This is a genomic window from Brevundimonas diminuta ATCC 11568, assembly GCF_000204035.1.
GTDB lineage: Bacteria > Pseudomonadota > Alphaproteobacteria > Caulobacterales > Caulobacteraceae > Brevundimonas > Brevundimonas diminuta.
This window is the reverse complement of sequence record NZ_GL883086.1, coordinates 1,057,540-1,110,569: the sequence shown is the minus strand read 5'-3', so window position 1 is coordinate 1,110,569 and position 53,030 is coordinate 1,057,540. Positions and strand designations below refer to the sequence as shown.

58 protein-coding genes are annotated in these 53,030 nt (G+C 67.0%); 29 read left to right on the top strand and 29 right to left on the bottom strand.

Annotated elements, in window-relative coordinates:
* Positions 1–94: 94 nt before the first annotated feature.
* Both BDIM_RS09240 and BDIM_RS09235 read right to left on the bottom strand, forming a co-directional pair.
* A complete protein-coding gene (locus tag BDIM_RS09240; RefSeq protein WP_003165318.1) occupies positions 95–1,342 on the bottom strand; it encodes an O-antigen ligase family protein in 1,248 nt (415 codons plus the stop codon).
* Positions 1,339–3,675: an ATP-dependent helicase gene (locus BDIM_RS09235; protein WP_003165317.1), complete on the bottom strand. Its 2,337-nt coding sequence runs from the start codon at positions 3,673–3,675 to the stop codon at positions 1,339–1,341. The genes BDIM_RS09240 and BDIM_RS09235 overlap by 4 nt, the downstream gene beginning before the upstream one ends.
* Before the next feature lie 168 nt (positions 3,676–3,843).
* Between BDIM_RS09235 and BDIM_RS09230 the strand changes: the two genes are divergently transcribed.
* The 3 genes from BDIM_RS09230 to BDIM_RS09220 are packed head-to-tail and all read left to right on the top strand — an operon-like array spanning position 3,844 to position 4,707.
* On the top strand, positions 3,844–4,047 hold the full coding sequence (locus tag BDIM_RS09230; protein WP_248601210.1) for a hypothetical protein: 204 nt from the start codon (positions 3,844–3,846) through the stop codon (positions 4,045–4,047).
* On the top strand, positions 4,044–4,355 hold the full coding sequence (locus BDIM_RS09225) for a hypothetical protein (RefSeq protein WP_003165315.1): 312 nt from the start codon (positions 4,044–4,046) through the stop codon (positions 4,353–4,355). The genes BDIM_RS09230 and BDIM_RS09225 overlap by 4 nt, the downstream gene beginning before the upstream one ends.
* Positions 4,356–4,359: 4 nt before the next feature.
* Positions 4,360–4,707 carry a DUF488 domain-containing protein gene (locus BDIM_RS09220; RefSeq protein WP_003165314.1) on the top strand — a complete coding sequence of 116 codons (348 nt, stop codon included), beginning with the start codon at positions 4,360–4,362 and terminating at the stop codon, positions 4,705–4,707.
* Positions 4,708–4,731: 24 nt separating this feature from the next.
* Here the strand turns inward: BDIM_RS09220 and BDIM_RS09215 are convergent, their stop codons facing one another.
* Genes BDIM_RS09215 through BDIM_RS09205 form a run of 3 tightly spaced genes read right to left on the bottom strand, consistent with a single transcriptional unit; the run spans position 4,732 to position 6,035 of the window.
* Positions 4,732–5,463: an SIMPL domain-containing protein gene (locus BDIM_RS09215; protein ID WP_003165313.1), complete on the bottom strand. Its 732-nt coding sequence runs from the start codon at positions 5,461–5,463 to the stop codon at positions 4,732–4,734.
* Complete coding sequence (locus BDIM_RS09210; protein ID WP_040345615.1) at positions 5,460–5,699, bottom strand: ribbon-helix-helix domain-containing protein; 240 nt, start codon at positions 5,697–5,699, stop codon at positions 5,460–5,462. Before BDIM_RS09210 ends, BDIM_RS09215 begins: the two co-directional genes overlap by 4 nt.
* 3 nt (positions 5,700–5,702) lie before the next feature.
* Positions 5,703–6,035, bottom strand: a complete 333-nt coding sequence (locus BDIM_RS09205) for a YbaY family lipoprotein (protein WP_244911843.1) — start codon at positions 6,033–6,035, stop codon at positions 5,703–5,705.
* Positions 6,036–6,244: 209 nt separating this feature from the next.
* On the opposite strand from BDIM_RS09205, the gene BDIM_RS09200 reads away from it, so the two are divergent.
* Complete coding sequence (locus tag BDIM_RS09200) at positions 6,245–7,189, top strand: DMT family transporter (protein WP_232464007.1); 945 nt, start codon at positions 6,245–6,247, stop codon at positions 7,187–7,189.
* Here the strand turns inward: BDIM_RS09200 and sseA are convergent, their stop codons facing one another.
* Entirely contained in the window at positions 7,190–8,035 is an 846-nt protein-coding gene (sseA, locus tag BDIM_RS09195) for a 3-mercaptopyruvate sulfurtransferase (RefSeq protein WP_003165309.1), read from the bottom strand.
* A gap of 124 nt (positions 8,036–8,159) precedes the next feature.
* On the opposite strand from sseA, the gene kdsA reads away from it, so the two are divergent.
* The 4 genes from kdsA to BDIM_RS09175 are packed head-to-tail and all read left to right on the top strand — an operon-like array spanning position 8,160 to position 12,648.
* Complete coding sequence (gene kdsA / locus BDIM_RS09190) at positions 8,160–9,062, top strand: 3-deoxy-8-phosphooctulonate synthase (protein ID WP_003165308.1); 903 nt, start codon at positions 8,160–8,162, stop codon at positions 9,060–9,062.
* An 18-nt stretch (positions 9,063–9,080) separates the two neighbouring features.
* Positions 9,081–10,541, top strand: a complete 1,461-nt coding sequence (gene rfaE2, locus BDIM_RS09185; RefSeq protein ID WP_003165307.1) for a D-glycero-beta-D-manno-heptose 1-phosphate adenylyltransferase — start codon at positions 9,081–9,083, stop codon at positions 10,539–10,541.
* A gap of 8 nt (positions 10,542–10,549) precedes the next feature.
* Positions 10,550–11,539, top strand: coding sequence for an ADP-glyceromanno-heptose 6-epimerase (rfaD, locus tag BDIM_RS09180; RefSeq protein WP_003165306.1), 990 nt, complete (start codon positions 10,550–10,552; stop codon positions 11,537–11,539).
* Positions 11,539–12,648 (top strand): DUF3089 domain-containing protein, encoded by a 1,110-nt coding sequence (locus BDIM_RS09175; protein ID WP_003165305.1) that lies wholly within the window; start codon positions 11,539–11,541, stop codon positions 12,646–12,648. The genes rfaD and BDIM_RS09175 overlap by 1 nt, the downstream gene beginning before the upstream one ends.
* A 21-nt stretch (positions 12,649–12,669) precedes the next feature.
* On the opposite strand, the gene BDIM_RS09170 is transcribed toward BDIM_RS09175, so the two are convergent.
* The 7 genes from BDIM_RS09170 to BDIM_RS09140 all read right to left on the bottom strand — a co-directional run bounded on the left by BDIM_RS09170 (position 12,670) and on the right by BDIM_RS09140 (position 20,448).
* The gene (locus BDIM_RS09170; protein WP_040345610.1) at positions 12,670–13,047 is read right to left on the bottom strand and encodes a response regulator; all 378 of its coding nucleotides are present in this window, start codon (positions 13,045–13,047) and stop codon (positions 12,670–12,672) included.
* Positions 13,044–14,549: an HWE histidine kinase domain-containing protein gene (locus BDIM_RS09165; RefSeq protein ID WP_244911844.1), complete on the bottom strand. Its 1,506-nt coding sequence runs from the start codon at positions 14,547–14,549 to the stop codon at positions 13,044–13,046. The genes BDIM_RS09170 and BDIM_RS09165 overlap by 4 nt, the downstream gene beginning before the upstream one ends.
* A 94-nt stretch (positions 14,550–14,643) precedes the next feature.
* On the bottom strand, positions 14,644–15,657 hold the full coding sequence (locus BDIM_RS09160) for an endo-1,4-beta-xylanase (RefSeq protein ID WP_169312140.1): 1,014 nt from the start codon (positions 15,655–15,657) through the stop codon (positions 14,644–14,646).
* 272 nt (positions 15,658–15,929) lie between these two features.
* Positions 15,930–16,655, bottom strand: a complete 726-nt coding sequence (gene bcsS, locus BDIM_RS09155) for a cellulose biosynthesis protein BcsS (RefSeq protein WP_081461886.1) — start codon at positions 16,653–16,655, stop codon at positions 15,930–15,932.
* 92 nt (positions 16,656–16,747) lie between these two features.
* A complete protein-coding gene (locus BDIM_RS09150; protein ID WP_003165300.1) occupies positions 16,748–17,884 on the bottom strand; it encodes an NAD-dependent epimerase/dehydratase family protein in 1,137 nt (378 codons plus the stop codon).
* Between the two features lie 10 nt (positions 17,885–17,894).
* Positions 17,895–19,340 (bottom strand): glycosyltransferase family 2 protein, encoded by a 1,446-nt coding sequence (locus BDIM_RS09145; protein WP_040345609.1) that lies wholly within the window; start codon positions 19,338–19,340, stop codon positions 17,895–17,897.
* A gap of 79 nt (positions 19,341–19,419) precedes the next feature.
* Positions 19,420–20,448 carry a UDP-glucuronic acid decarboxylase family protein gene (locus BDIM_RS09140; RefSeq protein WP_046654134.1) on the bottom strand — a complete coding sequence of 343 codons (1,029 nt, stop codon included), beginning with the start codon at positions 20,446–20,448 and terminating at the stop codon, positions 19,420–19,422.
* A gap of 163 nt (positions 20,449–20,611) precedes the next feature.
* Between BDIM_RS09140 and BDIM_RS09135 the strand changes: the two genes are divergently transcribed.
* Positions 20,612–21,184 carry a DUF2834 domain-containing protein gene (locus BDIM_RS09135; RefSeq protein WP_211205976.1) on the top strand — a complete coding sequence of 191 codons (573 nt, stop codon included), beginning with the start codon at positions 20,612–20,614 and terminating at the stop codon, positions 21,182–21,184.
* A 112-nt stretch (positions 21,185–21,296) separates the two neighbouring features.
* Here BDIM_RS09135 and BDIM_RS09130 read toward each other — a convergent pair whose 3' ends face one another.
* From BDIM_RS09130 to BDIM_RS09120, 3 genes are read right to left on the bottom strand one after another with little or no spacing between them, the layout of a single operon-like run.
* A complete protein-coding gene (locus tag BDIM_RS09130; protein ID WP_003165296.1) occupies positions 21,297–21,986 on the bottom strand; it encodes a VIT1/CCC1 transporter family protein in 690 nt (229 codons plus the stop codon).
* Positions 21,987–22,020: 34 nt separating this feature from the next.
* Positions 22,021–22,221, bottom strand: coding sequence for a DUF2842 domain-containing protein (locus tag BDIM_RS09125; protein WP_003165295.1), 201 nt, complete (start codon positions 22,219–22,221; stop codon positions 22,021–22,023).
* Positions 22,221–22,472, bottom strand: a complete 252-nt coding sequence (locus tag BDIM_RS09120; RefSeq protein WP_003165294.1) for a hypothetical protein — start codon at positions 22,470–22,472, stop codon at positions 22,221–22,223. The genes BDIM_RS09125 and BDIM_RS09120 overlap by 1 nt, the downstream gene beginning before the upstream one ends.
* Before the next feature lie 141 nt (positions 22,473–22,613).
* Here BDIM_RS09120 and BDIM_RS09115 point away from each other — a divergent pair, with 141 nt between their 5' ends.
* Positions 22,614–23,669, top strand: coding sequence for a COX15/CtaA family protein (locus BDIM_RS09115; protein ID WP_003165293.1), 1,056 nt, complete (start codon positions 22,614–22,616; stop codon positions 23,667–23,669).
* Between the two features lie 60 nt (positions 23,670–23,729).
* On the opposite strand, the gene cobS is transcribed toward BDIM_RS09115, so the two are convergent.
* Together cobS and BDIM_RS09105 are read right to left on the bottom strand one after the other, a co-directional pair.
* Positions 23,730–24,740 carry a cobaltochelatase subunit CobS gene (gene cobS, locus BDIM_RS09110; protein WP_040345607.1) on the bottom strand — a complete coding sequence of 337 codons (1,011 nt, stop codon included), beginning with the start codon at positions 24,738–24,740 and terminating at the stop codon, positions 23,730–23,732.
* Positions 24,741–24,815: 75 nt separating this feature from the next.
* The gene (locus BDIM_RS09105) at positions 24,816–25,244 is read right to left on the bottom strand and encodes an organic hydroperoxide resistance protein (RefSeq protein ID WP_003165291.1); all 429 of its coding nucleotides are present in this window, start codon (positions 25,242–25,244) and stop codon (positions 24,816–24,818) included.
* Between the two features lie 142 nt (positions 25,245–25,386).
* On the opposite strand from BDIM_RS09105, the gene BDIM_RS17560 reads away from it, so the two are divergent.
* Entirely contained in the window at positions 25,387–25,659 is a 273-nt protein-coding gene (locus BDIM_RS17560) for a hypothetical protein (RefSeq protein WP_003165290.1), read from the top strand.
* On the opposite strand, the gene BDIM_RS09100 is transcribed toward BDIM_RS17560, so the two are convergent.
* Positions 25,619–26,293 carry a J domain-containing protein gene (locus BDIM_RS09100; RefSeq protein WP_003165289.1) on the bottom strand — a complete coding sequence of 225 codons (675 nt, stop codon included), beginning with the start codon at positions 26,291–26,293 and terminating at the stop codon, positions 25,619–25,621. The genes BDIM_RS17560 and BDIM_RS09100 overlap by 41 nt on opposite strands.
* A 44-nt stretch (positions 26,294–26,337) precedes the next feature.
* Between BDIM_RS09100 and BDIM_RS09095 the strand changes: the two genes are divergently transcribed.
* From BDIM_RS09095 to BDIM_RS09070, 6 genes are all read left to right on the top strand, one after another.
* Positions 26,338–26,637, top strand: a complete 300-nt coding sequence (locus BDIM_RS09095; protein WP_003165288.1) for a BolA family protein — start codon at positions 26,338–26,340, stop codon at positions 26,635–26,637.
* A gap of 146 nt (positions 26,638–26,783) precedes the next feature.
* Entirely contained in the window at positions 26,784–28,571 is a 1,788-nt protein-coding gene (locus tag BDIM_RS09090; protein WP_003165286.1) for a response regulator, read from the top strand.
* A gap of 76 nt (positions 28,572–28,647) precedes the next feature.
* Positions 28,648–30,345 carry a cisplatin damage response ATP-dependent DNA ligase gene (locus BDIM_RS09085; protein ID WP_003165285.1) on the top strand — a complete coding sequence of 566 codons (1,698 nt, stop codon included), beginning with the start codon at positions 28,648–28,650 and terminating at the stop codon, positions 30,343–30,345.
* 50 nt (positions 30,346–30,395) lie between these two features.
* Positions 30,396–31,370: a mechanosensitive ion channel family protein gene (locus BDIM_RS09080; RefSeq protein ID WP_003165284.1), complete on the top strand. Its 975-nt coding sequence runs from the start codon at positions 30,396–30,398 to the stop codon at positions 31,368–31,370.
* 3 nt (positions 31,371–31,373) lie between these two features.
* Positions 31,374–32,390: a threonine aldolase family protein gene (locus BDIM_RS09075; protein WP_003165283.1), complete on the top strand. Its 1,017-nt coding sequence runs from the start codon at positions 31,374–31,376 to the stop codon at positions 32,388–32,390.
* A gap of 50 nt (positions 32,391–32,440) precedes the next feature.
* Positions 32,441–34,321 carry an ABCB family ABC transporter ATP-binding protein/permease gene (locus BDIM_RS09070; protein WP_003165282.1) on the top strand — a complete coding sequence of 627 codons (1,881 nt, stop codon included), beginning with the start codon at positions 32,441–32,443 and terminating at the stop codon, positions 34,319–34,321.
* Here BDIM_RS09070 and BDIM_RS09065 read toward each other — a convergent pair.
* The 4 genes from BDIM_RS09065 to BDIM_RS09050 all read right to left on the bottom strand — a co-directional run bounded on the left by BDIM_RS09065 (position 34,318) and on the right by BDIM_RS09050 (position 37,404).
* Positions 34,318–34,797 carry a general secretion pathway protein GspK gene (locus BDIM_RS09065; protein WP_003165281.1) on the bottom strand — a complete coding sequence of 160 codons (480 nt, stop codon included), beginning with the start codon at positions 34,795–34,797 and terminating at the stop codon, positions 34,318–34,320. The two genes, BDIM_RS09070 and BDIM_RS09065, sit on opposite strands and share 4 nt — an antisense overlap.
* On the bottom strand, positions 34,794–35,369 hold the full coding sequence (locus tag BDIM_RS09060) for a response regulator (protein ID WP_003165280.1): 576 nt from the start codon (positions 35,367–35,369) through the stop codon (positions 34,794–34,796). The genes BDIM_RS09065 and BDIM_RS09060 overlap by 4 nt, the downstream gene beginning before the upstream one ends.
* Positions 35,370–35,465: 96 nt before the next feature.
* Positions 35,466–36,416, bottom strand: a complete 951-nt coding sequence (locus BDIM_RS09055; RefSeq protein WP_003165279.1) for an acetyl-CoA carboxylase carboxyltransferase subunit alpha — start codon at positions 36,414–36,416, stop codon at positions 35,466–35,468.
* Between the two features lie 85 nt (positions 36,417–36,501).
* A complete protein-coding gene (locus tag BDIM_RS09050; protein WP_003165278.1) occupies positions 36,502–37,404 on the bottom strand; it encodes a site-specific tyrosine recombinase XerD in 903 nt (300 codons plus the stop codon).
* Positions 37,405–37,472: 68 nt separating this feature from the next.
* Here BDIM_RS09050 and BDIM_RS09045 point away from each other — a divergent pair, with 68 nt between their 5' ends.
* Genes BDIM_RS09045 through BDIM_RS09035 form a run of 3 tightly spaced genes read left to right on the top strand, consistent with a single transcriptional unit; the run spans position 37,473 to position 39,729 of the window.
* Positions 37,473–38,042, top strand: coding sequence for a shikimate kinase (locus BDIM_RS09045; RefSeq protein WP_003165277.1), 570 nt, complete (start codon positions 37,473–37,475; stop codon positions 38,040–38,042).
* Positions 38,039–39,145, top strand: a complete 1,107-nt coding sequence (aroB, locus tag BDIM_RS09040) for a 3-dehydroquinate synthase (protein WP_003165276.1) — start codon at positions 38,039–38,041, stop codon at positions 39,143–39,145. The genes BDIM_RS09045 and aroB overlap by 4 nt, the downstream gene beginning before the upstream one ends.
* Complete coding sequence (locus BDIM_RS09035; protein ID WP_003165275.1) at positions 39,142–39,729, top strand: GNAT family N-acetyltransferase; 588 nt, start codon at positions 39,142–39,144, stop codon at positions 39,727–39,729. Before aroB ends, BDIM_RS09035 begins: the two co-directional genes overlap by 4 nt.
* Here BDIM_RS09035 and BDIM_RS09030 read toward each other — a convergent pair.
* Together BDIM_RS09030 and tadA are read right to left on the bottom strand one after the other, a co-directional pair.
* The gene (locus BDIM_RS09030) at positions 39,726–40,139 is read right to left on the bottom strand and encodes an MliC family protein (RefSeq protein ID WP_003165274.1); all 414 of its coding nucleotides are present in this window, start codon (positions 40,137–40,139) and stop codon (positions 39,726–39,728) included. The genes BDIM_RS09035 and BDIM_RS09030 overlap by 4 nt on opposite strands.
* 30 nt (positions 40,140–40,169) lie before the next feature.
* The gene (tadA, locus tag BDIM_RS09025; protein ID WP_050796683.1) at positions 40,170–40,640 is read right to left on the bottom strand and encodes a tRNA adenosine(34) deaminase TadA; all 471 of its coding nucleotides are present in this window, start codon (positions 40,638–40,640) and stop codon (positions 40,170–40,172) included.
* A gap of 12 nt (positions 40,641–40,652) precedes the next feature.
* Here tadA and BDIM_RS09020 point away from each other — a divergent pair, with 12 nt between their 5' ends.
* Together BDIM_RS09020 and BDIM_RS09015 are read left to right on the top strand one after the other, a co-directional pair.
* The gene (locus BDIM_RS09020) at positions 40,653–42,155 is read left to right on the top strand and encodes a pseudouridine synthase (protein WP_040345602.1); all 1,503 of its coding nucleotides are present in this window, start codon (positions 40,653–40,655) and stop codon (positions 42,153–42,155) included.
* 22 nt (positions 42,156–42,177) lie between these two features.
* The gene (locus BDIM_RS09015) at positions 42,178–42,594 is read left to right on the top strand and encodes a GFA family protein (RefSeq protein WP_040345598.1); all 417 of its coding nucleotides are present in this window, start codon (positions 42,178–42,180) and stop codon (positions 42,592–42,594) included.
* Here the strand turns inward: BDIM_RS09015 and BDIM_RS16885 are convergent.
* Entirely contained in the window at positions 42,579–43,526 is a 948-nt protein-coding gene (locus BDIM_RS16885) for a CPBP family intramembrane glutamic endopeptidase (RefSeq protein ID WP_003165270.1), read from the bottom strand. The two genes, BDIM_RS09015 and BDIM_RS16885, sit on opposite strands and share 16 nt — an antisense overlap.
* A 46-nt stretch (positions 43,527–43,572) precedes the next feature.
* Between BDIM_RS16885 and rsmD the strand changes: the two genes are divergently transcribed.
* Positions 43,573–44,148, top strand: a complete 576-nt coding sequence (gene rsmD, locus BDIM_RS09005) for a 16S rRNA (guanine(966)-N(2))-methyltransferase RsmD (protein ID WP_003165269.1) — start codon at positions 43,573–43,575, stop codon at positions 44,146–44,148.
* Here rsmD and BDIM_RS09000 read toward each other — a convergent pair.
* The 3 genes from BDIM_RS09000 to mutL form a co-directional block, all read right to left on the bottom strand.
* Positions 44,131–44,406, bottom strand: coding sequence for a YjhX family toxin (locus tag BDIM_RS09000; RefSeq protein WP_003165268.1), 276 nt, complete (start codon positions 44,404–44,406; stop codon positions 44,131–44,133). The two genes, rsmD and BDIM_RS09000, sit on opposite strands and share 18 nt — an antisense overlap.
* A 183-nt stretch (positions 44,407–44,589) precedes the next feature.
* Positions 44,590–45,060 carry a low molecular weight protein-tyrosine-phosphatase gene (locus BDIM_RS08995; RefSeq protein WP_003165267.1) on the bottom strand — a complete coding sequence of 157 codons (471 nt, stop codon included), beginning with the start codon at positions 45,058–45,060 and terminating at the stop codon, positions 44,590–44,592.
* 36 nt (positions 45,061–45,096) lie between these two features.
* A complete protein-coding gene (mutL, locus tag BDIM_RS08990) occupies positions 45,097–47,019 on the bottom strand; it encodes a DNA mismatch repair endonuclease MutL (RefSeq protein ID WP_003165266.1) in 1,923 nt (640 codons plus the stop codon).
* Between the two features lie 213 nt (positions 47,020–47,232).
* Between mutL and BDIM_RS08985 the strand changes: the two genes are divergently transcribed.
* From BDIM_RS08985 to BDIM_RS08960, 6 genes are all read left to right on the top strand, one after another.
* Positions 47,233–47,937, top strand: a complete 705-nt coding sequence (locus BDIM_RS08985) for a YceI family protein (RefSeq protein ID WP_040346783.1) — start codon at positions 47,233–47,235, stop codon at positions 47,935–47,937.
* 75 nt (positions 47,938–48,012) lie between these two features.
* Positions 48,013–49,317, top strand: a complete 1,305-nt coding sequence (locus BDIM_RS08980) for a YceI family protein (RefSeq protein ID WP_003165264.1) — start codon at positions 48,013–48,015, stop codon at positions 49,315–49,317.
* Positions 49,318–49,403: 86 nt separating this feature from the next.
* Entirely contained in the window at positions 49,404–50,687 is a 1,284-nt protein-coding gene (serS, locus tag BDIM_RS08975) for a serine--tRNA ligase (RefSeq protein WP_003165263.1), read from the top strand.
* Between the two features lie 171 nt (positions 50,688–50,858).
* Positions 50,859–51,650: a 5'/3'-nucleotidase SurE gene (gene surE, locus BDIM_RS08970; RefSeq protein ID WP_003165262.1), complete on the top strand. Its 792-nt coding sequence runs from the start codon at positions 50,859–50,861 to the stop codon at positions 51,648–51,650.
* Positions 51,647–52,291 carry a protein-L-isoaspartate(D-aspartate) O-methyltransferase gene (locus BDIM_RS08965; protein ID WP_003165261.1) on the top strand — a complete coding sequence of 215 codons (645 nt, stop codon included), beginning with the start codon at positions 51,647–51,649 and terminating at the stop codon, positions 52,289–52,291. The genes surE and BDIM_RS08965 overlap by 4 nt, the downstream gene beginning before the upstream one ends.
* Positions 52,292–52,418: 127 nt before the next feature.
* A partial coding sequence (locus tag BDIM_RS08960; RefSeq protein WP_040345593.1) for a LysM peptidoglycan-binding domain-containing protein occupies positions 52,419–53,030 on the top strand: 612 nt, incomplete at its 3' end.

Sequence of the window (53,030 nt, the reverse complement as noted above, 5' to 3'; positions counted from 1 at the left end):
GTCCATCAGGGCATTTTGCGGCGATTCGGGGCAGGGTCTGGTAGGCTTCGAAGAGGGCGGGGGCAAGGCCCGCGTCAGTTCGGCGGATCAGGGATCAGGGCGCTCGGTCCGGGATCAGATTACGCGCCATCAGCGCCATGAACTGGGTCCACGGCAGATCCTGGTGCCTCATCAGCACGCTTTCCGACAGGCTCAGCAGCAGGAAGGCCGCCAGCCAGGCCAGGCTCCAGTATCCCTCGCGCCGTCCCAGGCCGGTCAGGCGGATCAGAACGGCCGCCGAGGTCACGGCGACGACGGCGCCGACCAGGCCGACGCCCGCCCAGCCCAACTCAGCGCGCAGGTCCAGCCAGCCTTGGTGGGCCGACGGCACGCGCCAGCCTGTCTCATGCCGGATCCACTCCATCGGCTCCGAGTCCGGCAGCCAGAAGGCGCTGTAGCCATAGCCCAGCCAGGGCCTGCGCTCGGTCATGCGGGCGATGGCGTCCCAGATTTCGGTGCGGCCGGTCAGGCTGGGATCCTTGCCGAACAGGGCCAGGATTTCGACGGAGAACTCGCTCCATGCCCACAGGCCGCCGACCAGGGCCGCGCCCATGCACCATACGGCGACGACGCCGAACACCGGCCCCATGCGTCGGATCAGCCGACACAGCAGAACAAGGCCGCCGCCCAACATGGCCATGATCAGGGCGGTCTTGGATTGCGACCCCAGCAGGGCCAGGGTGCAGACCGCCAGGGCGGCCAGCGCCAGACGGCGGTCACGCTGGTCCGTCTGCGCGGCCAGCAGGGCCGAAGCGGCGATCAGGCCGAGCGTCATGACCATGCCCAGTTGGTTCTTCTCGTACCAGACGCCCCGCCACAGGCCGGCGTTGGCCGCATGGTGGACGCCGAACCCTGGAAAGACGAAGACGGCGATCAGGCTGCATAGCCCCAACGCCAGAAACGTCGCCGTCAGCATCCGGGGCAGGGCGATCCCGCGAAAGACCGCGCCCAGATAGACGGCGAAGACCCCGGTCAGCCCGAGGGCCAACACCCGCCGCTCGGTCACATCCGGCGCCTGGGACCACAGGCTGGACGCCAGCGCCAGGACGACCATCAGCAACAGGGGGATGAAGGCGGGCCAGGCCGCCGCCATTCGCCGCGCGCGAAACCCGACCAGTCCCAGGATCACCAGATAGATCGGCGGCCAGACCAGCCGCAGCACTGGGGTCTCTTCCTGGTTCGGCGCGAAGATCGGGCCGAGCAGGGCGCCGGACAACAGGGCCAGGATCAGGCCTGCCGCCGCCTGTTCCCACAGGGTGGGGGCGTCGGGATCATGACGTGAAGGAGCGATCGCCCCCCTCACGCCTTCTCCACGAAGGTGTCGATGACCTTCTTCTCGCCCGCCTTGTCGAAACTGACCACCAGCTTGTTGCCCTCCACCGCGCGCACCTGACCATAGCCGAACTTCTGGTGGAAGACGCGGTCGCCGCGCGACCAGCCGGACGCCGCCTTGGGATCGGCGGTGGCGATCAGGCGGCCTTCGCCTTCGATCACGGCGCGGCGGGCATAGGCGGGCTTGGGAGTCTGGGCGGCGGTATAGGTCTGGGCGCGCTTCCAGCCGGGGCTGGAATAGCTGCCGCCGAAGGAGGGGGCGTCGTCCCAGCGGCTCTTGGCCTCCTTCATCCCGGTCGAGGCGCCGTAATAGCCGGTGTCCGACTGGGGCTCGACGTGGGCGATGGGCAGTTCATCGACGAAGCGGCTGGGCAGCTGAGAGGTCCAGCGGCCGTAGACCATGCGGTTGGCGGCGAAGCTGATGCGCGCATCCTGCTTGGCGCGGGTGACGCCGACGTAGGCCAGGCGGCGTTCCTCCTCGAGGCCCTTCACGCCCTTCTCGTCGATGCTGCGCTGGCTGGGGAAGACGCCTTCCTCCCAACCCGGCAGGAAGACCAACGGGAACTCCAGCCCCTTGGCGCCATGCAGCGTCATGATCTGCACTGAACCCGAACCGTCGGCGTTCTCGTCGCGGCGCTCCAGATCCATGACCAGCGAAACATGCTCCAGATAGGCCTGCAGCGTCTCGAACGACTGCATCGACTGGGTCAGTTCCTTCAGGTTGTCCAAGCGCGTCTGGCCACTGGTGCGGTCGGCCTTCTGCATGGCGGTATAGCCGCTCTCGTCCAGCAGGGTCTCCGTCACCTGCCAGTGGGACGTGCCCATCGCCATCAGGTCGCGCCAGCGGTCCAGATCGCGCACGAAGTTGGCCAGCGGCGTGCGGGTGCGCGCCTGAAGCTCGTCCGTCGTAATCAGGTGGCGCACCGCCCGCATGGCCGAGACGCCGTTCTCGCGCGCGATGTGCAGGATCTTCTGGACGCTGGTGTCGCCGATGCCGCGCTTGGGGACGTTGACGATGCGCTCGAAGGCCAGATCGTCGTCTTCGGACTGGATCAGCCGCAGATAGGCGTGGGCGTCGCGGATTTCCGCCCGCTCGAAGAAGCGCGGGCCGCCGATGACGACATAGGGAATGGCCAGCATCAGGAAGCGTTCTTCAAACGCCCGCATCTGGAAGGATGCGCGAACAAGAACGGCCATGTCCTTGTAATTCATGCCCTGCTTGCGCGCGGTCTCGATCTCGTCGGCGATCAAGCGGGCCTCGGCCTCGCCGTCCCAGACGCCGCGCACGCGTACCTTGTCGCCGCTGTCGTCCTCGGTCCACAGGGTCTTGCCCAGTCGATCCTGATTGGCCGCGATCAGGGCCGAGGCCGCGCCCAGGATATGCTTGGTCGAGCGATAGTTGCGCTCCAGCCGGATGACCTTGGCTCCGGGGAAGTCGCGCTCGAAGCGCAGGATGTTGTCCACCTCGGCCCCGCGCCAGCCATAGATCGACTGATCGTCATCGCCGACGCAGCAGACATTGCCGGTCGAGGAGGTCAGCAGCCGCAGCCACAGATACTGGGCGACGTTGGTGTCCTGATATTCGTCCACCAGGATGTAGCGGAACCGGCGGCGATATTCCTCCGCCAGATCAGCATGTTTCGACAGGATGGTGATGTTGTGCAGCAACAGGTCGCCGAAGTCGCAGGCGTTCAGCGTCGCCAGCCGCGCCTGATAGGCGGCGTACAGCGCCGGGCCCTTGCCGTTGGCGAAGTCCTCGCCCGGCGGCAGCTTGTCGGGCGTCCAGCCGCGGTTCTTCCAGTGGTCGATCATATGGGCCAGCGACTTGGGCGTGAACCGCTTGGTGTCGATGTTGGCCGCTTCCAGAAGCTGCTTCAGCAGCCGCTCCTGATCGTCCGTATCCAGGATGGTGAAGCTGGACTTCAGCCCGACCAGTTCCGCATGGCGACGCAGAATTTGCGCCGCGACCGAGTGGAAGGTGCCCAGCCAGCGCAGTCCCTCGGACGACGGGCCGATCAGATGGCCGATCCGCTCGCGCATCTCGCGCGCGGCCTTGTTGGTGAAGGTGACGACCAGCAGCTCCCACGGCTTGGCCCGGCCCGTCGCCAGGATGTGCGCCAGGCGCGTGGTCAGGACGCGCGTCTTGCCCGTTCCGGCACCCGCCAGCACCAGCACCGGCCCCTCGGTCGTCTCCACCGCCTCGCGCTGCTCGGGGTTCAGGCCCGACAGATAGTCGGCCGCCGGCCCTTGCGGAGTCTGGGCGCGGGCGAGGTCGGAAATGCGGGGAGCGGGCAGGTCGGTCACAGGGGCGGATACTCAGGCGGCGGGACAGGCGGGCGAGCCGCCGGAATCTGAATGGGAGAACATAAGCAGCACAGCGACCAAAGTCAGGCCTATTCGCACACGGCGCTTCCGGAACCGCGCAGTCAGAGCGTCGTTCTCGCACACGACAGGGTCAGCAAAAGGGAAGGGATGCCTATGGCGGAAAACTCAAGCGGCGGCGGCAACGCCGGTCTCGCCTTCATCGTCGGCGGTTTGGTCGTTGTTGTGGCTGTCCTGGCCTGGTTCCTTCTGGGCCGAGGCGGGGCGTCGGACACCAAGAATGTCGATGTCGAGGTCAAGCTGCCTGAAGTCTCGGCGCCGGCTGCGCCGAGCGGTCCTGAGGCCGCGTCATGACCGATCCCAATATCCCGCCTGAGCGCGTCGTCCATCAGACTACCGTCAACAACGTCCCGGCGCCGCGAAAGCGCGGCGGGGCGGGTCTGGCCTTCATCGTCGGGGGCCTTCTCGTCGCCGTGGCGGTAATAGCCTGGTTCGTCTTCGCCGGAGGAAGGGCGCCGGCGCCGTCAACGCCCGAATTGAACGTCGACATCAATGTGCCGACGCCGCGCCTGCCTGAGGTTCCAGACCGCCCGGTTCCGCCCGAGTTGCCGCGCCCCTCTGAACCGCCCCAGGTGGCCGCGCCCGAACCACAGGGCGGATGAGGCCGTGAAGGTCGCCTTGAAGCGCGTCTATGAACCGCCGTCCGATGCGGATGGGACGCGCATCCTGGTCGACCGCCTCTGGCCGCGTGGTCTCAGCAAGGACAAGGCCCGCGTGGACCTATGGCTCAAGCAGATCGCGCCGACGACGGAGCTGCGGCAGTGGTTCGGCCATGATCCGGCGAAATGGACGGAGTTCCAGCACCGCTATCGCGCGGAGTTGGAAGCCAACGGCGATGTCGTATCCGAACTGAAGGCCGCGCTCGCCGATGGCCCGGCGACCCTGGTCTATGGGGCCAGGGACGAAGAGCACAACGACGCCGTCGTGCTGGCGGCCTATCTGACGGACCCCTGACCAGGCGGTCGCATTGGCGCGGGCCTATTTCAGTCGATAGCTGATCGTCGTGACGACGCGGACCTTCTTGTTCGGCGTGCTTGCTTCGTCGCCCGTGCCGTCGCGCGACAGGATCTCGAACGAGCCCTGTCCCGCCGTCTTGATCGGCCCCAGCGGCGCGCCGGAATCCTTGGCGAACTGCTCGGCGCCGCTGCGGGCGGCGGCGGTGGCCTCGGCGATCATGGCCGGGCGCACGTCGTTCAGCTTGGTGAAGATGTAGGAGGGGCCGTTGAAGTCCTGCAGCACCACGCCCTGGCGCACCAGATCGTTCAGGTTGCGGGTGGTGGTCTGCACCCGGTCGACGTCCGTGGTGCGCACGATCACGGTCTGGGTCAGGATGAAGCGCGGCCCGCCGGTCTGGCTGGCGTATTCGCGCGATCGGGTGTCGGCCACGCCCAGCTGACCCAGGTCCACGGCGTCGTCGGGATAGCCCTGCGCCTTCAGAAACTGGCGCACGATGGCCAGGTCGCCGTCGATGCGCGCCTGCACCTCGGACAGTACGTCGCCCGAGGTTGTGAAACGGATCGGCAGGACGGCCAGATCGGCCTTCACGTCCTTTTCCGCTAAGCCGCGCACGGTGACGGAACGGTCGCCCGCGCGGGCGTTGACCACGCCCTGACCGATCAGGGCGCCGCCGCCGATGAGGCCCACGGCCACCAGTCCGCCGAAGACGGCGGCGGGGATGAGGCGATTGTTGTCGATGCGAGCGTCGCTCATGGCGTCTTCTCTTCTGCGAAACTGCGGTCGCCGCCGGTCCACTGCAGGGCCAGGATGCGGCAGGCGGAGGCCAGGGGGCGGCGGCCCCGCCAGGCGTCGATGCGGATCAGCAGGCCGGACCGGCTCAACGCCAGTTCGGCCGCGATGGCGTCCAGCACGGCCCAGAACTCAGGCTCCAGCGCCACCGAGGTGGCGTGGCCGGACAGCAGCACCGATCGTTTGGCGAGGCCGCTCAAGGCTTAGCGCACGCCCACCATGACGATGTCGGCGCGGTTCGAGGCGCCGTTGGTCAGCACAGCGTAGTTGGTGTCGGTGGTGAAGCGCAGGGCGCCGGAGGCGTCGCGGATTTCAGCGCGTGCGGCATAGCGGTGGCGGGCGTCGATCTTGTCGCTGGGCATCGAAAGGGTGACGGCGTAGGGCGGGGCGCGACCGTTCAGGGGCTGGCGCACCTCGGCCATGGTGCGGGACGGCGCGTCCATCAGGCTGACGTCCTCGACCTTGACCGTCAGGACATGGCCGGGCGGCAGCATGATGCGTTCGCGATAGGTGGCGGTGACTTGGACTTCAGTCATAGAGGCTTCCGGCATGGAGGAGCAGGCGGCGACCAAAAGGACCGGGGCCAGAGCGAGGGGGGCGAGGAATGAGCGCATCGGCGTCTCCTTTGTGCGCGGCTAGCTTAGCAGAACGCGCCAGCGTCACATAAGGCTGCAACAGTAGAGAGACGGCGGGGATAAAGCGGTGCTATCGGAAGTTCCCGTTTCGTTTCGACCGAGTCGCCGGCGTGTCACAGTCTGAAGCTCCCCAATCCGAAACCGCGTCGTCGCGCCTGTCTTCACCCGCTGTGTTGGCCATCGGCGGCGTCGGGGTCTGCGCCCTGATCTGGGGCACGACCTGGTACGCCATCACCTTCCAGTTGGGCGCCGTCGATCCGGTGATTTCGGTGGTGCTGCGCTTCGGCATCGCTTCGGCCTTGCTGGCCCTGATCGTCAAGGCGACGGGAGGTCGGCTGGCTCTGACGCGCGGCCAGCATCTGGCGGCGCTGGGGCAGGGGCTGTTCTCCTTCGCCATCAGCTATGCCTTCGTCTACGCCTCGGAGGAGAAGATCGCCTCGGCCGTGGTGGCGGTGATCTTCGCCGCCCTGGCCTTCCTGAACCTGATCCTGTTCCGCGTCGCCTCGGGCCAGAAGGCCGCCGCCGCCGCCTGGCTGGGCGCGGGGCTGGGCGTGGTCGGCGTCGGCGTCCTGTCGGCGGGCGAGGTGATGGGCGCAGGTCTGGGCGTCCACGCGGTCGCGGGCGTCAGCTTCGCCGTGATCGCCGTCGTCGCCTCGGCCTTCGGCAACTGGTTCGCCTGGAAGGGGCAGCAGGCGGGTTCGCAGGTGCTGCCGTCCACGGCCTGGGCCATGGCCTACGGCACGGGGACGCTGGCGCTCTACGCCCTGGTCACGGGCGTCTCCTGGTCGGTGGCGTGGAGCCCGGCCTATGTGATCTCGCTGCTGTACCTGGCGGTGTTCGGCTCGGTCATCGCCTTCGGTCTTTATTTCACCATCGCGCGGGCGAGGGGGTATGCGACGGCCAGCTATATCTCCGCCCTGACGCCGCCGATCGCCATGCTGGTGTCGGTGATGTTCGAAGGGGCGCGCTTCGGCGTGCTGGCCTTCGTCGGACTGGCTCTGGTTCTGGCCGGGCAGGTGTTCCTGATCCGCGCGCCCAAACGCTCGGCGGCCTGATCAGGCCTCGCCCGTTACGACCGGCGCGTCGGGACGCGCCCCCCATTCCGCCCACGATCCGTCATAGAGGCGCGACGGCCGCCCCAGCACGGCCAGCCCCAGCGTCAGGACCGCCGCTGTCACTCCGGAGCCGCAACTGGTGATGACGGGCCGCTCCAGATCGACGCCCGCGGCGCGGAAGGCGTCGTCCAGCGCCTGAGCCTGCTTCAGCGTCCCGTCCACATTCAGCAGGCTGGAGAAGGGCAGGTTCAGCGCCCCCGGCATATGGCCGGCTCGCACGCCGGGGCGCGGCTCGGCGGCTTCCCCTCGGAAACGCGCAGCCCCGCGTGCATCGACCACCTGAAGACCGTCCGCCAGCGCGGCGCTCACCTGATCAAAGTCCGTCACGGCGTCGGCGTCAAACCGCGCCTCGAATTTCGCAGGGACGGGAGCCTTGGCCGCGCCGCCTTGCAGAGGCCGCCCCTCGGCTCTCCATTTGGGCAGGCCGCCGTCCAGCACGCGCACGCGCCTGGCCCCCATCGTCCGCAGCGTCCACCAGACCCGCGCCGCCGAGAACAGCCCTTGCGCGTCATAGACCACGATGTCGTCGCTCTCCGCGACGCCCAGCGCGCCCATCGTATCGGCGAAGATGTCCGGCGACGGCAGCATGTGCGGATAGGGGCTTTCCCGATCCGACACGGCGTCCAGATCGAAGAAGACGGCGCCCGGCAGCCGCTCGCGCTCGAAATCCGCCCGCGCATCGCGCCCGTCCAGCCACCAGCTGGCGTCGATGATTCTCAGGTCCGGCGCGCCCAGCCGCGACGCCAGGGCTGCGGTTGAGATCAGGGGCGTGTCGGTGTGGGTCATTTCGTCAGACTATCATGATCGCGCGGCCGGTGGTCAGGGCCTGAGTCGCCGGATAAGTTGCGAAAACGCATCCGCGACGCCACCTGTCCGCCTGAAAGCCGCGGCATAGGCCCGCGAACCGCCGTTGAAACCAGTCGAAAGCGCCGCCGTGACCTCTCCGAACGCCGTCATCACCCTGTCCGAAGGTCTCAAGACCCCCGTCGTCATCGGCGGCGGCGCCCGCATCGTCTTCATCGCCGGCCCGTGCCAGATGCAGAGCCGCCAGCACGCGCTGGAGACGGCTCATGCGCTGAAGGAGATCGGCGAGCGGCTGAACCTCGGCATCATCTACAAGACCAGCTTCGACAAGGCGAACCGCACCAGCGCCAGCGCCGCGCGCGGCATCGGCCTGAAGGACGCCCTGCCGATCTTCGCCGAAATCCGTGAAGTCACCGGCCTGCCGACCCTGACCGACGTCCACTCCGAGGCTCAGTGCGGCCCGGTGGGCGAGTACGTCGACGTGCTGCAGATCCCGGCCTTCCTGTCGCGCCAGACCGACCTGCTGCTGGCCGCCGCCGCCACGGGCAAGGCGATCAACATCAAGAAGGGTCAGTTCCTGGCCCCCTGGGACATGAAGAACGTCATCGCCAAGGTCACGGGCGCTGGCAATCCGAACGTCATGGCCTGCGAGCGCGGCGCCAGCTTCGGCTACAACACCCTGGTCAGCGACATGCGCGCCCTGCCGATCCTGCGCGAGATCGGCTGCCCGGTCGTGTTCGACGCCACCCACAGCGTCCAGCAGCCGGGCGGGCAGGGCACGTCCTCGGGCGGCCAGCGCGAGTTCGTGCCGGTGCTGGCCCGCGCCGCCGTCTCGGTCGGCGTCGACGCCGTCTTCATGGAGACGCACGAAGACCCGGACAACGCCCCGTCGGACGGCCCGAACATGGTGCCGCTCAGCCAGTTCGAGGCCCTGGCCGCCGAACTGATCGCCTTTGACGACCTGGCCATCAAGCTGGGTCACAAGGGGCCGATGGCGAAGACGGCGTGAATCCGCTAGTTCGGCGTCATGGCTGAACGTTCTCTTGATCTCGGCGCCCTGCAGTCCTTGCTGGAGCGCGTGCGCGACCTGAAGGTCGCCTGCGTCGGCGATCTGATGCTGGATCGCTATGTCTATGGCGAGGTCAGCCGCATCTCGCCCGAGGCGCCGATCCCTGTCCTGCGCGCGCGCCGCACCGTGGCCATGCCCGGCGGCGTGGGCAATGTCGCCCGCAACGTCGCGGCCTTGGGCGGTCAGGCCCATCTGGGCGCCGTCGCGGGCGAGGATGCGGCGGGCGCCGAACTGGCCGATCTGATCGCCGCCGAGGACCGGATCGAGGACGCCCTGATCCGGCCCGACGGCGCCGCCACCATCGTCAAGACGCGCTTCGTCGCCGCCGGCCAGCAGTTGTTGCGTCTGGACGACGAGGCCGCGCTCCACTCCGGCTATGCCGACAAGGCGGTGTTCCGGGGCGCGGGCGCCATCCTGCTGTCCGACTACGCCAAGGGCGTGGTGGACGACGCCGCCATCCAGGCGGCGCTGTGGGCCGGGGCCGAATACGGCGCGCCGGTCATCGTCGATCCCAAGGGCCGCGACTTCGCCCGCTATGGCGCGGTCGACGTCATCAAGCCGAACGCCAGCGAACTAGCGGGCGCCACCGGCCTGCCGACCGAGACCGACGAACAGGTCGAGGCGGCGCTGGCGGCCCTGCTGACCTCCACCACGGCCAAGGCCGTCGTCGTCACCCGCGCGGGCAAGGGCATGACGCTGGCGCGCAGAGGCGGCGTCGTCACCCACTTTCCCGGTCGGGCGCGCGAAGTGTTCGACGTCTCGGGCGCCGGCGACACCTGCCTCGCGGCCCTTGGGCTGGCGCTGGGCGCCGGCGCGACGCTGGAGCAGGCGGTGCAGTTCGCCATCCTCGCGTCGGGCGTAGTGGTGGGCAAGAGCGGCACCGCCGTCGTCACGCCCGCCGAACTGATCGAGGCCGAGATGAGCCAGCACGCGGCTCTCGCCCAGTCCAAGGTCACTCCGCTGGACGAACTGGCCGATCAGGTCGAGGCGTGGAAGCGTCAGGGCCTGAAGGTCGGCTTCACCAACGGCTGCTTCGACATCCTGCACCGCGGCCACGTCGCCTATCTGAGCCAGGCGCGCGGCTGGTGCGACCGGCTGGTCGTGGCGCTGAACACTGACGCCTCGGTGCGGCGCCTGAAGGGGGAGGGACGCCCCGTCAATGATCTGGACAGCCGCGCCGCCGTCATCGGCGGTCTGGCCAGCGTCGACCGCGTTACCGCCTTCGACGACCCGACGCCCATCACCCTGATCGAGCGGCTGAAACCCGATGTGTTGATCAAGGGCTCGGACTACACCAAGGACAAGGTCGTCGGCGCCGCCGAGGTCGAAAGCTGGGGCGGCGAGGTCCGTCTGGCCGACTTCGCCGACGGCTATTCCACGACGAAGACCATCGAGAAGATGACTGGAGAGCAAGCGTGACCCCGAGAATGATCGTCGTTACGGGCGGCGCGGGCTTCATCGGCTCCAACATCGTGGCTCGCCTGTGCGAGAGCGGCGCCTGGGACGTGGTCGTCTGCGACCGGCTGGAGACGGCCGATCTCGCCAAGTGGAAGAACATCGCCAAACACCCCATCGCCGATCTGTGGGCGCCGGAAGAGCTGTTCGACCAGCTGGAACGCCACGCCGACCGCATCGATGCGGTGATCCACATGGGCGCCATCTCCTCGACGACGGAGCCGGACGCCGACCTGATCCTGCGCACCAACTTCAGCCTGTCGCGCGACATCTGGGATTGGTGCGCGGTGCGCGGCGTGCGGATGATCTACGCCTCCTCGGCGGCCACCTACGGCGACGGCGAGACCGGGTTCGAGGATCGCGACGATCCTGAGAGCCTGAATGCGCTTCGCCCTCTAAACGCCTATGGCTATTCGAAGTATCTGTTCGATCAGTATGCCGTGCGTCAGGCCGATCGCGACGAGGCGCCGCCCCAGTGGGCCGGGCTGAAGTTCTTCAACGTCTATGGCCCGAACGAGGGCCACAAGGGCGGCATGAAGTCGGTCGTCGCCCAGATCTGGCCCAAGGTTCAGGCGGGCGAGACGGTCAGCCTGTTCCGCTCGCACAACCCGAACTATCCCGACGGCGGCCAGCTGCGCGACTTCGTCTTCGTCGACGACGTGGTCGGCATCATCCTGTGGCTGCTGGAGAACGAGGCTGTCTCGGGCGTATTCAACGCCGGATCGGGCCAGGCGCGTTCCTTCGCCGATCTGGCGCGCGCCACCTTCGCCGCGGCGGGCAAGGAGCCGTCCATCGCCTATATCGACATGCCCGAGGCGATCCGCGATCGCTATCAGTACTTCACCGAGGCCAGCATGGATCGCATCCGCGCCCTCGGCTACGGCGGTCAATCGACGCCGCTGGAGGAAGGCGTGCGCCGTTACGTCCAGGACTTCCTGGCCCAGCCGGACCCGTACCGCTGATGCGCTCCAAGCTGACCTTTCGACAGTGGGTCGGCTACACGGGCTTCGCGCTCGTCCTGTTGCTGACGGCGGCGGTGGCCGTGTGGCGCGGCGACATTTTGCGCGCGGGGTTAGACCCTCAGATTCCGTTCCAGACCTATGAGCCCCCGGCCGCGCCCGACTATGACGATAAGAGCGCCTGGGCGCTGCTGAACGCCCGTGCCCCGGGCGCGGGGGCGGCCCATGTCTTCTTCGTCCACTCCACCACCTACGACGGCGGCAGCGACTGGAACGGGGCCATCGACGACCGCCGCGCCCTGACCAAGCTGCGGACCATCGTCCTGCCCAACTACGCCGGGCCGTTCGCCTCGGCGGGCGACGTCAGCGCTCCCCTGTATCGCCAGGCCAGCCTCTACAGCCGCCTGACGCTGCGCGAGGACGCGCGCGAAGCGCGGGCTTTCGCCTATGGCGATATCGAGGCCGCCTTCGACCGCTGGCTGGCGTTGCGGCCGGACGGTCCGATCGTTCTGGTCGGGGTGGAGCAGGGCGCCGATCTGGTCGACCGTCTGCTGCATGATCGGGTGGCCAGGGACGCTTCGCTCAAGGCGCGTCTGGTCGCCGCCTATCTGGTCGAGGGGGTGACGCCGGTCAGCCGCTTCACCCACACGCCTTTGTGCCGCACAGAGGATGAAACCGGCTGCGCCCTGTCCTGGCGCGCGGTCGAGGAGAACGGCGAGGGCGAAGCCAAGCGGGTCATTCGCCGCGCCCTGACCTGGAACGATCGCGGCGCCCTGGTCGAGGCCGCGGACGCGCCCATCGCCTGCGTCAACCCGGTGACAGGATCAGTCGATGCGCCCGTGTCCGAGGCGCGTGAGAGCCGAGGCGCCACCAACGCCACCAATCTGGAATGGGGCGCGCGGCCCGCATTTCAGCGCCGCCTGGTCGCAGCCGAGTGCCGGGAGGGCATCCTGTGGCGCTCGCGCCTGAGCTCCGAATCCTTCCGCACGCCGGTGTCCTGGGCCGATCAGCGCCGGATCCCGGCCTACAACCTGTTCTACGCTGACATCGAGGCGGACGTGCTGCGTCGCCTCAAGGCCTGGGAAGACGTTCACGCAGCCGCGGCCGCCTGAAGGGGCTTTGGGCGGCCGCAGTCAGGCCATGCTCATGTTCAGGGCGGCCATCAGGGCGTCGCGGATGGCGGCGTCGGTGAAGGGCTTCTGCACCGTGGGATTGCCGCGCCAGTGCTCGGGCAGTCCGCTTTCGCCATAGCCGGTCGAGAAGACGAAGGGGACGCCCCGCGCCTTCAGCGCCTCGGCGATGGGAAACACCTCCTGGCCCGCCACATTGACGTCCAGCAGGGCGGCGTCGAGATCGGTCTCGCCGGTCACGACGCGCAGGCCGTCGCCGACGTTCGATTCGGGGCCGATGACGGTGCATCCCATGTCGCTGAGAATGGTCTCCAGCAGCATGGCGACCAGGGACTCGTCCTCGACGATCAGCACGCGGCGGCCTGAAAGCACGTCGGTCATAGGGTTTCCGTTTCTAGGGGCAGGCTGATCTCGGCGCAGAAGCCTTCGGGCGGATAGGAGAGCTGCACCGTCCCATGCAGGTCATGGCGCACGTTGCGCTCGATCAGGCGGGTGCCGAAGCCGCGCCGTTCCGGCTCGGGGATGGGTTCGCCGCCGGCTTCGCGCCAGATGATGTGCAGGCGCGGCGACTTCTGGTCGCTGATGGCCCAGTCGACCATGACGCGGCCGTCGCCGCAGGCCAGGGCGCCGTATTTGGCGGCGTTGGTGGCCAGCTCGTGGAAGATCATGCCCAGCGACACCGCGCGCGCCGGGGACAGGGCGACGTGCGGCCCGTTCATAGTCAGTCGCCCGATGCCGTGGGCCTGCGTCTCGTGCTCCAGCACGGCGCGCAGGTCGGCGCCTTCCCAATGGCTGCGGGTCAGCAGGTCGTGGGTGTGCGACAGGGCCAGGATGCGCGACTGGAAGGCGGCGGCGAAGGAGCCGGGATCCTGGTGCGTGCGCGCGGTCTGCATGGCGATGGACTGGACCGTAGCCAGGGTGTTCTTCACCCGGTGGTTCAACTCGTCGATCATCAGCTTCTGGCGCTCGGCGGCCAGCACCACGTCGGTCACGTCGTGGCCCTGGACGAAGATGCCGACGATCTTTCCCTCGTCGCCGCGAATGGGCTGATAGGCGAAGTCGATGTAGCGATGGTCCAGCGGACCGTCCTGCGCGTGCCGCAGGGCGAAGGCGCGCTGGCGGCCATAAACCGGCTCGCCCGTCTCATAGACGTCGTTGAGAAAATCCAGATGGCCCTGGTCGCTTAGTTCGGGCAGGGCGTCGCGCACCGGCTGGCCCAGAATGTCGCGATGGCTGACCAGTCGATAGCAGGCTTCATTGCAGAACTGGATCATGTGGTCGGGGCCGTTCAGCACCGCGACGAAGCCCGGCGCATTCATCAGCATGTCGGTGAGCTGCTTACGTTCGGCTTCGAGGCGCTGGTTGTTAGCTTCGATCTTCACGGCCCGTCGGAACACCTCATCGCCCACCATGGCGTCCAGAGCGGATGACTGGCCCGCCCCGTCGACCGTCTTTTGGCGCAGACGTAGAAGCTCGGTCACATCGCTGGTGTGCTGCAGGATGTGCGTGACCTGACCGTCTTCATTTTTGATCGGCGTATGGGTGCAGCTCCAGAACCGATCATCGAAGACCGGCTCTCCGTCGGGGCCGGGCGTCAGAACGGGGTAGTGCAGGACCGCCAGATGATCCGGTTCGCCCGTGGCCAACACCTTGTCGAAAGAGGCGCGCAGCCGGCGGCTTTCCTCTTGGCTGTCGGGGGCGTCGCCCGGCGCGAACATTTCCATGACGTGATGGCCGATCAGGTCGTCGCGTCGGCGTTGAGTGACGTCCAGATAGGCCTGATTCATGCCGGCGAAACGCAGGTCGCGATCCAGCAGCATATAGGGGTTGGGAGAGGAGTCGAACGCGGCCACCAGATCGATTGTTTTGGCGAGCTTCCGCAAATCCAACCCCCTATCACTGCGTCCCTAACGCGGGATAAGCGGAAAGGGTGCCCGTTTCCTGGCCTGAAAATGCAGCAAAAGTAAAGGTTGGGAGCTAGGCGCTCAGGCGCAACGCCTCAGATAGGGCATGGTACATCGGTTTGGGCCGGTAATCGACGTCATAAGGCAGGCCGCGGTTCGGCGGAGCGTCCGCATACTGACGTTGCGGGGGCTCAGACAGCCAGGAGTGGCGATCGCTCAGGCCCCAGGTGACGACACCGCGGACCTGGGTGAAGGCCAGCATGGTCTCCAGATAGCGGCGCGTCTCATCGGCGACCTTCTGATCGCGCGCGGCCGCCGTGCCGTGGAAGCTGGATTCCTTCACGTCCAGTTCGGTGATCGTGATCTCCAGCCCCAGATCGACCAACTGCTGTGTCATGTCGCGCAGGTCGTCGGCCGCCAGCGGTCCCTTGGACAGGTCCAGGTGCGCCTGAACGCCGATGCCGTCCAGCGGCGTGCCTGAGGCGCGCAGCCGTCGCGCCAGGGCGACAATGGCCTTGCGCCGGGCCTGATCCACGGGATTGTCGTATTCAAAACCGTAGTCGTTGACGACCAGATGAGCCTTGGGCGCGAGCGCGCGCGCCTCTTCCAGCACGCGCTCGATATAGGTCGGGCCGAAGGCGCGGTGGAAGACGTTGCGTCTCAGGCCGCCCGCCCCGCCTTGGGTGTCGATCGGTTCGTTGATGACGTCCCAGTCGGCGATGCGGTCGCCGTATCGCTTGAGCACGCGCTCCAGGTGCCCGGACATCAGCGACCAGTCTCGACGCCGCAGCATCTCCTGCCTGGCCCAGTCGGGCGTGCCCTGATCCCACAGCAGGGTGTGGCCGCGCACCTGCATGCCGTGGCTTTGCGAGAAGTCGAGCAGATCGTCGACAGGGGCGAAGTTGAACTCGCCCTTGCGCCATTCCAGGGAGTTCCACTTCAGATGGATTTCAGGCGTCAGCACCTGACAGTCGCGCAGGACCGCGCCGCGCAGTTCGGCGTTCTGACGCAGTTGTTCGGCCCGGACGGCGGCGCCGAAATATCGGCCCTGCGCGCTGGCGGCGTCGGCGAGGGTGGCGGTCTTCACAGGCGGAGGATCCAGCGGAAGGCCTTCGCGCACAGGACGCCACGCCGCCAGTCCAAGGGCGGGCGCAAGCGCGGCGGCGCCGATGAAGGCTCGTCTGGTGGGTCGCGGCAGCATTCGGCTGCACCTCCTCAGGAACGCGAGAAGGCTGCCTTACTACGCCTAACTTCTCGTTAAGGCGCAATCTTAAGAGGCGTCAGGGACGGGAAGTTGGGCGCGAAAACGGTGTTTCCATGAGCTGAGCCGGTAATCGTTCGCCCTTCCGGCTCTTCGTTCTAGAAGCTTCGATAGAAACCGAGCCGAACATAGGCCTGCGAACTGCGTTGATCGCCGTCGCTCAGGCCCACAGAAACTTGGATTTCTGACTTGTCGTTCAGCTTGAACCCGGCCACGGGACCGATGTGATAGGCGTTGTAGTTGGTGTCGCCTTCGGCCGCGACCTCCATGCCCAGGCGCACGCGGCCGGATGAGCCGACCTGATGGGTCAGGCTGGCCAGGGCGTTGTAATCGTCCAGTTCGAAACCGTAGGAGCCGTACCAGTCGACCCGCCAGGGGCCGGAGACATGGCCGCCGTCCAGGGAGACGATGACGCCGCCCTGGCCGCCGTCGCGCCGATTGCCGGGATCGGCGGGGCTGAGGTCGGTATCGACATAGCGATAGCCGATGCCGACGCTGCCCCAGGTCGGGCCGTTGCCGAAACGATAGATCAGCTCCGCCTGGGCGCCGGTGAAGTCGGCGGCGATCTCATTCGGACCCGAGTTGTAGTCGTAGCTGCCGGTGTAGACCGAGCCGCGCACCGCAAAACCCTTCGAATCGACCGAGCCGGGCAGGCCGATCGTCGCTCCGGCATAGGCGCTGTCGGCGACGTCCAACTGGCCGCCCGCGAACACGGTCACATCGCTTTGCGCCGAGGCCGGCCCGACCCAGGCGACGCCCGCGCAGACGAGGGCCGCCGCCGCTGGTGCGGCCAGGGAAGTCATCGGGCGTCGACGGTGAGGCATGGGTCAGTTCCTTGCGAAGTATCGAACGCGCCAGATGCTGGCGACGCCGGCGGAGACACTACAAAACGCATACAGAACAGGCGGGAAATCTGTCAGACGACCAACCTTCCCCTGGACAGTTGTTCCAGACTTTCTGCGCTTCGGTCAATGGGGGCGCGGGTGTGCGACACCCAGGAAATCAACTCCTCCATGCCCTCGTCCATCGACCGCCGAGGCGTGAAGCCGAAGGTGCGCTCGATCTTGGAGATGTCGCCGAAGCAGTGACGGATATCCCCGACTCGATAACGGTTCAGCACTTCCGGTGCGATGTTCTTGCCCAGCAGCCGGGCCAGGACGCCTGCGATCTCGTTGATGGAGACAGGCGCGCCGCTGCCGACATTGAACACGTCCCAGATCTCGCGGTCGTCATCCAGCACGGTGGCGAAGGCCTCGGCCACATCCTGCACATGGACGAAGTCGCGCATCTGCCGCCCGTCCTCGAACACCAGCGGCGGCTGGTCGTTCATCAGCCGCGAGATGAAGATGGCCGCCACGCCCGTATAGGGATTGCTCAGGGCCTGGCGCGAGCCATAGGCGTTGAACAGCCGCAGGGCCACGGTGGGGATGCGCAGGGCCCGGCCGACCGACAGGAACATCTCCTCATGGTCGCGCTTGTTCACCGCATAGATGGAGTTGGGCTGCAGCAGCTTCTCTTCCGGCGTGGGGCAGGGCTCCAGCGGTTCGCCGTCGACCATCAGATCCCAGTGACGCGCTTCCAACTGGGCGTGCGGGCGGATGTCGGTGGTCACATGGGCGCCGGTCGAGGGGCGGACGTAGTCCCCCTCGCCATAGATCGACATGGACGAGGCGACGGCGATCCGCTCGACCGTGTGCGGGCGCTGGGACAGGGTCTCCAGCATGACGGCCGCCGCCATGACGTTGTTGCGGGTGTAGTCGACGATGTTGGTCATGCTCTGACCCACGCCGACCGAGGCCGCGAGGTGGGCCAGGTGGGTCACGCCGTTCAGCGCCGCCTCGAACACCCCGTCTTCCAACAGGTCGCCCTTGATGCGGCGCGCCCGTGCGTCGAGGTAGACGGGCCACCCGTCCGCATCCATTTCGGCGTCGCCGTGAACCTGGGGCGACAGACTGTCCAGGACCGTCACGCGATAGCCGCGCGCCAGCATGGCGTCGACCAGGTGCGAGCCGATGAAGCCCGCCCCGCCGGTGATGAGAATGTGCTTGTCCATGACCGTCTGCTTAGTGCTGGTGATGACGAAGGGCGCCGAACTCATCCAGCTTGGTGCGGACGAGGGTGTTGTTGGCGTCGATCTTCTCGGTTCGCTGCCAGGCCAGGCCGCTGTCCCGCACATACATGACGAAGCCTAGCGTCAGCGGGATGATCCAGACGCACCACCAGACCATGATGAAGATCGGATTGACCATCAGCATGTAGCCGATGCGCGCGCCCGCGCCGTCCAGCACCAGGTCGGTCCGCCGCCACGTCTTGATGTAGAGGCCGATCATCAGGATCGAGAAGGCGACGATGTTGAAGATCGACAGGATCACCAGCCACAGCGGCAGGAAATCGTCGCCCTGAAAGAACCGCCAGGCCGCCCAGACGCCCAGGGGAATGCCCAGGGTGTTCACCCACATGGACATGCAGGGCAGGAAGTTCATCCACACGCGGACCCGCTCGCCGAAGCTGAAGTCCATCTCCTTCAGCGGCGTCGTCAGGCTCTGGAAGAATCCGGCGACCCAGCGTTTCCTCTGGGTGATCCCTTCGCGGAAGGTCTCGGGCACCTCTTCGATCAGCGAGCCTTCGATGATGCCCAGCGTCCGGCCGTTCTTCCAGAAGCGCTGGCCGACCTCGGGGTCTTCGATGGCGATCCAGGGGTGGAAGCTTCCCAGTTCGATCAGGTCGTCGACCTTGAAGAACAGGCCCTTGCCCAGCACCCAGTAGGGTTGCTTCGGATCGGACAGGTGGCCGTATTTGGCGCCGTCCCACGTCATGTGGTCGAAGGCGTGGAAGGCGGCGGCCAGGCTGGCGTTCAGATTGCCCGCCACATTGCGGGCCTGCAGCACGTCGAACCGGCGCAGGCCGATGGCCGCCGCCTTGAAGTGGTCGGCCGGCGGGCAGCTGTCGGCGTCGATGTAGTCGATCGTCAGCCCGCTCTTGTCCTTATAGGTCTCGGCTACATGATAGGTGGCGTAGATCAGCTGGCGCGTCTTCTTGGGCGGCAGATCCTTGACCCCGGCGCGCTTGCCGCTGTGCCACCAATAGGCCTTCGGATTCCGGTCCCAGGCGTTCCACACCATGTCCCAGCTGGCGTCGCTGGTCGGCGGCACCGCCAGAATCTCGACGAAGGGATAGGCCCGGCTCAGCCGCTGCAGGCTGGCGATGGTCTCGGCGTCGTTGCTGTTGGGGATGGCCAGGACGCGATAGCGGTCGGCGGGGTAGTCCAGCTTGGCCAGAGACGTGAACGTCGTCTCCATGGTGCTCTCCAGCTCCCGCAGCACGGGATACAGAAGGACGATGAAGGGATAGTCCGCCTCGCTGGCCGGCAGGGGCTCGCTCATGTCCACGCGCTCGACGCGCAGCGAGCGGAAGTACATCTCCAGCAGGAAGCTTCCGAGATAGAGAATCTGGGAAAGAGCGAACAACCAGACTAGCAGGGTCGCCCAGTTCGGATCTTGAGTGTTCATCACGCCGCTCGCCCAGTTATTTTGCCCAATAAGTCGGTGGTGGTTGCTCTGTCCCGTGGTGTCTCGTCGGTCCGCCGTCTCACGACGCGGCGGCGCCGCGCTGGGCGACTCTCTCGCCCTGAAGCTCGGCGGTGAAATAGGCGATGGTCTGTTTTAGCCCGTCCTGCAGCGGCACCTGGGGCGACCAGTGCAGGTGGGTCAGCGCCCTGGAGATATCGGGCTTGCGACGGCGCGGATCGTCGATCGGCAGCGGGTGATAGACCAATCGCGAGCGCGACCCCGCCAGGGCGATGACCTGATGAGCCAACTCATTGACCGTGATCTCGCTCGGATTGCCGATGTTGACCGGTCCGTCGATATCCTCGTCCGTGTCCATCAGGCGGACGAACCCTTCGATCAGGTCGTCAACGAAGCAGAAGGAGCGCGTCTGCTCGCCCGTGCCGTAGATGGTGATGTCGTTGCCGACCAGAGCCTGGACGATGAAGTTCGACACCACCCGCCCGTCGTCCGGGTGCATCCGCGGCCCGTAGGTGTTGAAGATGCGCACGATCCGCGTGGTCAGGCCGTGCTGCTGCCCGAAGTCCGTCACCAGGGTCTCGGCGAACCGCTTGCCCTCGTCGTAGCAAGAGCGCGGTCCCACGGTGTTGACGTTGCCGCGATAGCTCTCCACCTGCGGGTGGATTTCCGGATCGCCATAGATTTCCGAAGTCGAGGCCTGAAAGAAGCGTGCGCCGTCCGCCGCCGCACGCTTCAGCAGGTTCAGCGTGCCGATCGAGCAGGTCATGGCCGTCTTCACCCGATCATATTGGTAGTGAACCGGGGAGGCAGGGCAGGCCAGATTGTAGATCTGATCGAACCGGCCCAGCGCGTCGTCCAGCGGCTCATTGATGTCCTGCGCCACCAGGTGGAAGCGATCCGAACTCATCAGATGAGCGACGTTCGCGTGACGACCCGTATGAAAATTATCAATGCAGGTCACATGATGGCCGGCGTCAACCAGTCGCCCGCATAGATGCGATCCCAGAAAACCGGCGCCGCCTGATACGGCGATCCGCTTGGTGGTTTTGGCGTCGTTCTGCGGCGCATAAGAAAAGCGATCGTCTGTCATCGCCTTCAGCCTTGATGGTTGTTTACAATTGCTTGAACAACGCTACCTGCATACTGTATTCGCGTGACAGGGGAGATTTCATGATCCCCGAGTCCGTCGGCATTGGCGTTAACCGTTTGTTAAGAATTGGGTTCCATTTCGGCACTGCATAGGCGCCAAATTTTTGCCCGAATCTATCGGTTCACGCGCCAAAAACGGCGTGGCGCGGGGATGGCAGGCCCGCCGAACGCTGTGCAGCGGTTGGGATCGCCGGGCCTGGCGCTTCGCCTCTCGTCTTGAGGCGCCGTCATGTAATCATCTCACGCGGCGCGGCGTCATCTTGGCGGAAATACTAGGCCTCTCCCGCATTGCGTTCCCGTACATGCTGACTGGTTTGAAGGGCCGTTTGACGCCTAAGGTGACGCTTCTGATTGCAAGGGAGAGCGATGTGATCGTCAGACGCTTCTATCTGGCTATGGCTGTGATCGGCGCCATCGTCCCTTGGCTGTTCTTCGGCTCGTTCTTTTTCGAGAACGGGCCGGATGTTCCGTTGTTCTTGAAGTCCCTGTTCGCGAACGGCGCCGCCGGCGGCTTTTCCGCGGACGTCCTGATCTCGATAGCGGTCTTCCTGGTGTGGTCCTGGCGGGATGCGTCCAGAAACCATGTCAGCCGCTGGTGGCTTGTGCTCCCAGCGAGCTGCCTGGTCGGGCTCTCGCTTTCCCTGCCGCTGTATCTCTATCTGCGCGAGCGACCTTGAACGGGTTCATGCGAACGGATCGGCTGCCAAGGCGCCCATCGCCGCTGAAGGGCCGCCTTGCAGGCTTAAGCAAGTAGAGGGTGCGGCGCCGTTCGAGAACTGTGGTGTGGCTTTAGGCGACGACGCCGAACAGGCGACCGACGCCTGCCGTTATGCCCATGGCGAGCGCGCCCCAGAAGACCACGCGCGCGACTGAGCGGCCGATGGGCGCGCCTCCGGCCTTTGCGCCCAAGGCTCCTAGCAGAGCCAGGCCTAGCAACGCCGATCCTGCGACCCATAGAGCCAGACCGGCCAAGGGCGCCAAGGCGGCCACGACCAGGGGCAGGGCGGCTCCGGCCGAGAAGGTCACGGCCGAAGTGATTGCCGCCTGGATAGGACGGGCGGTGGTGATCTCGGATATGCCCAACTCATCGCGGGCGTGGGCGCCGAGAGCGTCGTGCGCCATCATCTGTTTCGCGACCTCTGTCGCCAGATCGGGCGTGACGCCGCGAGCGGCGTAGATCCCGGCCAATTCCCGCACCTCGGCCTCGTGATCCCTGGCCAGTTCGGAAGTTTCGCGTGCGAGATCGGCCTTTTCAGTGTCGGATTGGGAACTGACTGAGACGTATTCGCCTGCGGCCATGGACATGGCGCCGGCGGCCAGACCCGCGACCCCCGCGATCAGAACTGCGCCTTGGCTGGACGCCGCGGCCGCCACCCCTACGATCAGGCTCGCGGTCGAAACCAAGCCGTCATTGGCGCCGAGCACCGCCGCCCTGAGCCAGCCTATGCGCTCGACCCGGTGGGTTTCCCTGTGAGGCATGCTCTCTTCTCCCGATGACGGCTGAAGCCAAAGCCTATTTAGGCTCGCGCTCGGTCCAGCGCAGCAGGGGAATGAGCGGCACGCCCCAGCCGATCCCCGCCACGGCGAAGAAGATCAAGTCGATCCACCAGGCGTCCGGCAGATGGTCATGCAGGGTCACGGCGCCCCACACCCAGAAAGCCAGGAAGAAGACGACGGTCAAGGTGGCGACGAAGCGGCGGGCGCGAGGAGGCATCAGCGCTTGCTCCGGAACAGGAAGAAGGCGACCAGGCCCAGGACAACGGCGGCAAAGGCCCAGGGCAGCCATTCCCAGTCGGACAGAGTGGCCACGGCGAACACCCGCACGGCCAGGAAGGCGCCGCATGCGCCGCTGACCAGGGCGACCAGAATGGTCCCGCCCAGGCCGCGCCGCCCGGTCAGCAGGTCGGCGATCCAGGCCAGGCCCAGGGCCCCGGCCAAGGCGATGGCGATCTCGACATATTGCACCGCTTGGCGCTCCCCTTGAATGTTGTGCGACGCTTTGGCGTAGAAACCGACTCGATCTTGCCTCGCGGGAGGGGCATATCCCTCGGTTCCGCCGCCTGTGAAAGAGGCGGCAAGCATATCGGGGCGAACGGCAGGCGTCGAATGAAGCGTTTTGGTGAATTGGACCACAGCCGCGCGGTGGCGCTGTGGCTGTTTTTCTGCGCGACCTTGGTGTTCGCCATGGTGGTGGTCGGGGGCGCGACGCGATTGACCGGCTCGGGCCTTTCGATCACGGAATGGAAGCCCATCATGGGCGCCCTGCCGCCGATGAACCACGCCGACTGGGTCGAAGCCTTCGACAAGTACAAGGCCATTCCTCAGTACGTCGAGGTCAACGCCGGCATGAGCATGGCGGAGTTCCAGTACATCTTCTGGTGGGAATGGGCGCACCGTTTGCTGGGCCGTCTGATCGGCGTGGTCTTCGCCGTGCCCTTCGTCCTGTTCCTGGCCTTCCGCGCCATTCCGCGGCGCCTGATCGGTCGCTGTGCGATCCTGCTGGCCCTGGGCGGCCTGCAGGGGCTGATCGGCTGGTGGATGGTGTCCAGCGGCCTGGCTGAGCGCATCGATGTGGCCCCGGAGCGGCTGACGACCCACCTGGGCCTGGCCTTTCTGATCTTCGCCGGCCTGATCTGGACGGGGCTAGAGGCCTGGTCGGGTTCGGACTTCACGCGCGCGCCGCGCGGCTGGAGCTGGGGCGCGGGCCTGCTGCTGGGCGGCGTCTTCTTCCAGTGCCTGCTCGGCGGTCTGGTGGCCGGGGCCAAGGCGGGCATGATCTACACCGACTGGCCGATGATGAACGGCGCCCTGTTCCCGCCGGTCGAGTGGGGGCAGGGGGCGCTGGCCTTCCTGCACGATCAGGGGCTGGTGCAACTGAACCACCGGATCGGCGCCTATGTGCTGCTGTTCGCGGGCACCTTCTATGCGGTCCAGGCCCTGCGCGGGCGCCTGGGCGAGGGGCTGGGCGCTTCGGCCCTGGTTCTGGCGGGCGCGCTGTGGCTGCAGGCGGGACTGGGCGTCCTGACGCTTATCCATGCCGTGCCGGTGACGCTCGGCGTGCTGCACCAGGCTGTGGCGGCGCTGGTGCTGGCGACGGCCACGGTGAATCTGTGGCTGGTGCGGCGTTCACGTCCGAGGATGTTCGCCTCGGGGCTTCGCTAAGAAAAAGGCCGCCTTCCGGATCGGGAAGGCGGCCTTCTCAATTGCGCGAGAGGGAACCCTTTAGCCGATCTTCACCCGAGTGGCGGATTCCGGCAGGTCTTCGCCGAAGGCGCGCTGATAGAACTCAGCGATGGTCGGCCGTTCCAGTTCGTCGCACTTGTTCAGGAAGGTCAGGCGGAAGCTCAGGGCCACGTCGCCGCCAAAGATGATGGCGTTCTGGGCCCAGGTGATGACCGTGCGGGGCGACATGACGGTCGAGATGTCGCCGTTCATGAAAGCGTTGCGGGTCATGTCGGCGACGCGGACCATGGCGGCGATGCGGCGCTTGCCCTCGGCGTCGTTCCACTCCGGCACCTTGGCGGCGACGATCTCGGCCTCGACGTCGTGGTCGAGATAGTTGAGCGTCGTGACGATGTTCCAGCGGTCCAGCTGCGCCTGGTTGATCTGCTGGGCGCCGTGGTACAGGCCCGTGGTGTCGCCCAGGCCGACCGTGTTCGAGGTGGCGAACAGGCGGAACCACTTGTTCGGACGAATGACGCGGTTCTGGTCCAGCAGGGTCAGGCGGCCTTGAGCCTCCAGTACACGCTGGATCACGAACATGACGTCTGGACGGCCCGCGTCATATTCGTCGAACACCAGGGCGACCGGGCGCTGCAGCGACCACGGCAGGATGCCCTCGCGGAATTCGGTGATCTGCTTGCCTTCCTTCAGGACGATGGCGTCCTTGCCGATCAGGTCGATGCGGCTGACGTGGGCGTCCAGGTTGACGCGAACCATGGGCCAGTTCAGGCGGGCGGCGACCTGCTCGATGTGGGTCGACTTGCCGGTGCCGTGATAGCCCTGAACCATCACGCGGCGGTCGTAGGCGAAGCCCGCGCAGATGGCGAGAGTCGTCTGGGGATCGAAGCGATAGGATTCGTCGATCTCGGGCACGTGGCTGTCGCGCGTTTCGAAGGCGGGCACGACCATGTCGGAGTCGATGCCGAACGCTTCCTTCAGCGTGACCTTGCGGTGCGGTTCAAGGATGACGAGCGGATCGGGGGAGGCGTCGAGCGGAGAGGTCATGGCCATCCACCTAGCGCCCTCGCGCGCGCGGCTCAACACGCGCGAGGGGCCGGATGGATTATTCGCCCTGGGCCGGTCGCTCTATTCCGCCGACAGGTCCACGTCGACGTTGCCGCGCGTGGCGTTGGAATAGGGGCAGACCTGGTGCGCCTTCTGGATCAGATCGTTGATCACCGCGCTATCCAGGCCATGGTCCGACACCCGCAGGGTTACGTCGAGATTGAAGCCTTCGCCGCGCGTGTTCTTGCCGAAACCGATCCCGGCCGCGACCTTGGTGTCCGGGCCGACCGGCGTGCCTGCCTTGCCTGAGACCAGCCGCAGGGCGCCGAGGTAGCAAGCGGCGTAACCCGTGGCGAAAAGCTGCTCTGGGTTGGTTCCATCGCCGCCCTTGCCGCCCATTTCGGTGGGAACGGACAGGCGCACGTCGATCTTGCCGTCGTCAGTGGCCGATCGGCCTTCGTCGCGACCTCCGCCGGATGCTGTGGCGTGGGCGCGGTACAAGACTTCCATCTGTGGACTCCTTATCCCCAGCCTGGGGATCAAATGGGGGATGACACGGAGGCAACGCCCGTCAGAAACAACGGTTCTGTGATTCGGGAAATCGGCAAGAGGGTGTTAATAATTAGGCATCGCTCCCGTCGGGGGAGAGGACATGGAAACGCACACGCAATATTTTTGCTATGTTTATGATGCGCCCGGAAGGACGCCTCAGATGTTCCCCTTGGAGGCCGACAGCTTCACCGAGGCGATTCAGGAAACACAGCGCATGATGCTGGACGAATCCGGGGCCGAGGTCTTTGCGGAAATCTGGGATTCCTCGGCCGTCGGTCAGGCCATGATCCGCGTTGACGCCTTGCCGGGTGAAGGCGGTCTGTTGCGATCGCTCAGGCGTGCCCGGCCTTTTTCAAGGTTTTCCAGGCCTTGATGACGCTCTGAAGCTTGGCTTCCGCGCCACGGTCGCCGCCGTTGGTGTCGGGGTGAAAGCGCTTGAGCATCTCGTGATAGCGAGCCTTGATGGCCGCCTTGTCGGCGCCGGGCTCCAGGCCAAGGTCGGCCAGGGCGGTGCGTTCAAGGCGTCCCATTCCATGATGGGGATCGTTCTGGACGGGGGCGTCGCCGTTCACCCTGCGACCGAACAGGCCGAAGCTGTCGCGCCACGAACCGGCGCCTGAGTTATTGGCCGTGCCGAACTTCGCAGCGAAGGCGGCGGCCTCGCGCGTCTGCGGGCCTGCCTTCATTTGCCAGGTGGGGCGGCCGCCGGTCATGGCCTCGTTTTCCTGAGCGGCGCGAATCTGGCCCTCGTTCATGCCCGCGTAGAAGTTCCAGCTCTTGTTGTACTGGCCCGCGTGCACCTGGCAGAAGTTGTAGAACTCGTTGAGTTGCTCACGCGACTTCGGCGCGCGCGCCGTGGCCGGACGCGTGCAGTCGGCCCAGTCGCAGGGTTTCTCGCCCGGCTTGAGACGCAGGACATCCTCCGCCGCTTCCTGTTCCTCGTCGGGACGCGGCGGCTTCACCCGAATGTCGGTGAAGCGAGGCTTGTATTGAAAAGACGCAGACATCACCCGAAGTGTAAGGCCGAATTGGACAGCTTCAAGGAGTTCCCATGTCTGACGGCCCGATCGCGACGGTTATGCGCGAAAAACTGACTGCGGCCTTCGCCCCGGTGCGCCTGGATCTGGAAGACGACAGCTGGAAACACGCGGGTCATCACCACGAGGGCGGAATCGACGGCCGTGACAACGGCGAGAGCCATTTTCAGCTGACCATCGTTTCAGAGGCCTTCTCGGGGCAAAATCGCGTGCAGCGCCAACGGGCGGTCAACGCGGTGTTGCAGGCGGAGCTGGCCGGGCCTGTTCACGCGCTTTCGATCCGTGCGCAGACGCCGCAGGAAGCTCAATCTTGATACCCACAGACGTGCAAGAAATTCGGATTACGTAGTTATCCGCATTCATATCGTCTTAGAACCTTTCCCCTTAGCGTCCGCACCCGAAGCATTTTGCAGCGGGCGGGGGCGTCGCGATGGTTGGATCTGACGGGTTCACAAAGGGGATGGAAGGGGCGCAAGCGCCGGGCGAAGCGGCCCAGGCCCTGACCGCCATCCTGCAGACTCACTATCTGCGCTATCTCATCATCGTCAGCTGGGCGCTGGGCTTGATCGCGACGGTCGGCCTGGCGCACGGTCTGGTCTGGTTCGTGGCCACCCTGGCGGCGGGCGCCCTGCGCGGCGAAGTCGAAAAGCGAGTCAGCCAGAGAGCAGGCAGCGGCTGGGGCCTGGTGTTCCCGGCTGTGGCCACAGCCACCACGGCGGTCTGGGCCGTGGCGCCGCTGCTGGCCTGGTTCTCGTCGTCGATGTTCGGGCGTGAACTGGCTATCGCCTTTTTGATGTCGGGCTATGTGCTGGTCTTCGCCCAACTGCGGAATTCGCCGCGACAAGCTATTTTGATCTCCTCCCCCTATGGCGCGGCGGCGGCGATCATCGCCGTCAATCTGCTGGGCGATCCGGTCTTCTGGCCCTTTGTGGCCTTGGCGCCGTTCACTGCGGCCAGCCTGTTCGTTCTGGTGACGATGACCATGCTGCGCGAGGAGCGCATCCGCGCCTTCCAGGAACATCAGGCTCATCTGATCGAGGAACTGGAAGCCGCCCGCGACAAGGCCGATGCGGCCAATGAGGCGAAATCCAACTTCCTGGGCGTCATCTCCCACGAGTTGCGCACGCCGATGAACGGCGTGTTGGGCGCGGCGCAATTGCTCAGCGCCACTCGGCTGGAAGGGGCGCAGCGTGAGTATCTGGCCATTATCCGCAACTCCGGCGACAATCTGCTGAGCCTGCTGAACGACATCCTCGACATGACGAAGATCGAGGCGGGGCGCATGAATTTCGAAGCGGTGGACGTGAATCTGGAGGATTTGCATCGTCGCATCGTCGGCCCGTTCGAAGCCCAGGCTGAAGCGAAGGGCCTGAATTTCATCGCGGAATTCGAGGGCGATGTGCCTGCCGTGGTGCGGGGGGATCCTTTGCGCGTCTGTCAGGTCGTGCAGAACCTTCTGTCCAACGCCGTCAAGTTCACGGATCAGGGGGCGGTGCGGTTCGTGACACGCGGGCGTCGTGTCTCGGAACGTCGGGTGGCCTTTGAGTTCGTCGTGATCGACAGCGGCTCGGGTATTTCCGACGACGATATGGATCAACTGTTCCAGCCCTTTACTCAGGTGGACGCGTCCTCGACGCGACGGTTCGGCGGAACGGGTCTGGGGCTGACGATTTCGCGTCGCCTGGCCAACATCATGGGCGGAGAGATTTCCGTGACCTCGAGTCTGGGCGAAGGATCGACCTTCACCTTTGCCGTCGAAGGCGAAGTGGTGACCTGGCGCGCCGCCGAGGCCGCGGTCGTCGCAGAAGGCGACGTCGTTGCCGGCGACGGCATGGAAGTGCTGGTGGTGGAGGACCACCCCGTCAACCGTATGATCCTTGAGGCTTGGATGGCGTCCACGGGACGGCGCACCAGCATGGCCGAGAATGGGCGGGAAGCGGTGGACGCCGCCCGCGACCAACGGTTCGACCTGATCATCATGGACGTCAACATGCCGGTCATGGATGGACTGGCTGCGACGCGCCTGATCCGCGAGGACGGGGGCGTCAACGCTGAGACGCCCATCATCTTCCTGTCGGCCTCTGCGCGGAACGAAGACCATGAGGCGGGTCTGGCGGCGGGTGCTGACGCCTATCTGAACAAGCCGATCGATTTCCGAAGTCTTTCAGCCCTGATGGTCCACGCTCAAGGCGGGCGAGCCGCGTTGCGTCGCCTTGCGGAGCAGGACAACGAGGCGGCGGCCGCTTGATCCGGCAAGCGGAAGTCTAGGGAAACCTATGGCTTCTAGGCCGTTGTGCGGGGGCGCCTGAAGAGCTGGAGCCCGATTGCGTCCCTTCGCCGAACTGCTGGATCGCCTGTCGTTGACGACTTCGCGCAATGCGAAGCTGATTTTGCTACGCGATTATCTGAAGGCGACGTCCGATCCCGATCGTGGCTGGGCCTTGGCGGCGTTGACCGGCGATCTGAGCTTCGCCACGGCCAAGCCCGCCATGATCCGCAAGGCGGTAGAGGCGCGCGTGGACCCGGTCTTGTTCGGCTGGTCCTATGACTATGTCGGCGATCTGGCGGAGACGACAGCGCTGATCTGGCCGCGCGATCCGATGCACCGCGCCAATCGCGAGCCGGAGCTGGGCGAGGTGGTGGACGCCCTTATGCGGGCCGATCGCGCGGAAGCGCCGTCTCTGATTGAGGGTTGGCTGGACGCGCTTGAGCCCAAGGGGCGTTGGGCCTTGCTGAAATTGGTGACGGGCGGGCTGCGGGTCGGTCTGTCGGCGCGGCTGGCGCGTACAGCCGTGGCCATGATGCGTCCGGCGACCGTGATCGACCCGCCCAGCCCGGATGGCCGTGAGGCGACGGAAAGCCTGCCGCCCATCACCGTCGGCGATATTGAGGAAATCTGGCACGCCCTGAGGCCGCCCTATGAGAATCTGTTCGCCTGGGTGGAGGGGCGGGCGGAGCAGCCCAGCGCGGATGCGCCCGGCCGGTTTCGCCCGGTCATGCTGGCGACGGCTCTGGACGAAGGGCTGGACCTGCCGCGCCTGGACCCCGCTGATTTCTTCGCTGAATGGAAGTGGGACGGCATTCGCGTCCAGGCGGTGCGCGAGGGCGGTCAGACGCGCCTCTATTCCCGCACGGGCGACGAGATTTCAGCCGCCTTTCCCGATGTGGCGGCGGGGTTGCGCTTTGAGGGAGCGGTGGACGGCGAGCTGCTGGTGATCCGCGACGGAGTGGTGGCGCCCTTCGGCGACCTGCAACAGCGGCTGAACCGCAAGACGGCGAGCGCCCGACTAATTCAGGACTATCCGGCGGGCATCTTGGCTTATGATTTGTTGGCCGAAGGGGCGACCGATCTGCGCCAACTGCCCCTGACCGAGCGGCGGGAGCGGTTGGAGCGACTGGCGGCCGAGCATGACGGAGAGCGGTTGGGCCTGTCGCCTCTGCTGGAATTCACAGATTGGGACGATCTGGCGGCCTTGCGCGCCGATCCGCCTGTGGGCGCCGCCGCCGAAGGGTTGATGCTGAAGCGTCGTGACAGCCTTTATGTGGCGGGTCGCCCCAAGGGGCCGTGGTTCAAGTGGAAGCGCGATCCGCACGTCATTGACGCCGTGTTGATGTACGCCCAGCGCGGGCATGGCAAACGCTCCGGCTACTACTCTGACTACACCTTCGGGGTCTGGACGAAGGAGGGGACGCTGACGCCCGTCGGCAAGGCCTATTTCGGCTTCACCGACGAAGAGTTGAAGCAGATCGACAAGTTCGTCCGCGATCACACGACGGATCGCTTCGGCCCTGTTCGCGCCGTCCGCGCCGAGCGTGATTTCGGCCTGGTGCTGGAGATCGCCTTCGAGGGATTGCAGCGCTCCACGCGGCACAAGTCGGGGGTGGCCATGCGCTTTCCGCGCGTCAGCCGCATCCGCTGGGACAAGCCAGCGCGGGAGGCCGACGCCCTGGACTCCGTTCTGGACCTGCTGGACGCCATCGAACGCGGCGGCGGGCGGGTCAACGCCGGTGAAAAAGCTTGACCGGCGGGGCTTCCAATCGGCTGCATAGGCGTTAGACCCGGCTCATGCTCATGAATTTCCTGCATACCCCTGCCGTCCTCGCCGAGCCCCTGGCTCAGGTGGTGGCCGCTGGCGAGCAGAGGTTGACCGTCGACGCGACCATCCTGGCCAAGGCCATGGATATGCTGGGCGATTTCGCCATCAACCTGACGGTGGCGGCGATCATCTTCGCCCTGACCTTGGTGGCGGCGCGCTGGGCGTCGGGGGCTGCGCGCAAGCTGCTGGGCCGCACCAAGGCCGTTAGGCGCGATCCGACGGTGCTGGCCTTTATGGTTCAGATCGTGCGGGTGGTGGTCATCATCATCGGCATGATCGCCGTGCTGCAGCGGCTGGGCGTGCAGACGACCTCCATCATCGCCGTTTTGGGTGCCGCCTCCCTGGCGGTCGGCCTGGCGTTGCAGGGCACGCTGTCGAACGTGGCGGCGGGGGTGATGCTGCTGGTCCTGCGCCCCTATCGCGTCGGCGAGGTCATCGATGTGGGCGGCGCCTCGGGCACGGTGCAGAAGCTGGACCTGTTCACCACCCAACTGACGAACGCCAACAACCACAAGATCGTCATTCCGAACTCCAAGGTGCTGAGCGACGTCATCATCAACCTGACGGGCCAGCGGACGCGCCGGATCGAGATCAAGTTCACCGTCGGCTACGGCGAGAATCTGAAGGAGGCGCGCGACGTGCTGGCGGCGGTGGCGCGGCTTCACGACAAGGTGCTGAAGGATCCTGCGCCCTGGACCGGGGTGACGGCCCTGCTGGACAGCGCGGTCGAGATCACTCTGCACGCCTGGGTGAACACTAGCGACTGGTGGCAGACCCAGGCCGATCTGATGCAGTCGGGCAAGGAAGCCCTGGACGAAGCCGGCATCGAGATTCCCTTCCCGCACCAAGTCGAGGTGCCGGCGAAGGACGCCAAGTTCGCGCGGGTCGTCATGGCCCCGATCCAGGACAGTGCGGTCCAGGGCGAGGCCTCGGACCAAGGGAGAGAATGAGCCGTGCGTTTTGATTTCGGTTCCGACAATACGACGGGCATGGCGCCCTCGGCGCTTCAGGCCTTGGTCGCTGCCAACGCCGGGTTTGCGCGGGCTTATGGCGCGGACGAAACCTCGGCGCGCGCCGCCGATTTGATCCGCCAGACGCTGGACGCCGACGCCGAGGTGCGTTTCGTCTTCAGCGGCACTGCGGCCAACGCCATCGGCCTGTCGATGTTGGCGCGACCCTATGAGGCGGTGCTGGCGCATCATGCGGCCCACGTCTGTACAGACGAGACGGGGGCGCCTGGATTCTTCGGCCAGGGCGTCGGCTTGATCGGCCTGCCGGGCTATTCGGGCAAGATCGACCTCGCCGCGCTCTACGCCGCGCTGGAAGAGCCGGTGGTCGGGCATCGTCAACCGCCGGCGGCGCTCAGTGTGACGCAGACGACCGAATACGGCGCCGTCTATTCCGAAGAAGAACTTCGCCACTTGATCGAACCGTCAAAGCGGGCGGGCCTGGGCGTGCACATGGACGGCGCGCGGCTGGCTAACGCTGTGGCGGCGGGCTTCGATCCTAAGGACATTCCGCGCCTGGGCGTCGATGTGCTGTCGTTCGGCGGGGCCAAGGCGGGCGCGCACTGCGTCGAGGCCCTGGTGATCTTCGACAAGACGCTGACGCGCCGGATCGACAACCGGCTGAAGCAGGCGGGGCAGACGGCGTCCAAGGGGCGGTTGCTGGCTGCGCCGATGCTGGGACTTCTGGAATCCGGCGATTGGCTGACGGGGGCCGCCCACGCCAATCTGATGGCGCAGCGCCTGGCCGACGGCATCGAGGGGCGGACGCCCTTCGTACTGGCCCACCCGGTGGAATCGAACACTGTCTTTGTGCGGATGCCGGATGAGGCGCATCAAGCGCTGAACGCTGCGGGTTGGGCCTGCTATCAATTCGACGATGGTTCTGTGCGGTTCGTCTGCTCCTGGGCGACGGATGAAGCGTCGGTGGATGAGTTGATCGCCGTCGTGGCGAGCCTGGATTGACGTGGCGGGCGCGTTCCGCCTCGGAGGCATGATGGCGGCGGGACGTGACGATGCGCGGTGAACGCTCAGGACGGCGCGGCGACCTCGCAAGCAAGGCCGTGAACGCCGGGACGGATTCTGCGCAACAGGAGGCGCCGCCTACGCTGGAGGCGCTGAAGAATTTGATCGGCGTGGTGGCCCGTTCGGGCGCGCCGCAACTGCCGTGGCGCGTGACGGGGGCGATCCTGCTGACCCTGGCGGGCAAGGGGTTGGGCGTGCTGGCGCCGTTGGTTCTGGGCGCGGCGGTCAATCATCTTGCGGCGGATCAGGGGCCGGCGGCGTCAGTGGGGCTGGGCTTCGCCGCCTTCGCCGTGGGCTGGGCCCTGGTGCGTTTTTTGTCGGCGGCGACGCCGCAGTTGTCAGACGTGGTGTTCGCGCCGGTGCGTGCGGCGGCGCAGCGCAAGACGGCGGCCGAGACCTTCGCCCACGCCCTCAGCCTGTCGCTGGACTTCCACCAGACCAAGCGGTCCGGCGCTCTGTCGCGGGTGATGGACCGGGGCTCGCGCGCGGTCGACTTCCTGCTGCGGATCCTGATGTTCGACCTGGGCCCGACGGTGCTGGAGCTGGTGCTGGCGGCGGCGGTTCTGGGCGGCAAATACGACTGGCGATTCGGCGCCGTGGCGGTGGCCGTGGTGCTGGTCTATGCGGTCGCGACCTTCTCCATGGCCAACTGGCGGCTGGAGCACCGGCGCGCCATGAACGCGGCCGACAGCGAGGCGGCGGGCCTGTCGGTCGACGCCCTGCTGAACTACGAAACCGTCAAGTCGTTCGGCGCCGAGGGCCGGGCGGCGCAGGCCTATGATGCGTCCCTCGCGACCTATGCGAAGGCGTCGCTGAAGGCGAACACTTCGCTGGCGACCCTGAACCTGATCCAGGGTCTGATCATGAACGTCGGCCTTGGCGTCATGGCGGTCATGGCCGGGTTCGAGGCCGCGGCCGGGCGCATGGGGCCGGGGGATGTGACGGCGGCGGTGCTGATCATGATCTCCCTCTATGCGCCGCTGAACATTCTGGGCTTTGCGTATCGAGAAATCCGCCAATCCTTCATCGACATGGAGGAAATGCTTAAGGTGACGCGGCAGGCGCCGCAGGTGGCGGACGCGCCTGACGCCATCGATCTGCCGCGTCCTGAAAGCGGGCGGGGGGCCGAAATCGTGTTCGACCATGTCGGTTTCCGGCATGACGCGCGGGCGGCGGGGCTGGACGACGTCAGCTTCGTCACGCCCGCGGGCACCACGACCGCCCTGGTCGGGCCGTCGGGGGCGGGCAAGTCCACCATCGTCAAGCTGGCCCTGCGACTGCTCGATCCGCAGGAGGGCGTGGTGCTCATCGACGGCCGGGACGCGCGTAGCGTGACCCAGGCGTCGTTGCGGGCGGCCGTGGCCCTGGTGCCGCAGGACGTGGCCCTGTTCAACGACACCATCGCCGCCAACATCGCCTTCGCCCGGCCCGACGCGGACGAGGCGGCGATCTGGGCGGCGGCGGAAGCGGCGGAACTGGCCGACTTCATCCGCAATCTGCCCGAAGGCATGGACACGCGCGTCGGCGAGCGGGGCCTGAAGCTGTCGGGCGGCGAACGTCAGCGGGTCGGCATCGCCCGCGCCCTGCTGGCCGATCCCTGCATCTTGATCTTAGACGAGGCGACCAGCGCGCTGGACAGCCGGACCGAGGCCGCTATTCAGAAGACGTTGCGTCGCGCCCGAACCGGCCGCACGACCCTGGTCGTGGCGCACCGCCTGTCGACCGTGGCCGACGCCGATCAGATTCTGGTGCTGAAGGCGGGCCGCATCGTCGAACGCGGCGCCCATCATGAGCTGGTGGCGCGTCAGGGCGGAGAGTATGCGGCGCTGTGGCGCAAGCAGACGCGCGGCGCGAAGGCCCAGGCCGGTTAGGCTTCGGGCTCTCCGGCGCCGGGAACCTTGGCCTTGAGCACGTCCTTGAGGCTGTCCAGCACCTTGGCGCGGGCGTCGGAGGCTTCGGAAGGCAGCGTCAGCAGCAGGCGCAGGGCTTGAGCGTGGACCGTGACGACGCGCCAGTCAAAGGCTCGGCCCTCGGGCGCGGCGTCGATCAGGTCGCACAGATTGGCCGCGGCTGCGCACAGGTCGTTGAGTTCAAACGGCCCGGCCGCGTCGATCACGGCGCTGGCGTGGCTGTAGGCTTGATCCAGGGCGGTTTCGTCGATGCCGACGGGAGCGGGCAGGGCCGCCAGGGCCGTGACCTGTTCCTGAATGATCTCTCGGCTGCGGGCCTCCAGCCCGGCCAGATTGGCGCGGGCCTGGTTCAGGGCGACGCCGACGCTGACGCCGCCGGGCTGGTCGACCAACGTCGACAGGCGGCTGCGACGGCGATTGTGCGTGATGACTGTCATAGCTCCACCGCCGCCCTGCGTTCTTTTTCAAAGGCTGTCTTGCGGCGCTCTTCGGCGCGACGCTCGGGGCCGGGCCAGGGCTCGCTGCGGAAGCGGCGGTCGGGGCCGAAATAGTCGCCGACCTCCAGGAAGGGGCGGTTATCCCGCGACACCCAGACGATGCGCTCCAGCAGGACGCCCGCGCTGAACGGCTTGGTGATCAGGAAGTTGGCGCCGCAATCGCGCGCATCCGACACCTTGGAGCGGCGCACGTGGGCGGCGGTCATGATGACAGGCGTATAGGCGTTCGGCTCCAGACCGGAACGGCGCAGCCAGCGCACGAATTCGTATCCGCTCATGCCCGGCATTTCGCAGTCGACCAGGATCAGATCGACTGGATGAGTCTGCAGGATGGAGATGGCATCGGCCGCGCTCTCGCAGGCGTGACGCACCTTCATGCCGAAACCGAGCAGGGCCTGGGCGGTCAGCTCCAATGAAAAGGGAGAATCGTCGATGACCATCGTCACCGCGCCGTCGAAGTTGAACACCGCGCTTTCGCGCAGGGATTCACCGACCCCGTTCATGCCGCGCATGGGAGCCTGCCGATGCGAGCGGAGGAAAACAGAACGAATCGCATGATGTCAGCTTCGGCGGCGTTGCGACGCCGCGCAATCGCGATCAGCCCTTGATCAACCCAGACGGCCGATGGCGTAGAAGCGGTCGGCGCGCTGTTTCTTGAGCTGCTCAGCGGACAGGCCGGACATGGCCTTCAGCTCTTCTTCCAGAACCTGGCCGACATTGCGGATCGCTTTTTCACGGTCGGCGTGGGCGCCGCCCAGGGGCTCGGGGATCACGCGATCGACGATCTTCAGCTCAATCAGGTCGGGCGCAGTGATCTTCATGGCGTTGGCCGCGTCCTTGGCCCGCGCGCCGTCGCGCCAAAGGATGCCCGCCGCGCCTTCCGGCGAGATGACCGAATAGATCGAGTGCTCCAGCATCAGCACGCGGCTGGCGGCGGCGATGGCGATGGCGCCGCCCGAGCCGCCTTCGCCCGTCACCGTGGCGATGGAGGGCACGCCTAGGGTCAGGCCGCGCTCGGTCGAGCGGGCGATGGCCTCGGCCTGTCCGCGCTCTTCAGCGCCCAGACCCGGATAGGCGCCGGCGGTGTCGACGAAGGTCAGGACCGGCAGGCCGAACTGCTCGGCCATGTCCATCAGGCGGACGGCCTTGCGATAGCCCTCGGGGCGGGCCATGCCGAAGTTGTGGGTGATGCGGGTCTGGGTGTCGTGACCCTTTTCGTGACCCATGATCACGACCGGCTGGCCGCGGAATCGGGCCAGGCCGCCCAGGATGGCCTGGTCGTCGCCGAACTGACGGTCGCCGTGCAGCTCAACGAAGTCGGTGAACAGGCCGTCGACGTAATCGACGAAGTGCGGACGCTGGGGGTGGCGCGCGACCTGGGTGCGCATCCACGGATCGAGGTTGGCGTAGGCCTTGGTGCGCATGGCGTCGGCCTTCTTGCGCAGGGCGGCGATCTCGGTCTCGAACGACCCGCTGGTCGGCGCCAGAAGCGACAGCTCGGCGATCTTGGCGTCCAGTTCGGCGATCGGCTTTTCGAATTCGAGATAGTGCGTGGCCATAAGGCGTCCGTGAGGAAGAAGCGCGCTTGGCGCTACGGAAGGCGGCGGAACCTAGAGCGCGGAACGCCTCGGAGCAAGCGCGGGTTCAGTCGTCCTTCGCCAAGGGGTGGTTGGCGTGGACTACCTGGGAAAGGCGGTCGACAGCGACGTGGGTGTAGATCTGGGTGGTCGAGATGTCGGCATGGCCCAGCAGGGTCTGCACCACGCGCAGGTCGGCTCCGCCTTCAAGCAGGTGGGTGGCGAAGGCGTGGCGCAGGACATGGGGGCTGACGCGGGCCGGGTCGATTCCCGCCATGACGGCCGCCTGATCCAGAAGTTGGGCGAAGCGGCGCGGCGTCAGATGGCCGCTCTTGCCGTGCGAGGGGAACAGCCAGGCGCTGTCGGGCGTATTCGGCTTTCGGGCGGCGTCGCGGGCGTTCAGCCAGGCCTTGATCGCCTCGCGCGCGGGCATGTTCAGCGGGGCCAGCCGCTCCTTGCCGCCCTTGCCGCGCACGATCAGATAGGCGGGGTCGCGGCGAACGGCCTCGACCTTCAGCGCCAGCAGCTCGGACACGCGCAGGCCAGAGGCGTAGGCCATCTCGACCAGGACGATCAGGCGCAGACCCGCCGTGCTGTCGGCGGCGCCGGCGGCGGTCAGCAGGGCCTCGATCTCGTCGCGGCTGAGGGTCTTGGGCAGGCTCCGGCCCTGCTTGGGCGCGTCCAGCCGGCGCGAAGGATCATCGGCTCGCCAGCCCTCGCCCAGGGCGAAGCGATAGAACTGGCGCACGGAGGCGCGGCGGCGGGCGGCTGTGGCGGCGGACAGGCCGCGCCGTGACAGGTCGGCGAACCAGGCCTCCAGCGCCTCCTGCGGCGCGCCCATCAGACCGCCGACGTCGTTCAGCCATGTCTGCGCATCCGCCAGATCGCGGCCATAGGCGGCCAGGGTGTGGGGCGAGGCGTCGCGCTCCACCGCCATCATCTCCAGAAAGGCTTCGATCTGCGGGGTCATGCGGCGCGTCTGGTCATCGCTTCTGGGTGTGAAGCGGGGCGGCGTCTGGTGTAGAGGGTGTACGGACCATGCCTTCTGACGCCTCGCCTGATTCCTTCCCGCTGTCTTCGGTCCGCACCATAGCCCTGGTGGGGCTGATGGGCGTCGGGAAATCGACCGTGGGGCGGCGCCTGGCGGCGCGGCTGGGCCTGCCGTTCGCCGACGGCGATCATGTGATCGAGGAAGCGGCGGGCATGACCGTCAGCGAAATCTTCGCCACGCGCGGCGAGGTCGAGTTCCGGGCGGGCGAAGCGCGGGTTATGAAGCGCTTGCTGGAAGGGCCGCCGATCGTGCTGGCGACCGGGGGCGGGGCGGTGCTCAACCCCGACACCCGCGCCCTGATGAAGCAGCATGCCGTCAGCGTCTGGATGCGTGCGGACCTGAAGGTCATCGCCGAGCGGGTAGGGCGACGCGACACCCGGCCGCTGTTGCGCAATCGCGATCCTCTGACAGCCCTGAACGATTTGGCCAAGGCGCGCTATCCCATCTACGGCGAGGCCGATCTGACGGTCGATGTAGGCGGCGGATCGCACGCCCAGGCCGTCGAGGCCATCCTGAAACAGTTGCGCCGGTTCGGACGGCAGGAGACCCAGTCATGACCACGACGATCCCGGTCGCAGGCGGCGCCTTCGCCCCCTATGAGGTCGTCGTCGGGCGCGGTCTGCTGAAGACGGCGGGAGCCGAGGTCGCCGCATTGAAGCCCACGCGAGCCTTCATCGTCAGCGACGAGACAGTCGCGGCTATCCACGGCGAGACGGTGCGCGCCTCGCTGGAAGGCGCGGGCCTAGCGACCGGAATCGTCACGGTGCCCGCAGGCGAGGCGTCCAAGTCGTTTGAACAGCTTGAGGCGGTGCTGGATCGATTGCTGGCCGAAGGACTGGATCGCAAGAGCCTGGTCGTCGCCCTGGGCGGCGGCGTGGTGGGCGACCTGGCCGGTCTGGCGGCGGCGTTGTTCATGCGCGGGATCGACTTCGTGCAGGTTCCAACCACTCTGCTGGCTCAGGTGGATTCCTCGGTCGGCGGCAAGACGGCCATCGACACCCCGCGCGGCAAGAACCTGATCGGCGCCTTCCATCAGCCGCGTCGGGTGCTGGCGGACATCGAGGCCCTGGCTACCCTGCCGGTGCGCCAGATGCGCTCGGGCTGGGCCGAGGTGCTGAAGCACGGGCTGATCTGCGACGCGGCCTTCTTCGACTGGCTGGGCGGCGAGGGGGCTGCTGGGGCGCAGGGCGATCTCGATGCGCTGGAGCGGGCGGTGATCCGCTCGGTCGAAATCAAGGCCCAGATCGTCGGCGAGGATGAGAAGGAGGCGGGCCGTCGCGCCCTGCTGAACCTGGGCCACACCTTCGGTCACGCCCTGGAGGCTGAACTGGCTTTTGACGAGGCCCTGACCCACGGCGAGGCGGTGGCGTTGGGCTGCGCCATGGCCTTCCGTTATTCGGCGCGGCAGGGGCTGTGCCCGGCGGCGGAGGCTGAGCGCGCCGAGGCGGGCATCCGCGCGGCGGGCCTGCCGACGCGACTTTCGGATGTGGCCCACGCCTTCGCGGCCGACGCCCTGATCGCGCGCATGGCGGGGGACAAGAAGGCCGAGGGCGGACGCCTGACCCTGATCCTCGCGCGGGCCGTGGGCGACGCCTTCACCGACAAGGACGTGGACGCCGAGGCGGTGCGCGCCTTCCTGATTGAGGAAGGCGCGGCGTGAAGCTGTCGCCCGTCGTCCTTGAAGACGCCTTCGTTCGGCTGGAGCCGTTCACCGAGGCGCTGAAGGATGAGGTTCGGGCGGCGCTGGACTGCGACCCGGACGCCTGGAATGGCATGGTCGCCGCCGCCTATGGCGCGCATTTCGACGGCTGGTGGGATGCGGCGCTGAAGGCGATGGCGGCGGGGTCTCGCATCGCCTATGCCGTGCGGCGTCGTGCCGATGGTGCGGTCGTCGGCACGACCAGCCTCTATGAGATCAAGCCCGAGCATCGACGCTGCGAGATCGGTTCGACCTTCTATCGACCCGAGGCGCGGGGCGGGCCGGTCAACCCGGCGTGCAAGCGTCTGTTGCTGGACTACGCCTTTTCGAACGGGGCGATCCGGGTCGAGATCATCACCGACGCCCTGAACGCCACTAGTCAGGCGGCCATCCGCAAGCTGGGCGCGGCCTTTGAAGGCGTGCTGCGCAAGCACAAGACGACCTGGACCGGCCGGGCGCGGGATACGGCGCAGTTCGCCATCCTGGACGAGGACTGGCCCGAGGTGCGGCGACGGCTGGACGAACGCTTGGCGGCCTTCGCCTAGTCGACGGCCCGGCATTCGGTGGGCTCGCGGTCGGCGGCGGTCCATGTGGCCATGACGCCCTTGCCGCGCAGCTCATAGCCCGAGGCGCGATACCAGATGCCGTCAGCGGCGCGTTCCTGGAACAGATCCACCGCCTCGCCGCTGGAATTGCGCACGGTCGCCATCTGGCGCGGGTTGTCGAAGTCGACCGACAGGCGTTCGGAGTTGTTGCACAGATAGACGGCGTGGATGAGGCGGTTCAGGGCGCGGTCCTGAAGCTCAGCGCCGGTGCGGCGGCGCGTGGTCTGGGCTTCGACGGCGCGTTCGCGCACGGCGTCGCCGTCAGTCGGGGCCTCGCGCGGTTCCTGGCCGCAGGCGGACAACAGCACCAGGACGGAGACGATGGTCGGCCAGAGGATACGGGTCGGCAAGAGGAGCCTCTCAAGGTCAAGCTTGGAAACTCAACGCCCGGCGTCGCTCAGCGTTCCTGATCGTGATTTCCGGCGTGAGCGGAAGAAGCTGCGCAGCATTTCAGCGGCCGGATCAGCCATGACGCCGCTCTCGGTCCGGGGCCGCCAGTGACAGGTCGGCTGGTCGAAGAAACGCCCGCCGTGCAGCACGGCGCCCCCCTTGGGATCGTCCGCCCCCCAGACCACGCGGCCGATGCGGGCGTGGCTGATGGCGCCCGCGCACATGGCGCACGGCTCAAGGGTGACGTAGAGAGTCAGGTCCGTAAGGCGATAATTCTGCAACTTCGCCGCGGCATCGCGCAGGGCGACGATCTCGGCATGAGCACTCGGATCATGGGCCGTGATGGGCCCGTTTTGCCCGCGCCCAAGCACTTCGCCGGTGTTTTCGTCCACGATCACGGCCCCGACCGGCACCTCGCCGGCTTCAGCCGCCGCTTGCGCCAGATCGAGCGCCATGCTCATGAACCGCTCATCATGGATCGCCATCCCAAAGACAACGACAAGAAGCCCCGCTCCCGTCAAGACGACGGCGCGCGCGGTCCCCGCAATTTCGCCGATAAAGGCCCGCGAAAGTCCTTCGACAAGGACGCAAAGCCGGGCGGCAAGCCTCGCGACCGCGTCGGGGGCAAGCCGGGCGACAAGTCTGCGTCCGAGGCCAAGGGCCCGGAGCGCACCGAACGAATCGCCAAGGCTATGGCCCGCGCGGGCATCGCCTCGCGTCGTGAGGTCGAACGGCTGATCGGTCTGGGCAAGGTGGCGGTGAACGGCCGCATCCTGGCCACGCCCGCCGTACTGGTGACGCGCGACGACAAGATCACCGTCGACGGCAAGCCGATCGGCGCGGCCCAGGCGACGCGCGTTTGGCGCTATCATAAGCCCGCAGGCCTGATCACCAGCCACAACGATCCGGCTGGCCGCCCTACCGTGTTCGACGCCCTGCCTAGCGGCCTTCCGCGCGTGATTTCGGTCGGCCGCCTCGATCTGGCAACCGAAGGCCTGCTGCTGCTGACCAACGACGGCGAACTCAGCCGGGCGCTGGAACTGCCGGAAACGGCCCTGGTGCGCCAGTATCGCGCCCGTGCGCGCGGCCGCATCACCCAGGAGCAGTTGGACAAGCTGAAGGACGGCGTGGTCGTCGACGGCGTGCGCTACGGCCCCGTGGAAGCCACCATCGACAAGGCCAAGGAAAAGACTGAGGGTGAAAAGTCGTCGGCCAACCTGTGGCTCAGCGTCTCGATCACCGAGGGCAAGAACCGCGAAGTCCGCAAGGTGCTGGAGAGCATCGGCCTGACGGTCAACCGCCTGATCCGCCTGGCCTATGGTCCGTTCCAACTCGGCACCCTGCCGGTCGGATCGGTCGAGGAAGTCGGCCCGCGCGTGATCCGCGAAATGCTGGCCGAGCATATCCGTCCCGAGAACCTGCCGACCGGCAATACGGTGGCGACGCCGACGCCGATTCCAGGGCGTCGCACCGGCACGCCGATCGTGCGCGGCAAATCCGGCTCGGCCATGTCGGATCCGTCGCGCAAGCCCAGCCGCGTGCGCGCCGCCGAGACGGCGGCTGAAGACGGCGCCGAGTTCGGCAAGCCGGCTCGCAAGGAAGGCTGGGCCAAGGCCAAACCGAAGTTCGAGCACAAGAAGACCTTCAAGCCGCGCGCCCGTCCGGGTGATGACGAAGGGACGGAAGGCGGTGATCGTCCGCGCCGTCCGTTCACGCCGCGCGAACCGCGCGCCGACCAGTTCATCGACGACCGTCGCGGTCCGCCCAAGGGCGGCCGTCCCGGCGGAAAGCCCGGCGGCAAGCCGTTCGGTCGTCCCGGTGGAGCCGGTGGGCGTCTTGATGCGCGTTCGGACTCTCGTTCGGGCGACCGACCAGGCGGTCCTCGCGGCGGCGGCAAGCCGTTCGGAGGCAAACCTTTCGGCGGCAAGCCTTCGGGCGGTGCAGGCGGTCGTGGCGGCCCGCGCGGACGCGGCTGACTATTGAGCAGAGACGCAAGGCATGGCGGACGTAGAAACCCTGTTGAACGGCCGCTGTCTGTGCGGGGCGGTGCGCTTTACCGCTACGCCTAAGGGCGAAATGCACGCCTGCCATTGCGAACGTTGCCGCCGGACCTCGGGCGGGGTGTCGCTCAGCGTCGACTGCGGCGACACCGTTGAAGTCGAGGGACCGCTGGCGACGTATGATTCGTCGGATTGGGCCGAGCGGCAGTTCTGCCCGGCCTGCGGCTCCAACCTGTTCTGGCGGTTGAAGGCGGGCGGCATGGTCATGGTCTCGGTCCAGGCGTTCGACGACCCTTCGGCCTTCGCCTTCGACAGCGAGATCTATATCGACGCCAAGCCCGCCAACTACGCCTTCGCCGGCGACCGCGCCCGTATGACCGGCGCCGAGGTCGAGGCTCTCTACGCCGGGGGCTGAGCCTGGCGGTTGCGGGCTAGGCGTTCTGCGGCCGCAAGGACGACGACGAGGCTGACGAACTCCAGCGCCAAGGCGGACACAGGGATCGCTTCGGCGGACAGCCCGGCGCCCGACAGCGGTTCGCCCAGCAGGGCTATGGCGAGGTTGTTGGCCCAGTGGGCGCCGATGGCGAATTCAATGCCGCCTAGTCTCAGCGCGGCCCAGGTCCAGACCAGGCCCGACAGAGCGCGGGCGATGAACGCCACTGGATCGGGATCCAGGTGGACGACGGAGAAGATCAACGCATTGATCAGGCACAACAGGATCAGGCTGCGGGTGAGCCCTCCAGTGACCCTGAGAAGAACGCCTCGAAAGGCGACTTCTTCAGCCGCGGCCGCGATCAACAGGCCGACGCTCGCCGCAAGGATGTAGGTCAGGCGGCTTTCGATCGAATAGGCGAGATTGAAGATCGGCGGAGGGCCGATCGGATCGATCAGATTGTAGACTAGGACGCTGACGCCGCCGACGACGCTCATGACGGCGAAACCAATTCCCAGTTGTCGCCAGGAGAGACGGCGGCCGGGCCAGAGGAAGGCGGCGACCGGTGCTCGATAAACAATCTTCGCGGCGAGCAGGATGGCTCCGCCCATGAATCCCAGCATCAAGCCTAGCGCTAGAACCGAGACGTTTTCGTCCCACAGACGGCCTGGGCCTTCAGGTGCGACGGCGAAAAGGTCAGTGGGGAGCAGGCCCGCCGACTCAAAAGGAAGAGTCAGCAGGATGGCGGCCACCATGGCCGTGGCCATGAGAAGTGCGGACAGTGCGATGAAGGCGATCAGGCGCTTCCAGGGCGCAGCGGGTTGAACCTCGGCGATCAGGGGACTGTTGCGCGCCTGTTCGATGGCGACGCGAAATGCAAACTGAATAAAGCCGGGGAATTCAACGCGAGACATGGGCCGAACGTTGCATTGCGCGCGTGGCCGGTCCAGAGGCGGGGCCATGAGAATCGTCGCTGGACAATATCGCGGTCGGGCCATCGTCACGCCCGAGGGACAGAACACGCGGCCGACGTCGGATCGAGCGCGTCAGGCGATCTTCAACGTGCTGGAGCATGCGCCGTGGGCCGAAGGCCTGCATGAGGCGCGGGTGATCGACCTCTACGCCGGTTCGGGCGCGCTGGGGTTTGAGGCGCTGTCGCGCGGAGCGGCTTTCTGCCTGTTCGTGGACACGGACGACGGCGCGCGCGGCGCCATCCGCGAGAACATGGACGCCTATGGCCTGTTCGGCCGTTGTCGGGTGCATCGGCGCAGCGCGACCGATCTGGGGCCGCGCCCCGGTTCGGCGGGCGAGGCCTTCACCCTGGCGTTTCTGGATCCGCCCTACGCCAAAGGCTTAGGAGAGCAGACGCTGGCGCGGCTGCTGGAGGGCGGCTGGTTGGCGTCGGGCGCTATCGTGGTCTTCGAGCGCGGCTCGGACGAGCCCGAGATCGACACCCCCGGCTATGAGCGGTTGGACGCGCGCGACTACGGCGCCGCGCGCGTCCTGTTCCTCAGGGCGTCAGAAACTTCGACCTGAGGTCCGGTTGTCAGCCCGGCTGCGCAGGCGGCTGAGGCCGTCGCGGTTGACGACGTAGGGGCCGCCGTTTCGGGACTTGATGACGCCCTTGCGCTTCAGGCTGCGCCATTGATCCAGGTTACAGCCGTCCAGCACCCAGCCTTCGCGGGTGAAGCAGCGGGCGGCCAGGATACGGCCCTGTTCGTCGCGTTCCAGCAGGATGCGACCGCCCTGGGCGAGGGCGTGGAGCGTGCGTTGCTCCGCACGTGACAGGTTCATGGGATTGGGATTTCCAAGGCATGAGAAGACACGCGCCCGGCGCAACGGGGCGCGGGCGGGCTCAGGAGGCCTCGGGACGATCAGCGTCCGGGCCTATGCCGTGGCTACAATCTCAAACATGGTTCCATCCCATTGGGGGAAGGCGCGGCTTATAGCGCGAGGCGTGGTCGGCGGCTAGGCGCTTCAACCTCTGCGGCGCTGAAGCTCGGCGGCCAGGGCGCGGGCGCCGGCCGTGACATCAGCCCAGGTGACGTCGAAACCGTCGTCTTCGCCGAAATAGGGATCGGCCACGGCCTGACCGGCGCGGCCCTCGACGTGATCCAGCAGCAGGGACAGTTGGGCCGTGGCGTCGGGCGGGGCGAGACGGCGCAGGTTCGCCAGATTGTCGTGATCCATCGCCACCAAATGGGTGAAGCGGCGGAAGTCGGCGGGTTTCACCTGACGCCCGCGCAAGGCCGAGATGTCGACGCCGTTTTTCAACGCGACCGCCTGGGCGCGCGGGTCGGGCGGAGAGTCGACGTGCCAGCCGCCCGTGCCTGCGGAATCAGTGATGGCGTCCAGATGTATGCGACGCGCTTCTTCGCGAAAGGCCGCCTCGGCCAGCGGCGAACGACAGATGTTGCCCAGGCAGACGAAGAGGACGGAAGGAGCCATCCCCTCAAGTCGCGAAGCGGTAGGGTGACGAAAAGATCATCGCCGCCCGAACAGCTTTTCCAGATCGTGCAGCTTCAACTCCACATAGGTCGGGCGGCCGTGGTTGCATTGGCCGGAGTGGGGCGTGGCCTCCATCTGGCGCAGCAGGGCGTTCATCTCGGGCGCCGACAGGACGCGGCCCGAACGCACCGAGCCGTGGCAGGCCATGGTGCCGCAGACCTCGGCCATGCGCTCCTTCAGCGATAGGGCGGCGCCGTGTTCGGACAGGTCGTCAGCGATGTCGCGGATCAGGCCCTGAACGTCGGTATCGCCCAGCAGAGCTGGGGTTTCGCGCACCAGCACCGCGCCCGCGCCGAACGCTTCGACGATCAAGCCCATCTCGGCCAGTTCCTCGGCCTTGGCGGCGACGCGCTCGGCCTCGGCGGGATCCAGTTCGACGACTTCGGGCGTCAGCAGGGCCTGACGGGTGACGGCGCCGTCGGCCATCTGGGCCTTCATCCGCTCATAGACCAGGCGTTCGTGGGCGGCGTGCTGGTCGACGATGACCAGGCCGTCGCGGGTCTGGGCCACGATGTAGTTGGCGTGCAACTGCGCCCGCGCGGCGCCCAGCGGGTAGTCGATCAGATCGACTGGAGCCGAAGCGCCGGGCGCGATCTGGCCCGCGTGTTCGGCCTGAATCTCGCTCAGGGTGCGGAAACTTGGGACGGCTGCTTCCCCGCTCCATGTGTGTTCGACGCGGGCGGAGCGTTCGTTGAGACCCGGCAGGTTCTGGGCGGCGGCGGCCGGTTGCGACCAGCCCTGCCAGCCGCTCCAGCCCGGCGCGGCGTTGCTGAACGTCTGCGGCGCGACCGGGTTGTAGAGGGCATCGCCCGTATGCGGCCGGAACCCTGACAGGGCGTCTGCAGCGACCGTGGTCGAGGCGCGGTGTCCCGCCGCGTGCAGGGCGTGACGCAGGGCGCCGACGATCAGGCCGCGCACCAGCGCCGGGTCGCGGAAGCGCACCTCGGCCTTGGCCGGGTGGACGTTCACGTCGACATACAGCGGGTCGATGTCGATGAAGAGGGCCGCCGCCGGGTGCCGGTCGCGCGCCAGGAAGTCGGCGTAGGCCCCGCGCAGAGCGCCCTGCAGCAGGCGGTCGCGCACCGGGCGGCCGTTGACGAACAGGAACTGGTGCGCCGCATTGCCGCGCGAATAGGTCGGCAGGCCCGCATAGCCGGACAGGCGCACGCCGTCGCGCTCCTGATCGATCAGCAGGGCGTTGGCCTCGAAGTCGCGGCCCAGCAGGGCGCCGAGACGTTTCAGCCGCCCCTCGTCGCCGGGATGTTCGGCAGGCAGGCGCAGCGTCGTCTTGCCGTCCAGCGTCAGGGTGAAGGCCACGGCCTCGTGCGCCATGGCCTGACGCTTGATCTCTTCGGAGATGGCCATGGCCTCGGCCCGCTCGGACTTCATGAACTTCAGCCGGGCAGGGGTGGCGTAGAACAGGTCGCGCACTTCGACCCGCGCGCCGTGCGGGCCGGGGAAGGCGGCGGGCGACAGGGGCCTTTGGGCGCCGCCCTCGACGGAGATGGCCCAGGCGTCGTTCTGAGGCTGGCCGGTTTCGGCGCGCGCACGGGTGGTGATGTTCAGGCGAGCGACCGAGCCGATGGAAGGCAGGGCCTCGCCTCGGAAGCCCAGGGTGAAGATGCGCAGCAGGTCCACGTCGCCCGCATCGTCCGGCTCCAGCTTCGACGTGGCGTGGCGTTCGATGGCCACGGGCAACTCGTCACGCGGGATGCCCTTGCCGTCGTCGGCGATCAGGATGCGGGTCAGGCCGCCGCCGTCCGCCTGAATCTCGATGCTGCGGGCGTCGGCGTCGATGGCGTTCTCGACCAGTTCCTTGATGGCGCTGGCCGGGCGTTCGACCACTTCGCCGGCGGCGATGCGGTTGACGGTTTCGGGGGGGAGGCGACGGATGGTCATGTGAGTCGCGAGGATAGGCGCCGTCGCCCGCAGACGCACCTCAATCCTTTTTTCGTGAGGTCGAAGGCGGTTTTCGTGATCGGGGGGCTTGAAGCACGTGAATGGCAACTTATACTGTTGCAGTCCGACGGCGAGGCCGGACGGACACTCGACCTGTTTCCGGACTGTCTGTCCAGTTTTCGTTTCAACCGCCTGATTGAGGTTTCCTCTCCCATGAAGATCAAAGCCGCCCTGATCGCCGTTTCGGCCGCCGCCCTGCTGGCCGCCTGCAGCCAGCCCGCTGACACCGCCGGCGCCCCGACGACCGACGCCGCCTCGACCGCTCCGGTCGCGCTGAAGGCCACTTCGGGCGTCTATGTGATGGACCCGACCCACGCCTCGCTGCAGTGGTCGCTGCCGCACAACTCGATCTCGAACTACACGGCGCGCTTCAACAAGTTCGACGCCAAGATCACGCTGGACCCCGCCAACCTGGCCAACAGCACGGTCGAGGCGACCATCGACCCGGCTTCGGTCGACGCCAACTATCAGGGCGACTACGTCGGCACCCACGCCGCCACCGGCTTCAAGAGCTGGAGCGAGGACATCGCCAAGAACAAGAACTTCCTGAACGCGACCGCCTTCCCGCAGATCACCTTCAAGTCGACCAAGGTCGAGCTGACCGGCACGCGCACGGCCAAGGTGACGGGCGATCTGACCTTCCTGGGCGTGACCAAGCCGGTGACCCTGGACGCCACCTTCAACGGCGACCTGGAGAAGCACCCGTTCGTGCCGGCGCCGGCCATCGGCTTCTCGGCTGAGGGCAAGTTCAAGCGCACCGACTTCGGCATGGCGCTGGGCCCGGTCGGGGATGAAGTGACGATCCGCTTCGACGCCGAGTTCATCAAAGAAGTCGCCCCGGCGGCTCCCGCCGTCTGATAGGCTGCGACACGACGAAGGGGCGGGGCCGTTCGGTCCCGCCCTCTTCATATTCAGACTGACGCGAGAGCTCTCATGACCCGCCGCCCCAGCCGCTACAGCGCCGTCGCCATCGCCCTGCACTGGCTGATCGCCATAGCCATCCTGTCGATGATCCCGATGGGGTGGTGGATGAGCGACGCCATTGTCGAGCCGGACAGCCAGGCGCTGGCCTATCGCGTCTTCCAGATTCACAAGTCGATCGGCTTCCTGATCCTGGCGCTGACGGTGCTGCGGATCGTGTGGCGGCTGACGCACCCGGTTCCGGCTCTGCCCGGCGCCATGAAGGGGTGGGAGCAGTTCGCCGCGCGGGCGACGCACGCCGCCTTCTACGCCCTGATGCTGGCCCTGCCGCTGACAGGGTGGGCCTATGTCTCGACCGGATGGGCCGTGGTCACGGACACGCCGCTGGCCGTGGCGACCAGCTGGTTCGGCCTGTTCACCATTCCGCATCTGCCCTTCATCGAACACGCTTCCGAAGGCGTTCGCCGCACGACGGCGTGGATGGCCATGGGCGCGCACAGCAAGCTGGCCTGGGGCATGATCGTCCTGGTCGTCCTGCACGTCGCCGCGGCGCTGAAACACCAGTTCCTGGATCGCGACGGCGTGCTGTCGCACATGATCCCGGTCCTGTCGCATGGCGATGACGCCCATGGCGTAGCGCCCGAACCGACGCCGGCCGTGCGCTGGGCCGAGCGGCTGGCGGGCGTGGCCTTCGTGGTCGTGATCGGCGCCGCCTTCGGCCTTGCCGCCAAGCCTGCGCCCAAGACGGAAGGGCAGGCGGTCGCCTCGGCTCCTGCCGCCGCCCCTGCGGCTGACGCGGCCGTGACGCCGGGCGCGGCCGCCGCCTGGACAGTGGACAAGGCCGCCTCGACCATCCAGTTCACCGGAACCCACACCGGCAAGGCCTTCACCGGCCGGTTCGAGCAGTGGGACGCGCAAGTCTGGTTCGATCCGGCCGATCTGGCGGGCTCGAAAGCCGTGGTGACGGTCCAGACCGGCACGGCCAAGACCGGCGACGCCACCCAGGAAGGCAGCCTGCCGGGCGCCGAATGGTTCGACACGGCGACCTATCCGACCGCTCGCTTCGAAGCGACGGCGTTCAAGGCGCTGGGCGGGAACCGTTATGAGGCGACGGGAACCCTGCGGATCAAGGCGACGACGGTCCCGGTCGTCCTGCCCTTCACCTTCGACGAGGCGAACGGGACGGCGACGGTCGAGGGCAAGCTGGAGCTGGACCGCGCGGCGCTGAACATGGGCATGATGTCCGACGCGGGCGGCGACTGGGTGTCCAAGGCCATCGGCGTCGAGATCAAGGTCAAGGCGACGCGTCAGGGTTAAGAAATCGGGCGCGGGGTTTGCCCGACTCCGCGCGGGGCGCTACAGCCTTCGGCTCTCCCTTCCTTGAGCGCCGAAAGAGCGACGCCATGCACGATATCCGAGCCATTCGCGACAATCCCGAAGCCTTCGTCGCAGGCTGGTCGTCGCGCGGCGTGGATGACGCCGACGATGTGGTCGCGCGCATTCGAGCGCTGGACGTCGACCTGCGCGCCGCCCAGACGCGCGGTCAGGACGCCCTGGCCAAGCGCAACGCCGCTTCCAAGGCCATCGGCGCCGCCATGGGCAAGAAGGACATGGCTGAGGCCGACCGCCTGAAGGCCGAGGTCGAGGCCCTCAAGGGCGAAATCGCCGAGGCGGGCGAGGCCGAAACCGCCAAGGGCGCCGAACTGCGCGACCTGCTGGCCGGGCTGAAGAATCTGGCCGCCGCCGACGTGCCGGACGGCGAGGATGAAAACGGCAACGTCGAAGTCCTGAAGTGGGGCGAACCGCGGACGACCGGCCCGGTCAAGGATCACGCTGACCTGGGCGAGGCCCTGGGCCTGCTGGACTTCGAGGCCGCCGCCAAGATGTCCGGCTCGCGCTTCGCCGTGCTGAAGGGTCAGCTGGCGCGTCTGGAACGCGCCATCGGCCAGTTCATGCTGGACCTGCAGACCGGCAAGCACGGGTATCAGGAAGTCGCGCCGCCCTACATGGTCAAGGACGACGCCATGTTCGGCACCGGCCAGTTGCCGAAGTTCGAGGAAGATCTGTTCCGCGCTGGCGAGCACCTGCTCATCCCTACCGCTGAAGTCTCCCTGACCAACCTGGTGCGTGAGCAGATCCTGTCCGAGGACGAGGTCGCCCAGCCCCTGCGTATGGCCGCCCTGACGCCGTGCTTCCGAGCCGAGGCCGGTTCGGCGGGGCGCGATACGCGCGGCCTGATCCGCCAGCATCAGTTCTCCAAGGTCGAGATGGTCTCCATCTGCCGCCCGGAGGATTCCGAGGCCGAGCACGAACGCATGACGGGCTGCGCCGAGGCGGTGCTTCAGGCGCTGGAGCTGCCCTATCGCAAGGTGCTGCTGTGCAAGGGCGACATGGGTTTCTCGGCGCAGAAGACCTATGACCTCGAGGTCTGGCTGCCTTCGCAGAACACCTATCGCGAGATCAGCTCCTGCTCGAACTGCGGCGACTTCCAGGCCCGGCGCATGGACGCCCGGTTCAAGCGCGCGGGCGAGAAGAAGACGGAGTTCCTGCACACCCTGAACGGCTCGGGTCTGGCGGTCGGCCGCACCCTGGTCGCGGTGATGGAAAACTATCAGCAGGAGGACGGGACCATCGCGGTTCCGGCCGCCCTGCAGCCCTATATGGGCGGGTTGAAACAGGTGGGCTGATCCTTCTCCCCTTGTGGGAGAAGGTGGGCCGCGCAGCGGCTCGGATGAGGGGTTGCTCAGACAGAAGATGCTAGTGGCGAGTTCAGACGACATGATTACCGGCCGGGGTTCGACCCCTCATCCGTCTGGCTTCGCCAGCCACCTTCTCCCACAAGGGGAGAAGGAAGCCTGATGCGTATCCTCCTCACCAACGACGACGGCATCGAGGCCGAGGGCCTGGCCTGTCTGGAAAAGATCGCCCGCGCCCTGTCGGACGACGTCTGGGTCGTCGCGCCGCAGACCGAGCAGTCGGCCAAGGGGCGGGGCATCACCCTGACCGAGCCGCTGCGCGTCAATCAACTGGGCGACAAGCGGTTCGCCGTGACCGGCACCCCGACCGACTGCGTCATCCTGGCCGTCAACGACATCATGCCCGAGAAGCCCGATTTGGTGCTGTCGGGCGTCAATCGCGGCCACAACGTGGGCGAGGACGTCAGCTATTCCGGCACGGTGGCGGGCGCCCTTCAGGGCATGGCCTTCGGCATCCGCTCCATCGCCCTGTCGCAGTCGCTGGAGCGGTTCCACGACGAAGCGATCGCCCACTGGGAAACGGCCGAAGCCTTCGGTCCCGGCATCGTCGCACGCCTGCTGGAGCAGAAATGGGGGGAGGGCGTGGTCATGAACGTCAACTTCCCGCGTCTGCCGCCGGAACTGGTCAAGACGGTCGAGGTGACGCGTCAGGGCTTCCGCGACATCGGCGAAATGCACGCCATCCGCCGCACGGACCTGCGCGGCCGCGACTACTACTGGATGGCCTTCCGCGGCGCGCCGCAGGAGCACGCTGACGGCACCGACCTGCGCGCGATGGACGAGGGCCGCATCTCGGTCACGCCGCTGCACATCGACCTGACGCACATGCAGTCGGTCAACGATCTGAAGAAGGTGCTGGGCGGCGCCCCGCCCAAGGGGCCGCAGGAAAAATGAGTCTCAAGGACGACCGCGCGGGCCGATTGATCCTGTCGCTGCGGCGTCAGGGGGTGACGGACGCGCGGGTTCTGAAGGCGATGGAGTCCATCGACCGCGCCGTCTTCGTCCATGAGAAATTCCTCGATCAGGCGTGGGAGGATCAGGCCCTGCCGATCGACTGCGCCCAGACGATCAGCCAGCCCTTCATCGTCGGCCTGATGACCCAGGCGCTGGACGTCCAGCCGCGCCATCGCGTGCTCGAGATCGGCACCGGCAGCGGCTATCAGTGCGCGGTTCTTAGCCGCATGGCGCGCTTCGTCTATTCGGTCGAGCGTTACAAGAGCCTCTTAAATGAGGCTGAGAACCGATTGAAAATCCTTGGGATCGATAATGTCTTCACTCGCCACGGCGACGGCGGACAGGGTTGGCCGGAGCAGGCGCCGTTCGACCGGATCATGGTCACGGCGGCCTCGCCGCATGAGCCGACCGAACTGCTGAAGCAACTGAAGCCGGGCGGCGTCTTGGTCGCGCCGGTGGGACGCACCTCGGTGCAGATGCTGAACCGCTACACCGGCCAGCCCGACGGCAGTTTCCAGCGGGAAAGCCTGTGCGAGGTCCGCTTCGTTCCCCTGGTCGAAGGGACGGCGAAAGAAGGGTGAGGGGCGAAATCTCACCGCTCCATTAACCTTTCCGCCCCACTTTCGCGCGGGTTGCCGGGTTGGATTCGGCCACGGGTCGGGGCAAACCGGCTTCTGAATGCTGAACAAGGTTAATACGGAGAGACGCATGAGCGGCTTTACAGGCTGGATCAGGGCGGCGGCGGTCGTCGGCGGGGCGCTGGCGGTGACGGCGTGTTCGACCTATCCGAACGAGCCGCGCTACTCGACCCGGCCGATGGGGGCGGGCGGTTATCCGCAACAGCCGGGGCAACCCCAGGGCCAGCAGCCCGGCGCCTATCCGAACAATCCCTATTACCAAGGGCCGGCGACGCAGCCGCAGCAGCCTGCTCAACCGCCGATTCAGGAAGGACCGCGCGCGCCGGCTGGCAATATCGAAGGCGGCGGCCTGCCCCCTGCGGGCGGTCCTGCCTATCCCTCGACCGGAACGCCGAGCACGGTGACGCCGCCGCCCGCTGCGGGCAATCCGGCGATGCCGGGCGCGACCTATGTGATTCAACCGGGCGACACCATTTCGGGCGTGGGGCGTCGTTTCCGTACGCCGGTGCAGATTTTGATCGACCTGAACGGCCTGGGGCCGCGGGGCGCGATCTCTGCGGGACAACGCATCATTCTGCCGGACAGCGCGGTGGACGCGGGCGCCGATCCTTACGCTACGGGGCCGTCGCCCGTCGGGGTGAGGACGCCGAACAACGGCGTCGCGCCGCCGCCGCCGCCGCCG

What these genes read in the sequence shown, in the direction of transcription:
- BDIM_RS09100 (WP_003165289.1), bottom strand. Translation starts at nt 26,293, where the DNA reads ATGTCTGCGTCTTTTCAATACAAGCCTCGCTTCACCGACATTCGGGTG.
- rfaD (WP_003165306.1), top strand. Translation starts at nt 10,550, where the DNA reads ATGATCGTCGTTACGGGCGGCGCGGGCTTCATCGGCTCCAACATCGTG.
- BDIM_RS09020 (WP_040345602.1), top strand. Translation starts at nt 40,653, where the DNA reads ATGGATCGCCATCCCAAAGACAACGACAAGAAGCCCCGCTCCCGTCAA.
- BDIM_RS09145 (WP_040345609.1), bottom strand. Translation starts at nt 19,340, where the DNA reads ATGAACACTCAAGATCCGAACTGGGCGACCCTGCTAGTCTGGTTGTTC.
- BDIM_RS09065 (WP_003165281.1), bottom strand. Translation starts at nt 34,797, where the DNA reads ATGACAGTCATCACGCACAATCGCCGTCGCAGCCGCCTGTCGACGTTG.
- BDIM_RS09050 (WP_003165278.1), bottom strand. Translation starts at nt 37,404, where the DNA reads ATGACCCCGCAGATCGAAGCCTTTCTGGAGATGATGGCGGTGGAGCGC.
- surE (WP_003165262.1), top strand. Translation starts at nt 50,859, where the DNA reads ATGCGTATCCTCCTCACCAACGACGACGGCATCGAGGCCGAGGGCCTG.
- aroB (WP_003165276.1), top strand. Translation starts at nt 38,039, where the DNA reads ATGACCACGACGATCCCGGTCGCAGGCGGCGCCTTCGCCCCCTATGAG.
- BDIM_RS08995 (WP_003165267.1), bottom strand. Translation starts at nt 45,060, where the DNA reads ATGGCTCCTTCCGTCCTCTTCGTCTGCCTGGGCAACATCTGTCGTTCG.
- BDIM_RS09015 (WP_040345598.1), top strand. Translation starts at nt 42,178, where the DNA reads ATGGCGGACGTAGAAACCCTGTTGAACGGCCGCTGTCTGTGCGGGGCG.
- BDIM_RS08985 (WP_040346783.1), top strand. Translation starts at nt 47,233, where the DNA reads ATGAAGATCAAAGCCGCCCTGATCGCCGTTTCGGCCGCCGCCCTGCTG.
- BDIM_RS09060 (WP_003165280.1), bottom strand. Translation starts at nt 35,369, where the DNA reads ATGCGCGGCATGAACGGGGTCGGTGAATCCCTGCGCGAAAGCGCGGTG.
- BDIM_RS09090 (WP_003165286.1), top strand. Translation starts at nt 26,784, where the DNA reads ATGGAAGGGGCGCAAGCGCCGGGCGAAGCGGCCCAGGCCCTGACCGCC.
- BDIM_RS09170 (WP_040345610.1), bottom strand. Translation starts at nt 13,047, where the DNA reads ATGACCGACGTGCTTTCAGGCCGCCGCGTGCTGATCGTCGAGGACGAG.
- BDIM_RS09070 (WP_003165282.1), top strand. Translation starts at nt 32,441, where the DNA reads ATGCGCGGTGAACGCTCAGGACGGCGCGGCGACCTCGCAAGCAAGGCC.
- BDIM_RS09000 (WP_003165268.1), bottom strand. Translation starts at nt 44,406, where the DNA reads ATGAACCTGTCACGTGCGGAGCAACGCACGCTCCACGCCCTCGCCCAG.
- BDIM_RS09080 (WP_003165284.1), top strand. Translation starts at nt 30,396, where the DNA reads ATGAATTTCCTGCATACCCCTGCCGTCCTCGCCGAGCCCCTGGCTCAG.
- BDIM_RS09175 (WP_003165305.1), top strand. Translation starts at nt 11,539, where the DNA reads ATGCGCTCCAAGCTGACCTTTCGACAGTGGGTCGGCTACACGGGCTTC.
- BDIM_RS09045 (WP_003165277.1), top strand. Translation starts at nt 37,473, where the DNA reads ATGCCTTCTGACGCCTCGCCTGATTCCTTCCCGCTGTCTTCGGTCCGC.
- BDIM_RS08980 (WP_003165264.1), top strand. Translation starts at nt 48,013, where the DNA reads ATGACCCGCCGCCCCAGCCGCTACAGCGCCGTCGCCATCGCCCTGCAC.
- rfaE2 (WP_003165307.1), top strand. Translation starts at nt 9,081, where the DNA reads ATGGCTGAACGTTCTCTTGATCTCGGCGCCCTGCAGTCCTTGCTGGAG.
- rsmD (WP_003165269.1), top strand. Translation starts at nt 43,573, where the DNA reads ATGAGAATCGTCGCTGGACAATATCGCGGTCGGGCCATCGTCACGCCC.
- BDIM_RS08965 (WP_003165261.1), top strand. Translation starts at nt 51,647, where the DNA reads ATGAGTCTCAAGGACGACCGCGCGGGCCGATTGATCCTGTCGCTGCGG.
- BDIM_RS17560 (WP_003165290.1), top strand. Translation starts at nt 25,387, where the DNA reads ATGGAAACGCACACGCAATATTTTTGCTATGTTTATGATGCGCCCGGA.
- BDIM_RS09095 (WP_003165288.1), top strand. Translation starts at nt 26,338, where the DNA reads ATGTCTGACGGCCCGATCGCGACGGTTATGCGCGAAAAACTGACTGCG.
- bcsS (WP_081461886.1), bottom strand. Translation starts at nt 16,655, where the DNA reads ATGCCTCACCGTCGACGCCCGATGACTTCCCTGGCCGCACCAGCGGCG.
- BDIM_RS09230 (WP_248601210.1), top strand. Translation starts at nt 3,844, where the DNA reads ATGCCTATGGCGGAAAACTCAAGCGGCGGCGGCAACGCCGGTCTCGCC.
- sseA (WP_003165309.1), bottom strand. Translation starts at nt 8,035, where the DNA reads ATGACCCACACCGACACGCCCCTGATCTCAACCGCAGCCCTGGCGTCG.
- BDIM_RS09125 (WP_003165295.1), bottom strand. Translation starts at nt 22,221, where the DNA reads ATGCCTCCTCGCGCCCGCCGCTTCGTCGCCACCTTGACCGTCGTCTTC.
- tadA (WP_050796683.1), bottom strand. Translation starts at nt 40,640, where the DNA reads ATGAGCATGGCGCTCGATCTGGCGCAAGCGGCGGCTGAAGCCGGCGAG.
- BDIM_RS09115 (WP_003165293.1), top strand. Translation starts at nt 22,614, where the DNA reads ATGAAGCGTTTTGGTGAATTGGACCACAGCCGCGCGGTGGCGCTGTGG.
- mutL (WP_003165266.1), bottom strand. Translation starts at nt 47,019, where the DNA reads ATGACCATCCGTCGCCTCCCCCCCGAAACCGTCAACCGCATCGCCGCC.
- BDIM_RS09215 (WP_003165313.1), bottom strand. Translation starts at nt 5,463, where the DNA reads ATGAGCGACGCTCGCATCGACAACAATCGCCTCATCCCCGCCGCCGTC.
- BDIM_RS16885 (WP_003165270.1), bottom strand. Translation starts at nt 43,526, where the DNA reads ATGTCTCGCGTTGAATTCCCCGGCTTTATTCAGTTTGCATTTCGCGTC.
- BDIM_RS09140 (WP_046654134.1), bottom strand. Translation starts at nt 20,448, where the DNA reads ATGACAGACGATCGCTTTTCTTATGCGCCGCAGAACGACGCCAAAACC.
- BDIM_RS09130 (WP_003165296.1), bottom strand. Translation starts at nt 21,986, where the DNA reads ATGCCTCACAGGGAAACCCACCGGGTCGAGCGCATAGGCTGGCTCAGG.
- BDIM_RS09225 (WP_003165315.1), top strand. Translation starts at nt 4,044, where the DNA reads ATGACCGATCCCAATATCCCGCCTGAGCGCGTCGTCCATCAGACTACC.
- cobS (WP_040345607.1), bottom strand. Translation starts at nt 24,740, where the DNA reads ATGGCCATGACCTCTCCGCTCGACGCCTCCCCCGATCCGCTCGTCATC.
- serS (WP_003165263.1), top strand. Translation starts at nt 49,404, where the DNA reads ATGCACGATATCCGAGCCATTCGCGACAATCCCGAAGCCTTCGTCGCA.
- BDIM_RS09105 (WP_003165291.1), bottom strand. Translation starts at nt 25,244, where the DNA reads ATGGAAGTCTTGTACCGCGCCCACGCCACAGCATCCGGCGGAGGTCGC.
- BDIM_RS09055 (WP_003165279.1), bottom strand. Translation starts at nt 36,416, where the DNA reads ATGGCCACGCACTATCTCGAATTCGAAAAGCCGATCGCCGAACTGGAC.
- BDIM_RS09150 (WP_003165300.1), bottom strand. Translation starts at nt 17,884, where the DNA reads ATGGACAAGCACATTCTCATCACCGGCGGGGCGGGCTTCATCGGCTCG.
- BDIM_RS09205 (WP_244911843.1), bottom strand. Translation starts at nt 6,035, where the DNA reads ATGACTGAAGTCCAAGTCACCGCCACCTATCGCGAACGCATCATGCTG.